The 57,671-nt window shown below is 50.7% G+C and carries 53 protein-coding genes (1 of these 53 cut by a window edge); 19 read left to right on the top strand and 34 right to left on the bottom strand.

The window, feature by feature from the left end; translation table 11 throughout:
• Nucleotides 1-92: 92 nt before the first annotated feature.
• Nucleotides 93-554 (bottom strand): hypothetical protein, encoded by a 462-nt coding sequence (locus ABWW03_RS07140; RefSeq protein ID WP_353407327.1) that lies wholly within the window; start codon nucleotides 552-554, stop codon nucleotides 93-95.
• A 145-nt stretch (nucleotides 555-699) separates the two neighbouring features.
• Here ABWW03_RS07140 and ABWW03_RS07135 point away from each other — a divergent pair, with 145 nt between their 5' ends.
• The 3 genes from ABWW03_RS07135 to ABWW03_RS07125 are packed head-to-tail and all read left to right on the top strand — an operon-like array spanning nucleotide 700 to nucleotide 2,207.
• The gene (locus ABWW03_RS07135) at nucleotides 700-1,095 is read left to right on the top strand and encodes a VOC family protein (protein WP_353407325.1); all 396 of its coding nucleotides are present in this window, start codon (nucleotides 700-702) and stop codon (nucleotides 1,093-1,095) included.
• Between the two features lie 14 nt (nucleotides 1,096-1,109).
• The gene (locus tag ABWW03_RS07130; protein ID WP_353407324.1) at nucleotides 1,110-1,661 is read left to right on the top strand and encodes a GNAT family N-acetyltransferase; all 552 of its coding nucleotides are present in this window, start codon (nucleotides 1,110-1,112) and stop codon (nucleotides 1,659-1,661) included.
• Nucleotides 1,662-1,715: 54 nt separating this feature from the next.
• Nucleotides 1,716-2,207: a GNAT family N-acetyltransferase gene (locus ABWW03_RS07125; RefSeq protein WP_353407323.1), complete on the top strand. Its 492-nt coding sequence runs from the start codon at nucleotides 1,716-1,718 to the stop codon at nucleotides 2,205-2,207.
• A 36-nt stretch (nucleotides 2,208-2,243) separates the two neighbouring features.
• Here ABWW03_RS07125 and ABWW03_RS07120 read toward each other — a convergent pair whose 3' ends face one another.
• From ABWW03_RS07120 to ABWW03_RS07070, 11 genes are all read right to left on the bottom strand, one after another.
• Nucleotides 2,244-2,831: a c-type cytochrome gene (locus tag ABWW03_RS07120; protein ID WP_353407322.1), complete on the bottom strand. Its 588-nt coding sequence runs from the start codon at nucleotides 2,829-2,831 to the stop codon at nucleotides 2,244-2,246.
• A 69-nt stretch (nucleotides 2,832-2,900) separates the two neighbouring features.
• Entirely contained in the window at nucleotides 2,901-3,392 is a 492-nt protein-coding gene (locus tag ABWW03_RS07115) for a cytochrome c, class I (protein ID WP_353407321.1), read from the bottom strand.
• A gap of 9 nt (nucleotides 3,393-3,401) precedes the next feature.
• Entirely contained in the window at nucleotides 3,402-3,941 is a 540-nt protein-coding gene (locus tag ABWW03_RS07110) for a methylamine dehydrogenase light chain (protein WP_353407319.1), read from the bottom strand.
• 37 nt (nucleotides 3,942-3,978) lie between these two features.
• Nucleotides 3,979-4,563: a redoxin domain-containing protein gene (locus ABWW03_RS07105; protein WP_353407317.1), complete on the bottom strand. Its 585-nt coding sequence runs from the start codon at nucleotides 4,561-4,563 to the stop codon at nucleotides 3,979-3,981.
• On the bottom strand, nucleotides 4,563-5,099 hold the full coding sequence (locus tag ABWW03_RS07100) for a MauE/DoxX family redox-associated membrane protein (RefSeq protein WP_353407316.1): 537 nt from the start codon (nucleotides 5,097-5,099) through the stop codon (nucleotides 4,563-4,565). The genes ABWW03_RS07105 and ABWW03_RS07100 overlap by 1 nt, the downstream gene beginning before the upstream one ends.
• Complete coding sequence (locus ABWW03_RS07095; protein ID WP_353407313.1) at nucleotides 5,099-6,322, bottom strand: amine dehydrogenase large subunit; 1,224 nt, start codon at nucleotides 6,320-6,322, stop codon at nucleotides 5,099-5,101. The genes ABWW03_RS07100 and ABWW03_RS07095 overlap by 1 nt, the downstream gene beginning before the upstream one ends.
• Before the next feature lie 368 nt (nucleotides 6,323-6,690).
• Nucleotides 6,691-8,115, bottom strand: a complete 1,425-nt coding sequence (locus tag ABWW03_RS07090) for an aldehyde dehydrogenase family protein (RefSeq protein ID WP_353407312.1) — start codon at nucleotides 8,113-8,115, stop codon at nucleotides 6,691-6,693.
• Nucleotides 8,116-8,203: 88 nt separating this feature from the next.
• Nucleotides 8,204-9,931 carry an arylsulfatase gene (locus ABWW03_RS07085; protein WP_353407311.1) on the bottom strand — a complete coding sequence of 576 codons (1,728 nt, stop codon included), beginning with the start codon at nucleotides 9,929-9,931 and terminating at the stop codon, nucleotides 8,204-8,206.
• A gap of 48 nt (nucleotides 9,932-9,979) precedes the next feature.
• Entirely contained in the window at nucleotides 9,980-12,253 is a 2,274-nt protein-coding gene (locus ABWW03_RS07080; RefSeq protein WP_353407310.1) for a TonB-dependent receptor, read from the bottom strand.
• 465 nt (nucleotides 12,254-12,718) lie between these two features.
• Nucleotides 12,719-12,916: a hypothetical protein gene (locus ABWW03_RS07075; protein WP_353407309.1), complete on the bottom strand. Its 198-nt coding sequence runs from the start codon at nucleotides 12,914-12,916 to the stop codon at nucleotides 12,719-12,721.
• Between the two features lie 601 nt (nucleotides 12,917-13,517).
• Nucleotides 13,518-14,480, bottom strand: a complete 963-nt coding sequence (locus tag ABWW03_RS07070; RefSeq protein ID WP_353407308.1) for an MBL fold metallo-hydrolase — start codon at nucleotides 14,478-14,480, stop codon at nucleotides 13,518-13,520.
• Nucleotides 14,481-14,824: 344 nt separating this feature from the next.
• On the opposite strand from ABWW03_RS07070, the gene ABWW03_RS07065 reads away from it, so the two are divergent.
• The 7 genes from ABWW03_RS07065 (at nucleotide 14,825) to ABWW03_RS07035 (ending at nucleotide 23,184) form a co-directional block, all read left to right on the top strand.
• Nucleotides 14,825-16,456 carry an FAD-dependent oxidoreductase gene (locus tag ABWW03_RS07065; RefSeq protein WP_353407307.1) on the top strand — a complete coding sequence of 544 codons (1,632 nt, stop codon included), beginning with the start codon at nucleotides 14,825-14,827 and terminating at the stop codon, nucleotides 16,454-16,456.
• The gene (locus ABWW03_RS07060) at nucleotides 16,453-16,650 is read left to right on the top strand and encodes a DUF2783 domain-containing protein (protein ID WP_353407306.1); all 198 of its coding nucleotides are present in this window, start codon (nucleotides 16,453-16,455) and stop codon (nucleotides 16,648-16,650) included. The genes ABWW03_RS07065 and ABWW03_RS07060 overlap by 4 nt, the downstream gene beginning before the upstream one ends.
• 22 nt (nucleotides 16,651-16,672) lie before the next feature.
• Nucleotides 16,673-18,001 (top strand): homogentisate 1,2-dioxygenase, encoded by a 1,329-nt coding sequence (gene hmgA / locus ABWW03_RS07055; RefSeq protein WP_353407305.1) that lies wholly within the window; start codon nucleotides 16,673-16,675, stop codon nucleotides 17,999-18,001.
• Nucleotides 18,002-18,111: 110 nt separating this feature from the next.
• Nucleotides 18,112-19,428: a fumarylacetoacetase gene (gene fahA / locus ABWW03_RS07050; protein WP_353407304.1), complete on the top strand. Its 1,317-nt coding sequence runs from the start codon at nucleotides 18,112-18,114 to the stop codon at nucleotides 19,426-19,428.
• Nucleotides 19,429-19,567: 139 nt separating this feature from the next.
• Entirely contained in the window at nucleotides 19,568-20,203 is a 636-nt protein-coding gene (maiA, locus tag ABWW03_RS07045) for a maleylacetoacetate isomerase (RefSeq protein ID WP_353407303.1), read from the top strand.
• A 45-nt stretch (nucleotides 20,204-20,248) separates the two neighbouring features.
• Entirely contained in the window at nucleotides 20,249-21,202 is a 954-nt protein-coding gene (locus ABWW03_RS07040; protein ID WP_353407302.1) for a polysaccharide deacetylase family protein, read from the top strand.
• 146 nt (nucleotides 21,203-21,348) lie between these two features.
• Nucleotides 21,349-23,184 carry a carboxylesterase/lipase family protein gene (locus ABWW03_RS07035; protein ID WP_353407301.1) on the top strand — a complete coding sequence of 612 codons (1,836 nt, stop codon included), beginning with the start codon at nucleotides 21,349-21,351 and terminating at the stop codon, nucleotides 23,182-23,184.
• Nucleotides 23,185-23,214: 30 nt separating this feature from the next.
• Here the strand turns inward: ABWW03_RS07035 and ABWW03_RS07030 are convergent, their stop codons facing one another.
• The 3 genes from ABWW03_RS07030 to cueR all read right to left on the bottom strand — a co-directional run bounded on the left by ABWW03_RS07030 (nucleotide 23,215) and on the right by cueR (nucleotide 26,058).
• Complete coding sequence (locus ABWW03_RS07030; protein ID WP_353407300.1) at nucleotides 23,215-24,243, bottom strand: 2-dehydropantoate 2-reductase; 1,029 nt, start codon at nucleotides 24,241-24,243, stop codon at nucleotides 23,215-23,217.
• Nucleotides 24,244-24,436: 193 nt separating this feature from the next.
• The gene (locus ABWW03_RS07025; RefSeq protein ID WP_353407299.1) at nucleotides 24,437-25,630 is read right to left on the bottom strand and encodes a permease; all 1,194 of its coding nucleotides are present in this window, start codon (nucleotides 25,628-25,630) and stop codon (nucleotides 24,437-24,439) included.
• Complete coding sequence (gene cueR / locus ABWW03_RS07020; RefSeq protein ID WP_353407297.1) at nucleotides 25,627-26,058, bottom strand: Cu(I)-responsive transcriptional regulator; 432 nt, start codon at nucleotides 26,056-26,058, stop codon at nucleotides 25,627-25,629. Before cueR ends, ABWW03_RS07025 begins: the two co-directional genes overlap by 4 nt.
• Before the next feature lie 312 nt (nucleotides 26,059-26,370).
• Here cueR and ABWW03_RS07015 point away from each other — a divergent pair, with 312 nt between their 5' ends.
• Genes ABWW03_RS07015 through ABWW03_RS07005 form a run of 3 tightly spaced genes read left to right on the top strand, consistent with a single transcriptional unit; the run spans nucleotide 26,371 to nucleotide 28,374 of the window.
• Complete coding sequence (locus tag ABWW03_RS07015) at nucleotides 26,371-27,432, top strand: NAD(P)H-dependent flavin oxidoreductase (RefSeq protein WP_353407296.1); 1,062 nt, start codon at nucleotides 26,371-26,373, stop codon at nucleotides 27,430-27,432.
• Between the two features lie 9 nt (nucleotides 27,433-27,441).
• The gene (locus ABWW03_RS07010; protein ID WP_353407295.1) at nucleotides 27,442-27,726 is read left to right on the top strand and encodes a hypothetical protein; all 285 of its coding nucleotides are present in this window, start codon (nucleotides 27,442-27,444) and stop codon (nucleotides 27,724-27,726) included.
• A 36-nt stretch (nucleotides 27,727-27,762) separates the two neighbouring features.
• Nucleotides 27,763-28,374, top strand: a complete 612-nt coding sequence (locus ABWW03_RS07005) for a hypothetical protein (protein ID WP_353407294.1) — start codon at nucleotides 27,763-27,765, stop codon at nucleotides 28,372-28,374.
• Between the two features lie 41 nt (nucleotides 28,375-28,415).
• On the opposite strand, the gene ABWW03_RS07000 is transcribed toward ABWW03_RS07005, so the two are convergent.
• From ABWW03_RS07000 to ABWW03_RS06980, 5 genes are all read right to left on the bottom strand, one after another.
• Nucleotides 28,416-28,928 (bottom strand): DUF4269 domain-containing protein, encoded by a 513-nt coding sequence (locus ABWW03_RS07000; RefSeq protein WP_353407293.1) that lies wholly within the window; start codon nucleotides 28,926-28,928, stop codon nucleotides 28,416-28,418.
• 53 nt (nucleotides 28,929-28,981) lie between these two features.
• Nucleotides 28,982-32,098 (bottom strand): efflux RND transporter permease subunit, encoded by a 3,117-nt coding sequence (locus ABWW03_RS06995; protein ID WP_353407292.1) that lies wholly within the window; start codon nucleotides 32,096-32,098, stop codon nucleotides 28,982-28,984.
• Nucleotides 32,099-32,105: 7 nt separating this feature from the next.
• On the bottom strand, nucleotides 32,106-33,341 hold the full coding sequence (locus tag ABWW03_RS06990) for an efflux RND transporter periplasmic adaptor subunit (protein WP_353407291.1): 1,236 nt from the start codon (nucleotides 33,339-33,341) through the stop codon (nucleotides 32,106-32,108).
• 15 nt (nucleotides 33,342-33,356) lie between these two features.
• The gene (locus tag ABWW03_RS06985) at nucleotides 33,357-34,709 is read right to left on the bottom strand and encodes a TolC family protein (protein ID WP_353407290.1); all 1,353 of its coding nucleotides are present in this window, start codon (nucleotides 34,707-34,709) and stop codon (nucleotides 33,357-33,359) included.
• An 82-nt stretch (nucleotides 34,710-34,791) separates the two neighbouring features.
• Nucleotides 34,792-35,205, bottom strand: a complete 414-nt coding sequence (locus ABWW03_RS06980; protein ID WP_353407289.1) for a hypothetical protein — start codon at nucleotides 35,203-35,205, stop codon at nucleotides 34,792-34,794.
• Between the two features lie 345 nt (nucleotides 35,206-35,550).
• Between ABWW03_RS06980 and ABWW03_RS06975 the strand changes: the two genes are divergently transcribed.
• Nucleotides 35,551-36,231: an OmpA family protein gene (locus ABWW03_RS06975; protein ID WP_353407287.1), complete on the top strand. Its 681-nt coding sequence runs from the start codon at nucleotides 35,551-35,553 to the stop codon at nucleotides 36,229-36,231.
• Nucleotides 36,232-36,347: 116 nt separating this feature from the next.
• Here ABWW03_RS06975 and ABWW03_RS06970 read toward each other — a convergent pair whose 3' ends face one another.
• Together ABWW03_RS06970 and ABWW03_RS06965 are read right to left on the bottom strand one after the other, a co-directional pair.
• Complete coding sequence (locus ABWW03_RS06970) at nucleotides 36,348-37,070, bottom strand: GIY-YIG nuclease family protein (RefSeq protein WP_353407286.1); 723 nt, start codon at nucleotides 37,068-37,070, stop codon at nucleotides 36,348-36,350.
• A 363-nt stretch (nucleotides 37,071-37,433) separates the two neighbouring features.
• On the bottom strand, nucleotides 37,434-39,647 hold the full coding sequence (locus ABWW03_RS06965; protein ID WP_353407284.1) for a S9 family peptidase: 2,214 nt from the start codon (nucleotides 39,645-39,647) through the stop codon (nucleotides 37,434-37,436).
• A gap of 295 nt (nucleotides 39,648-39,942) precedes the next feature.
• Here ABWW03_RS06965 and ABWW03_RS06960 point away from each other — a divergent pair, with 295 nt between their 5' ends.
• From ABWW03_RS06960 to ABWW03_RS06945, 4 genes are all read left to right on the top strand, one after another.
• A complete protein-coding gene (locus ABWW03_RS06960; RefSeq protein WP_353407282.1) occupies nucleotides 39,943-41,904 on the top strand; it encodes a M1 family metallopeptidase in 1,962 nt (653 codons plus the stop codon).
• A gap of 232 nt (nucleotides 41,905-42,136) precedes the next feature.
• On the top strand, nucleotides 42,137-42,700 hold the full coding sequence (locus ABWW03_RS06955) for a TetR/AcrR family transcriptional regulator (RefSeq protein ID WP_353407281.1): 564 nt from the start codon (nucleotides 42,137-42,139) through the stop codon (nucleotides 42,698-42,700).
• Nucleotides 42,701-42,775: 75 nt separating this feature from the next.
• Nucleotides 42,776-43,024, top strand: coding sequence for a YciI family protein (locus ABWW03_RS06950; protein ID WP_353407280.1), 249 nt, complete (start codon nucleotides 42,776-42,778; stop codon nucleotides 43,022-43,024).
• 4 nt (nucleotides 43,025-43,028) lie between these two features.
• Nucleotides 43,029-43,628 carry a DNA-3-methyladenine glycosylase I gene (locus ABWW03_RS06945; RefSeq protein WP_353407278.1) on the top strand — a complete coding sequence of 200 codons (600 nt, stop codon included), beginning with the start codon at nucleotides 43,029-43,031 and terminating at the stop codon, nucleotides 43,626-43,628.
• A gap of 39 nt (nucleotides 43,629-43,667) precedes the next feature.
• Here the strand turns inward: ABWW03_RS06945 and ABWW03_RS06940 are convergent, their stop codons facing one another.
• From ABWW03_RS06940 to nhaA, 4 genes are all read right to left on the bottom strand, one after another.
• A complete protein-coding gene (locus ABWW03_RS06940) occupies nucleotides 43,668-43,946 on the bottom strand; it encodes a hypothetical protein (RefSeq protein ID WP_353407277.1) in 279 nt (92 codons plus the stop codon).
• Nucleotides 43,947-44,000: 54 nt separating this feature from the next.
• Nucleotides 44,001-45,230: a threonine/serine ThrE exporter family protein gene (locus ABWW03_RS06935; protein ID WP_353407275.1), complete on the bottom strand. Its 1,230-nt coding sequence runs from the start codon at nucleotides 45,228-45,230 to the stop codon at nucleotides 44,001-44,003.
• A 208-nt stretch (nucleotides 45,231-45,438) separates the two neighbouring features.
• Nucleotides 45,439-46,032 (bottom strand): HD domain-containing protein, encoded by a 594-nt coding sequence (locus tag ABWW03_RS06930; RefSeq protein ID WP_353407274.1) that lies wholly within the window; start codon nucleotides 46,030-46,032, stop codon nucleotides 45,439-45,441.
• 57 nt (nucleotides 46,033-46,089) lie between these two features.
• Nucleotides 46,090-47,319: a Na+/H+ antiporter NhaA gene (gene nhaA / locus ABWW03_RS06925; RefSeq protein ID WP_353407273.1), complete on the bottom strand. Its 1,230-nt coding sequence runs from the start codon at nucleotides 47,317-47,319 to the stop codon at nucleotides 46,090-46,092.
• Nucleotides 47,320-47,579: 260 nt separating this feature from the next.
• Between nhaA and ABWW03_RS06920 the strand changes: the two genes are divergently transcribed.
• Entirely contained in the window at nucleotides 47,580-48,479 is a 900-nt protein-coding gene (locus tag ABWW03_RS06920) for an alpha/beta fold hydrolase (RefSeq protein ID WP_353407272.1), read from the top strand.
• Between the two features lie 25 nt (nucleotides 48,480-48,504).
• Here ABWW03_RS06920 and ABWW03_RS06915 read toward each other — a convergent pair whose 3' ends face one another.
• The 8 genes from ABWW03_RS06915 to ABWW03_RS06880 all read right to left on the bottom strand — a co-directional run.
• Complete coding sequence (locus tag ABWW03_RS06915; RefSeq protein WP_353407271.1) at nucleotides 48,505-49,119, bottom strand: LysE family translocator; 615 nt, start codon at nucleotides 49,117-49,119, stop codon at nucleotides 48,505-48,507.
• A gap of 42 nt (nucleotides 49,120-49,161) precedes the next feature.
• Nucleotides 49,162-49,989, bottom strand: a complete 828-nt coding sequence (locus tag ABWW03_RS06910) for an ABC transporter ATP-binding protein (RefSeq protein WP_353407270.1) — start codon at nucleotides 49,987-49,989, stop codon at nucleotides 49,162-49,164.
• Nucleotides 49,990-50,205: 216 nt separating this feature from the next.
• Complete coding sequence (locus ABWW03_RS06905; RefSeq protein WP_353407268.1) at nucleotides 50,206-51,273, bottom strand: type 1 glutamine amidotransferase domain-containing protein; 1,068 nt, start codon at nucleotides 51,271-51,273, stop codon at nucleotides 50,206-50,208.
• Between the two features lie 55 nt (nucleotides 51,274-51,328).
• The gene (locus tag ABWW03_RS06900; RefSeq protein ID WP_353407582.1) at nucleotides 51,329-52,561 is read right to left on the bottom strand and encodes a sensor histidine kinase; all 1,233 of its coding nucleotides are present in this window, start codon (nucleotides 52,559-52,561) and stop codon (nucleotides 51,329-51,331) included.
• Entirely contained in the window at nucleotides 52,554-53,237 is a 684-nt protein-coding gene (locus ABWW03_RS06895) for a response regulator transcription factor (RefSeq protein WP_353407267.1), read from the bottom strand. Before ABWW03_RS06895 ends, ABWW03_RS06900 begins: the two co-directional genes overlap by 8 nt.
• A 105-nt stretch (nucleotides 53,238-53,342) precedes the next feature.
• Entirely contained in the window at nucleotides 53,343-54,419 is a 1,077-nt protein-coding gene (locus tag ABWW03_RS06890; RefSeq protein ID WP_353407266.1) for an AraC family transcriptional regulator, read from the bottom strand.
• 101 nt (nucleotides 54,420-54,520) lie between these two features.
• Entirely contained in the window at nucleotides 54,521-56,281 is a 1,761-nt protein-coding gene (locus tag ABWW03_RS06885; protein WP_353407264.1) for an amidohydrolase, read from the bottom strand.
• Between the two features lie 77 nt (nucleotides 56,282-56,358).
• Nucleotides 56,359-57,671 carry the 3' portion of a TonB-dependent receptor gene (locus ABWW03_RS06880; RefSeq protein WP_353407262.1) on the bottom strand. It continues 1,018 nt past the right edge of the window, so only the last 1,313 of its 2,331 coding nucleotides appear in the window; the start codon falls outside the window, past its right edge; the stop codon is at nucleotides 56,359-56,361.

Raw genomic sequence — 57,671 nt, 5'->3', positions numbered from 1 at the left:
AGAAGTAGATTCTAATCAAGAATCCCCTTCTGGCGACTATCACGGAAACCGACTTGTGGTGTTCGCTTAATTTCACACGCTTATAAAACTGATTAAAAACCCAGTGTCACCTGCAGTTTACCGGATGGTCGATGTCGATATTTACGGTGTTTGTATCGCTGGCCATTGTGAACATACACCTTGGCACCATAAGCGCTTGTACCGACACTAAAATAAACACCTTGAGCCGAAGAATAGCGGTAGCGATACGTGGGGCAGTATTGATGGGCATGCTCTACATAATAGTGATGACCATGGTCGTTATGGTAATGCCCATGGCTATGACCATGACGATGACCGTGGTTGTTATTGTGATAATGCGGCTGGTGATGGTGTCCACCGCTACGCCGCCAATGCTTGGCGCCTTTATGCCCCTTAATCGCAAACTGCTTCACTTTAGGGCTGTGCTGGTACACCTTTTTAGATGACGACTGGTGATAGCCATGGGCTATCAATTGACTGGAAAGCCCCAACGCAACAAGGGCCATTGAGATTGTCGATAATCGCTTTAGCATAATCGCCTCCCGGGCCTGGGCCCTGAACTTATCAACGGGTTTCAGCAAAGCTGCGAGTTAAAACTAAATCAGAAATATTAACTTGACCTTAACGAGCAGACCATTAGAGTCTTGTGGATACTATTTATATCCCTGAGGTGTGCCAATGGTGTTACCTGCCGATACTCCAAGAATTGTAGCCTACTTTTTTGTGCAGAACGCCCAGGCGTTTATTGAGTTTACGCAACAAGCCTTTGCCGCTGAAGAGTTAGGACGTGAAGAGGCCCAGGGCATGATACGCAACGCACAGTTGCGCATTCTCGATTGCACCTTTATGGTAAGCGAGGCGACCGAAATTGGTCCTCTGCAGCAAAGCCATTATCTCTACGTCGACGATGTCGATCACACTCTAGAGCAGGCGCTTAAGGCTGGCGCCGAGTGCCTGTTCGATGCCGAGGACATGCCCTACGGCGACCGCCAAGGCGGCATTAAAGACCCCTTTGGCAATTACTGGTGGGTCTCCAAACGCCTCACCGAAGAACCCTATTACCCACTGGGATAAGCATCAGGAATACCATGTCACAACAGACCACTTTGCAAAGTTTACCCCTGTCCACAGAACGTACTCTCATTCGTCAAGCCAGTATTGATGACGCCGCTTTTTTTCTGGAGCTGATGACTTCCGAAGGTTGGCTGAAAAACATTGGCGATCGCGGTATCTATACGCTCGCTGACGCTGAAGCTCACGTTCAAAACAATATTCTCAAGTCTTACCAGGACAACGGTTTTGGTATGTATGTGATTTGTGGGCCGCAAGGCGACGCCATAGGCAGCGCGGGTTTTATTGATCGCCCGACTCTGGAACACGTCGATATCGGTTACGCCTTTCTCCCCCATGCTTTTGGGCAAGGTTATGCCATCGAAGCCTGCCGCTGCGTATACCAATATGGCGTGGAGCAACTTGAGATCAAACCTGTCGTCGCCATCACGGCTTCGGATAATGAACGCTCAGGAAATTTATTGCTTAAATTAGGCTTCAAACGATTAGCGGACATTTGTCTTCCCGACAGTGGGGAAAGCGTGCATTATTACGTTGACCAACAACACCCTGAATATCCACGACACTAAACCACTGAACTCGAAAGCCGCCGCATCCGACATTCACTGCACTCGAAAATCACTATGTCCAAACATCAAAACGCCGAGCAATACCCTTACGCCCAAATGGCAGCGATCAATAATGTCGAAGTGCCCCATGTGAACCACTTGGAAACAGAAGAATTCTACCAATTGCTGGAGTCAGCCGATTATTGCGAATGCCTGCAGGATGACGATGAGGAAATCTTTGGTTTTATCGTGGCTTTCAGACATCAAAACCAGAACTATCAGGGATTTAACTTTCAATGGTTCCAGCAAAACTCTGAAGATTTTCTGTACATCGACCGCATTATCGTCGCACCCTGGGCACGCAGCCAGGGAATTGGCAAACGACTTTACGATACCGCCGCAAGTTGGTGCCGAGAGAACAATATTCGCCACTTAGTGTGCGAAGTGAATCAAAGCCCACCCAACCCGAATTCACATCATTTTCATCAGGCTTTGGGTTTTACGGCGCTGGACAATGTACAGCATCCAGAAGGGAAAACAGTGACCATGTATCAATGGCCACTGTAAAATCGAAAAGGTATTCGAGGAAAAGCGTAACTGCCTTTACTGTGCCGCGTAGTACTCTGCGACGGCCTTGCTCTGCTCATCGTTCAATTCATCGGCAATCACTTTCATAATCGGGTGCTTACGCTTGCCGCTGCGGTAATCACGCAATTGCTTCAGCAAGTAAGTCGCCTTCTGTCCGGCCAGGTTAGGCCACAACTCATCTACGGTCTCACCTTTCATACCATGGCAGGAAACACAGCGAGCGCGAACGTGCGCACCAGGCATTTCGCTGCTGTTTTCTACCTGCTTCGCTTTCGCGCGGGGTTGGGCAGCATAGTACTTTGCCAACGCATCAATCTGCTCATCACTTAACGACTGTACAAAAGGTTTCATAGTGGGTTCAATGCGAATGCCATCGCGAATATGACGAATTTCTTGGGCGAGATAGCCGGCTTTCTGCCCCGCCAGATTGGGCCAGATATCATTGTTGGATTGCCCTTTCATACCATGGCAAGTCGCACACATTTGTAACTGGGGTTTAATATCAACCGCCAATGCATCAAAAGCAATGAACGAGAACAGCAGAGCTGTCAGGGTTCGGTGCAATGCACGGAAAGACGCTCGATTAAACAGGGAAAAAATCATAGCTTGATTCTCTATATAGCCAATCATCGATTATGACGTTCAAACGCCACTTATTTTGTTTAACGCTTATTACTTAAGCGGTTGGTCCGGTAGCTCTTTGATGATGCCTTGTTGCAACATATCGTTGAGCAGCTTCTTGCGAAACTCAAAGGCTTCAAAAAGTGGATCTTGGCGAAGTCGGGCCACTTCTTCCACGGTATAAGGTTTGAAATTTTCCGGCAAACTGTCACCAGAGATATTCAACACGATCCAGTTTAATGCTTCGGTCAACTGCTCATCATTAAGGGCGGCATTTGCAGAGCCCGGCACCTGCACCAAATAGTCGCGGCCAGCATCAAATTTTAAAAAATGACCGACAAAACCGTTCATGTGAGGCACCGCTTTTTCACCCTCACCTGCCGGTCCATGACAGCCCCGGCAAAACATTTTGTAGTTGAACTCGGCGCGTTGCTCCCGCTGCTCAGCCGTGAGAGGCGGCTTGCTTTCGGCTGCCCAGAGCGAACTCAGGGGCAGCACCGTCATCAGCAGGGGCGCGAGTGTTTTCATCATCGCTACTCGCATGTTTATACCCTACTGCTCGAAAGCCAAACCAACGACAATCGCCGTTGAACAATGATAAACCGAACTGTTTGCACCCAGGCACCAGTTCACATCATTAGACTTGTCGGCACGGTACAAAGGACGATCACCTTCATCGCGCTGACACAAACAACTGCCGCATTGAGTTGTACCGCAGCAATCGTTGTAGGAGATTACATAGTTACGACCATCCACTGGGTTACGGCAGGTGCCGATCCAGGTAATGGGAGACATTTCGGTTCCTGGCGGACAAGTGTTGTAAGTACCGCCACAGCACTCACACAGAAAGCCGTCAACGGCACAATAACGCCAGTAGTCACAGCTGGCAGGATCACCGGCTTCGCTATCCTGGGGAAGGCGATTGTCTTGAGGCAATTGTTGCCCGCCGTCAGCCGCCCGAGCAACGGGCAATAATGGAATGGAGCCCGCGCCAACCAAAGCTGCACCCAGACCACGAATAAAACCGCGACGGGAGCCTTTTTGGGCGGCGGAACGAGCTGTTTTTTCAAATAACTTATCGAATATGGACATGAATCAGGCCTCTACTCTGTTGTTCTTATGAGAGCGCTTACCGCCCTGCCATATACTCTTGAATGGAAGCCACATCACGCTCTTTGGCTTCAAATAAACTGTCCAGATGCTCGCGGGAATTTACAATGCCCATCGAAGCAACATTGCCCTGCTCATCAATCAGAACAGCATAGGGTAACTTGGCTACACCATAGGTTTTGCCCAGCAATTCAGAAACAATGTACGGAAAACTTCCCAGATCCTGAGCCTTGGCAAACGCTTGGTGGTCATGTTGTTTCCCGTCACTGGCCAGAACCAAATCCAACCAGTCGGATTCCGCCGCCGCCGCAGAACGCAATGCAGGCAGTAGGGTTTTACAGATCGGGCAGTCGGGAGATACCCAGAAAACCAACTGGGACTTATCGCGAACACCGCCGATATTCACCATTTGATTCGCCAATGCCTGCAAAGACAGCTCAGGGGCTTTTTGCCCTACTTCCAGCTTTTGATTCATGGCCAGCGCACCGGCAGGAGCCACACGCTCATAGAGCACACCAATCTGACGAATCAGGGCATAATTAATAATCGCCATGACGATCAGCCCAATCCACAAAGCGATATTGGATACGACGAGAAATTCCATTAACGAGACCTCATTGCTTCAATGCGCTGGGCATTGGCCAGTAAGCCTTCCCAGCAGCTGTAAGCCAAACTAAATACAATTGCCAAAGCCAGGGCCAACCACAGTTCAGCGGCCATGACATAGGGCTCACTGGCAGCAAACAGGGCCAGCAACGCCAAAACAAGATTGCGCCACAACAGAGCGGGACTGATTTTCAAGGCCACCGCTGGCCCAGAACAACCACAGTCCATATCACGCTTGCCCTGCAACCATTGTGCACTGAGTAAGGCACCATAGACCAACATCAGCAGCGCGCAAGCGATCGCGGCAAGGGTCTTGCTGAACGGTAACAACAAGCCCAGAGCTATCAGGATTTCACCAGCAGCGATCGCTCTCACCGTGGCGATACCCTGCAGCGACCTAGGCACATAAGCGTAATTCTGCATCAGGTTTTCATAGTAATGCTGATTGTCTGATAACAACTTATGCCTCGCTGCATGCAAGAGCAACCAAACCAAAAACAGCGCTACGGCTTGAGCCAGCAAAGAAACCAACATCAGTAGGCCTTGTTCACGAGTAACGGCGTGACATTACCAAAATCGGAGATGGTCTGAATCAGACTGCCGTCTTTTGGATCAATAATATCCAGATTCAAATCGCCATTGGTCACGACCAGCTTGGGCGCTTTGCCACGAGTCACCGCAATGGAAATACCCCAACCTGGCAATTTGATTTTGCGCAGGCGCTTTTTGCTTTTGGGATCGATAATCCAAACGTGGCTGCCGCCGTGAGTCTGAGTGCCATCCGCGCCATTTTCGTGGGCGATGATGTACATTAAACCCTGCTCGTCTTTATCGTTCAGCACCAAGCCGCCTGGGCGCCAGTTGGTTTTGCGTTCTTCCGGGGTCAGCAACTCCCAGGTTTCAACGAATTTGGCAACGTCACCGCGCAGATCAACCGTGTGCATCTTGCCGGCAAAGCCTGGAAAATAGGCCATGCCATCGACAATCGCAGGACGCTCAAAGATAGGGGTTTTATCCGTATCAAAAAACGGTTTAACGCGATGTTGGGAAGCTTTCTTACCGGACGCATCCAGCACTGTCGTCAACAAACCGCCATTGCTGCACAATGAAGTCACACTGCGCTCACCTGTTGGGTAGGTCAATACGCAACCCGGTGTACCAATGACATCGATGACTTCACGCTTGTCCAGATCCACAACAGAGAAAGACGCCGCCGGGCTGAAGTTCGCCACGTATAAAAAACGCTCGTCTTTCGACAAGCCCATCGCATAACGTTCAGGCAAGGCGGTCAGACGTGTGGCATCTTTCCAAACAATTTCCTTTAGAATTTTAAAGGTGTTTTTATCGTAAATCGCCAGAACATCTTCGCGAGGTCCACGTGAGCCACGTGCATGGAACGATTCCATAATGTAGAACTCATTACGGCCTTGGGCGGCTTTAAAGTTGCCCAGAAGGTTCTTATCCGCGATAGCTTTAATACGCTTGGTAGGATTCTTCTCATCGACATCGAGAAGAATAATTTTGCCACCAAACATACTGAAAAAGGCAGCTTCATCCACATACATCCAGGATTCAGGAAACGTGTCCGGCAAGGTACGCACCGCACCGGTTTCTTCAATCGGTAACGGCGGCAAATCAGGACGCGGGGCTTTCGCAGGGGCTTGCTTGGCAGAGGCAAAAGCCAGGGATGACAGCAAAACAGAAGATGCCAGAACGCTGCAAGCGCCCAGACGGAGCGCACTCCTTAGAGATTTCATAATCGATTCCACGGCATTTTTATCGTTTATTATTCGCTGATGTCACCTGGCACTACACACCAGGACGTCATCAACAACATCATACCCCATAACATACCGGCATGGGATAAACGGATCTAGTCTGTAAGTGAAGCAAAAACTTGTCTGATTGTGCAAAGTGCTCGCTTCGCATAGCAAATTGACTGCGTCCTCCAGAGATAAAAAATGCGAGCCCAATATCGATGAAGAGATAAGGGGCCCGCCAAGTCACATTAGATAATGAGACACAACAAGCTCTGCACTGACTCACCGCACTCAAAAAAGTGCAAATACCCAGTACATACCACTGGAGACGTTACCGTTTTTACCACTTACTCTACTAAATAGAATTAACTCTTATTGATAATCACGGACTGAATGCTGGTGTACTCTTCCAGACCATGGGTCGAAAACTCCACACCGAAACCGGATTGCTTAACACCACCAAACGGAACGTTCGGCTGAATCGCAGCGTGATTGTTAATCCAGGCCGTACCGGATTCCAGGCGCATGGCCAATTCGGTCGCTTTACTCAGGTCACTGGACCAAACCGAACCACCTAAACCGTTCTCATTATCATTGGCCAACTGAATGACCTCGTCGATATCGCTGTACTTAACAATCGGCAAGATCGGACCAAACGGTTCTTCGTCCACCAAACGCATACCGTCTTTAACATTGGTCACAATGGTCAAAGGGTAGAAATAACCGGGGCCTTCATGATTCTCGCCTCCAACCAAAAATTCCGCGCCCTGAGCTTTGGCGTCTTCCGCCAAACTGATGACTTTGTCCAGTTGATCGCGGTTGTTTACGGGGCCGTAATCCATACCCTCTTCCAAACCGTTACCCAATTTCGCAGATTTGGCGATGGCCACCAGTTCGTTCGCCAATTCATCGTGAATGCTTTCGTGCACGTACAATCGTTTCAGCGCGGCACAGGTTTGGCCACTGTTGGTAAACGCCGATGCAAAAATACGTGGCGCCATCGTTTTAACATCCACATCGGGCAGAATGATGCCCGCATCATTGCCACCCAATTCCAGAGTCAGGCGTTTGAGGTTTACCGAGGCGCTCTGCATGATTTTTCGACCGGTCGCAGAAGAACCCGTAAATACAATTTTGCTGATGTCCGGATGAGTGCTCATCGCGGAGCCAATTTCGCCCTCACCGGTGACCACATTCAAAACACCCGCAGGCAATACACTCTGAGCAAGCTCTACAAATTTAATGGTCGACAGCGGTGTATAACTCGAAGGCTTAATCACGACCGTGTTACCCGAACGAATGGCTGGGATTACATGCCAGATGGCAATCAGCAACGGCCAGTTCCAGGGCGTGATGGAACCCACAACACCCAGAGGCTTACGGTGCACTTCGGCACGAATGTCATCATCGTCCTGCAACACTTCAACAGGCAATTCCAAGGCCGCATTGGAGCGACACCAAACCGCCGCGCCGCCTACCTCAAAATAAGCACCCTGGCCGCCGAAGGCCTGCAAAGGGCGCCCCTGCTCCTGGGTAATTAACTGGGCCAAATCGTCGATGTTGGCTTCCAGCAAATCCGCCAATTGCAGACAAGCTTGTTTGCGGGTGTCATTGTCGGTCGCGGCCCATGCTGGAAACGCCGCTTTCGCCGCCGCCACAGCCTGATCCAATTGTTCTACTGAGGTATCCGGCGCCTTGGCCAGCACGGTTTCGGTGGCCGGATTAATAACGTCAAAGCTTCCCGCTCCCGCTACTTTTTCACCATTAATAATCAAAGAATAATCTGACACTGTCTATCTCCCGCTGCTGTCATAATTTGCTACCCGAGGCAGCTGTTGTACTGCACATTTCGCCCGACCTTGAGGCGGTGCGAATCCATTAATAACCCGACACCCAATTCGGCAGAATGACATTATTTCTGCGCGCATAGTCATCCCATAAGGTGATGAGTTGCTTGAGTTTGTCGGGGTTCTTTAAGGCTAAATCTTGTTGCTCGGCGCGATCGTTTCGAATGTTGTATAAGCGCCACTGACCATTGCCCATGGGGCTCGGCATATGTGTCGCCTTCCAATCACCTGAACGCACCACACGCTTGCCAAACAATTCGCTGATAAAATTCACCGGCGCCATCGGCTTGCCCTGCAAGGCCGGCAAAATGGAACGCCCACTGATCGGATGGACAGCCGCCTTATCAGCAGAAGGCTTTTTGTCTGCCGCCGCTCGCACACCGACAATGTCCAAGATGGTGGGCACCATATCCTTGACCCGAACCAGCTCATCTACCCGTCCGGCCTCGATGGCCTTTGGATAGCTCAGGAAAGCCGGGACATGTGAACCGCCTTCACTACTGAAGCCCTTATAACCATAAAAACCTGGTGCGCCGGCCCAAGCCCATTCCGGACCGTAAAAAACGTAACTATCCACTTTTCCCATCGCCTCCAAACTGAAATCGTGATTGTTCATCACCCAGTTGTAGACCTTGGGAAATTGATCTTTCGGCCAGGTCGCGTCGACATCATGACCTTCCGCGCCATTGTCAGACAGGAAGATCACTAATGTATTGTCCAACTCGCCCTGCCGTTCAAGGCGCGCCAACAGACGACCGAGATGCTTGTCCATTTCGGTGACCATCGCCGCGTAAATTTCCATGGCCCGGATCGACTTGGATTTCGCGTCACTGGATAAGCTTGCCCACTGTCGGCTACCCGCAGGCATGGCCGCCGGTTCACCCGTGACTAAACCGAGCGCTCGCTGCTTAGCAAAGCGCTCTTTATGCAACTGTTCATAACCCTGATCGTATTTGCCTCGGTATTCCGCAATGGCTTGCTCAGATGCCTGCAAAGGCCAATGAGGCGCCGTAAACGCGAGGTAGGCAAAGAAAGGGTGTTGAGGTTTTTCCTGCTTGCCAGACTGAATATAGCCAAGCAACTGATCGACATAAAACTGTGAAGAGTATTGAAAATTGTCCGGCAATGTCGTCAGCAAAACGCCATCTTCACGATAACCGGCTTTCTGTTCTTTATATTGTGCATAGGCCGGTTTCATATCAGCATAATGACTGGCGCCACCGGATAACAGCGCGAAGGAACGATCAAATCCGTGGGACTCCGGCCCCTGCCCTTCCCCTTTGCCCAAATGCCATTTGCCGGCCATATAGGTGTTGTAACCGGCTGATTTTAAAATCGTCGCCAAACTTTCAACGCGCTGATTCAAGTACCCTTCATAACCGGGCTTTCCGCGTTGATTGTCTGCCAGTTCTTCCGCCATATTGCCCAGTCCGGCCAAATGACTGTCCACCCCCGTTAACAGCATCGCACGCGTTGGAGAACAGGTAAATGCGGTATGAAAATCGGTAAACTGTACGCCCTGTGCAGCCAGACGATCAATATTCGGGGTATTAATTTCGCTGCCCAGATAACCCAGGTCCGCGAACCCCAGGTCGTCCGCTACTACGAGCAAAACATTGGGGCGCGGTGAATCTGCCTGGGCATGCGAGCAGATACCCAAGGTCAGAAATGCCATCAGAATTCGTACAAACAAACCTGCCATGGCATCACTTTTCTGCCAGCTCAGTTTGATGTCGCTTGATATTATTTTTTTATTCACCACGCCGACTCATGCCATGCCCCGGCGAGCCGGGGCGAATTGTCTTACTTAGAAGTTGTAGCTAAACGTTGCACCGAACCAACGTGGTGGTGCATAGAAAGACGTCGCACCCAGGGCACCCAAATCCAGGTTGTAGATACGATACTCTTCATCCGTAATGTTCTTGGCCCACAGAGCAACCTTCCAGCTCTCATCACCGGAGGTGTAAGAGATGTTGGCATTCCAAACGGAGTAAGACTCTTCGAAAGACACATCAGAGTTAGTCACTTCCAGATACTGATCGCCATACGCTGCACCGTCCAACTGAACAGCCATGTTACCGCCGGCCATATCCCAGTTGTAACGACCCAGGAAGTTTGCGCTGTAATCAGGTGCGTTCGGCATTTCATTACCGGAAATAGTGCCGCCGTTCGCGTCAAATACGGTATCAACTTCAGAATCATTCAACGCCAGACCAAAGATGAAGTCCCAGTTCTCGCCAGGCGTCAGGAACAATTCGATCTCGCCACCTTTAACGGTTGCATCGGAGTTGTCCACCTGTGGCGTCAAACCTGTCAAAGCAAAGGCCTGATAATCTTGATAGTCGTAGTAGAACGCTGTGGCATTCAAGCGAGCGTAATCGGTCAACTCAGTTTTAATACCGATTTCATAGGAGTGCAGCGTTTCTTCCTGGTGCTGGAAGTTTGTCGTAGAAGGTAAAACACCGGCATTCACTGACCAGTTACCACCTTTAATGCCACGGTTGTAGCTGACAAATACCAAGGTCTCATCGGACGCACGCCAGTCCAACTGAACTCGTGCGGCGTAATCACCGTAATCGATCGTGTTCTGAGGCAAACCACGCACAACAGAAATTGTCTGGCTCGGCGTGTTCACATCACCGTAGGTATTTACGAAGTCGATGTCTTTATCATCTTGCGACCAACGCAAACCGGTGATCAATGTCAGGTCTTCGCTCAGATCGGTTTCCAGCTGGCCGAATACAGACCAGTTACGGGAGTCCAGATTAACGCTGTAATCGGTAGCCGCACCATTGGGTACAACGATGCTGTCAGGTGCGCCCACGCCAGGAGGTGCCCAATCTGCACAACCCAGAACCGTACCATCCGGCAAAGTCGGAGGCGCAATTGCACCTGCGGCACAACCACCTACTGCACCGGGAATACCGGCAGTAATCGCGCGGTTGAACTGTTGCATATCCAGGTAGTAAGCACCAATCTGCCAACGCTGGGTCTCGCTCTCACCGGACAAGCGGAATTCTTGAGAGAACTGTTCATAATCCGCAATAGTCGTGAAGTTCACCGCCAAAATTGGGAAGCCATCACCGTCTTCGGTGTAGAACTTGTCCATCTCGGTGTAGTTTGTGATGGACACAAACTCCAGACCATCGCCGACTTCTTTTGTCAGCTTGGCGGTAACGCTGGTCGCTTCACGGTCAAAGTAACCTTCGTATTCAGAATCGTGCTCAAAAGGACGCACAACGGTATTGTCACGCACACCCAGGCCGGTTTGCGGATCAACAGCGGCACCGCCCTGTGAGAACACCACATAACCACCGGTTGGTACGTCGTCGTCTTTGCTGTACTTAATGCTCAAATCCAATGAGGTGGCTTCATCGACGTCAATCTGTAATTGACCGCGAAGCGCGTAGCCATCACGACCGCCCAATGCGCGTACGCCAGGCTGAGTGGCCTCAACATAACCATCACCTTCTTCCCAACGGGCAGAGAATCGACCGCGAACATTGTCACCCAGAGCGCCACCGACAGCACCTTCAATGGAACGCGTGCTGTACTCAGATACCGAAACATCCACATAACCGTTGGTTTCATCATCTGACGCGTCACGGCTGACATAGTGAATCAAACCACCCGTTGCATTTCGACCAAACAGCGTACCCTGTGGGCCACGCAATACTTCGACACGCTCGACATCGAACAACTGACCGGAGATCGCATTCATAGAACCGATGTAGACGTCATCGGAATACACGGCAACCGGCGCTTCCAGGTTATCGGTGAAGTTGTTCTGAGAAACACCACGCAGGTTAAAAGTGGTGATGGTTGGCGACCAGGTGTTCACCTGTAAACCAGGAACTTGCTGGGTAATCTCGGTGGTATTCGTCACACCAAGCGCTTTCATCTGATCACCGCTGAATGCCGATACAGACACACCCACATCTTGCAGGTTCTGTTCACGCTTCTGCGCGGTTACGGTAACTTCTTCCAAAACAGCTGCTGAACTGTTGCTGGCAGCAATGGCAAGCGTCAATAATGACAATGAAAATTGACGCCCTCGACTGGCGGTAATTGATTTCAACATAGCTTCCTCACAAATCCCAAAGTGTTGTTATGATTGTTCGCAAAATCCAGGAAGAACACAGGCATAGCTTAAATGACTGGACTCGGCTTAAAGACAATAGCTCACGTGTTGTTATAGCTGCTGAGCGCAAATTGTCACGGTTGATGTACGGGCCTGAATATTATGTTTTACGCCCTTTTCCAACCATGTCTGGCAGTTTAATCCCTGACAAGTCGATATTTCTTGCACCAGAGTGAAAAGAAAAATTGACGCTAAGGGAAAAATTGGCGTTTAAAATGATGGCTACGCCACAAACAATGGCTCTTAGTTATTCGCTAAACAGTTGATTTCTATCGAAAATAGAGCCCTGAAATTAAAACCGCCCTGCGTTACGACAGCCGATTAACGAAAGCACTAGCGGCAAATAAACACCCTGGCCATAAAAGACCAGGGCAATGGTTCCAACACTCAGAACCCACTGGGAGCTTACTTGGCAGACACACCCAATGCAGGCAACACTTTTATACGTTCAAGCGACAGACAAGCCACGGTTTTATTCATGGCGCCGCCGAGGTTTTCTGGCGCCTGAATAGGCCCACTCAAAACCAAAATAATTTTTTGACAGAAATACAGCGACAACGAAAATATTGATTTAAATAACTTCTGATGTGAAACGATTTCCATACAGAGTCGTATGGACTGACAGATCAATAGACGTTTGACGATATTGAAAATTCCCTGCGCAACCCAACATTATTTGCTGGCCAGCACGAGCCGTTTTGCTGAAGGACTTGCAGAAACTTTATACCAAACATAGAACCCCTCCCTGGTGAGCACGCGATCTTCAGACGTTGTAAAACCGGTTCGCTCAACTTAAATTCTTCCAATATCTCACTGAGCAACAATCACCTTGTTTCATGTCGTCACCCCAGCGCAATGTAATGTTTATGGTAGCAGTTATTCGCCGGAGCATTGTCTAAATCGATGCCACCGCGACGAGCGGCGACGAAAACGATAGTCACCGCTAAAAGAAACCATCCAAACAGAATGAAAACACACTGCACGCCCCCAGTGATTTCAATGGATAAACATTCAGATTGAAAAATAAATACCCCACTAAAAACAAACCACTAAAAATAAACCCGATAAAAATAATTGAGTCGGACAACAGTTATTTTTTAAATTTACCTAGAAAAATCAGATAACCGGGACTGGTCACATACTTCAGATACAAAAAAGCCCGGCTCAATGCGCCGGGCTTTTAAGATGCGGATTCTGTACTGGATCAGTCTTGCAGCTGATCCCATACTTCCTGATCGCGCTCATCTGTCCAGATACGAGGCCAGTCAATACCGTCAAACTCGTCCCACAGGCGCTGCACGTCAAACGGCAGACAGTGTTCAAAGATGGGCCACATACCAAACTTAGGCCCAAGATGTTCGTGGGTCGCCAGGAAAGCTTCTTTCAACGTGCCGCCACGCTTGTGAACTTCACCAACCTTTTCAATCATACCGTTGAGAAAACCACGGGTTTGCTCAATCGCCGCATCAACCGCTTCACGGCCATGAGCCACCGCACCGCGACCGCCAATCAGCACTTCGGCTTCATAGGACTTTACTTTGTCCAGCGTTTCATTGGCCCAATCGAAGTGGAAGGCATCGCCGGTGTACAGCGCCGCAGCGGCTTCAACCAGATCACCCGCAAACAGAACCTTTTGTTTTGGCAACCAAGCCACAATATCACCCGCCGTATGGCCGCGACCACAATATTCCAGGACCAGATCACCTCGATCGCCACCCAGTGGAATCACCATGCGGTCATTAAACACCAGATCCGGGTGAGTTAAGCCTGGAATACCATCGGGCTCACGGAACAAACGAGGCATGCGGCCAAACTCGCTCGCCCAGTCCTGCATGCCACGCTCTTCGATCAAAAACTTGGTTTTCTCATGGGCAATCACTGACTCTGCACCGTAGGCACTGGCACCTAAGACTCGCACCGCATGGTAGTGAGACAACACCAGATATTTCACGGGCTTATTGGTGTGCTCTCGCAACTGCTCCAGCCAATCATTTGCCGCTTTTGGCGTGGCGCGTGCTTCAAATGCAATCAGGAAGTCTTCTGCTTCAATGGCACCCACGTTGGGATCACCTTCGGCAGTTAAGGCAAATACGCCATCGGCCAGTACTTCGAGGGTTTCGGTTTTCTCGCCGAGGTCGGCGGATGAGGCAAAGGGTTTTTTAGCCATGGCTGCACCTTATCGATTGTCGTTGTCGCTGTTATCACTGGTTAAGCGAGCTTGGCGGGCTGAAGCCAAGTGCGCGAGATCGGGCAAAGCACGCCGCCGAAGGCAGCAAAAACCTTGCTCAGGATTCGAAAGATAACACAAATAGTTTCAATAGCAACCAATAAATTGAATATAAGCTATTTTTTAACCACAAAAACCTTGATAAAGTCCCCCTTCAAAGATATATTCTTCTCAACTGAGACTATTGACCGAAATCAAGTTGGCGTCAGACTACCTCACTGAATTCGAGCCGATGGCCTCATACGCATAATAAGGGCGCGCGCCCAACGACAGTGGCCGAGACAATGCAAAAAACCTATAGCAATCCTATTTACCCTTACCGAAAAAGCCCTGACCAGGATGCCGCCAGTGCGGTGCATCACCCGGTCATCATTATTGGCGCTGGCCCTTGCGGCCTGGCTGCGGCCTTGGATCTCGCCAAACAGGGGCAGGCCTCTGTCGTCCTGGACGACAACAACACCGTCAGCGTGGGCTCACGAGCCATCTGCTTCTCCAAGCGCACGCTGGAAATTATGGATCGCTACGGCTGCGCCACCCCCATGGTCGACAAAGGTGTGACGTGGCAAAAAGGCAAGGTCTTTTTTAAAGAAGAGCAGGTTTACGAGTTTGATCTGCTGCCTGAAAGCGGTCATAAACTGCCCGCTTTTATTAATCTGCAGCAGTACTATTTTGAAGAATACATGGTGAATTTGGCTGACCAGGAACCCTTGATCGATCTCCGCTGGAAGAACAAACTGCTTGAACTTGACAGCCAAGGCGATGGCAACCAGCTACAGGTCGAAACCGAAGACGGCGTCTACTCCCTGAGTTGTGACTACCTGCTGGTCGCCGACGGTGCCAACTCAAAAATTCGCAGCAGTCTGGGGCTGGAAAGCAAAGGCCAGGTTTTTCAGGACCGTTTCCTGATCGCCGACGTGGTGATGAAAGCCGACTTTCCCACTGAGCGCTGGTTTTGGTTTGACCCTGAATTCCACCGCAATCAGTCTGTGTTGCTTCACAAACAGGCCGACAACGTCTGGCGCATCGATTTCCAGCTTGGCTGGGACGCCGACCCCGAAGAAGAAAAGAAAGAAGAGAACATTCGCCCGCGCATTGAAGCTATGCTCGGCAAAGACGTGGAATTTGAATTGGAATGGGCCAGTGTCTACACCTTCCAATGTCGTAAGATGGATGATTACATTCACAACCGGGTCGTTTTCATGGGCGATGCCGCCCATCAGGTTTCACCGTTTGGGGCACGTGGCGCAAACGGTGGGGTGCAGAGTGTTGAAAACCTGGCTTGGAAACTCGCCCGCGTTCTCAAAGGGGAAGCCTCGCCTCGCCTGATAGAAAGTTACAATACCGAGCGCCAACACGGTGCCGCCGAAAACATTCTCAACTCCACGCGGGCCACTGATTTTATTACGCCTAAAAACGATATCTCTCGGGTTTTCCGGGATGAAACTCTGCGCTTGGCCAAACACTATCCCTTCGCCCGCAGTTTGGTAAACAGTGGCCGCCTGTCGATGCCTTGCGATTATCGCGATTCCGAACTCAACACTACTGATAAAGGCTTCGAAGGAGGTCTTCATGTTGGCTTCGTCTGTCAGGATGCCCCTATCAGCGTTGCAGGTCAGGGCAGCTGGTTACTGGAGCAGCTTGGCAACCGTTTTGTTTTGCTGGTCAACGGCGATACATTGGACGAGAAAGAATTGACCGAACTCCAGGCCATCAGCGATGATCTGGAAGTGATCGACTCTCGCAATCTGGAGGACCCGGAAGGCTTATTTGCCCAGCGCTATGCCCTGCTTGGCGGACATGCCTATTTAATTCGTCCAGATCAATATATCGCCGCCAAATTTAAACAGGCCAATGTGAACGATGTCAGCGCCGCCTTGAAACGCGCGCTCGGATTCAATTTGGAGAAAACCCCATGAGCAAGCTAATTACCGACAACCACTTTAGCGATGCCGATGCATTTTATGCAGCCTTGACCGATGCCCATCGGGAACTGGCCCCCGAAGACAGCGAGCGCCTGAACGCCCGCCTGATTCTACTGCTTGCCAATCATATTGGTGATAAGCAAGTCCTACTTGAAGCCCTGGATATTGCCGCACAACTTGAGCAGTAAAGAGAGAAAGGAAAACCTAACAATGAGCCAACCACAAGATTTAGATTATTTGCACGGCTTCGGGAACGAACACGAAACCGAAGCTCTGGCCGGCGCCCTGCCCCAAGGCCGCTTCAGCCCACAAAAGGTTGCCTATGGCCTGTATGCCGAGCAGTTCAGCAGCACGGCTTTTACCGCGCCGCGAGCGCACAATCGTCGCACCTGGATGTACCGCATTCGTCCATCGGTGGCCCAGGGTGAATACCAGGCCCTGGATGGCAAAGCCCAACAATGGGTCCGCACCGCACCAATCGACGAGGTGGTGACACCACCGAGCATGATGCGCTGGGATGCCGCTCCCATGCCCGCTGAGCCCACCGACTTTATTGACAGCTGGATCACCATGGCCGCCAATGGCAGCGCCGCTGGCCAAACCGGTGTTGGCGTTCATACCTTCTGCGCCAACCAGGATATGGATAAACGCTATTTCTGTAACGCCGACGGTGAATTGCTGATCGTGCCCCAACAAGGCTCCCTGCTGCTGTTCACTGAATGCGGAAAGCTCCACGTACCCAGCGGTTACATCGCTGTGATTCCCCGTGGTATGAAGTTCAAAGTCGAACTCCCCGATGGTCCGGTGCGCGGTTACCTGTGTGAAAATTATGGTGCCTTGCTCGAGCTACCCGAGCGTGGCCCTGTCGGTGCAAACGGTTACGCCAACGACCGTGACTTCCAATACCCTACCGCCGCCTTTGAAGATATCGACGGAGAGTTTGAGCTGATCACCAAATACGCCGGCCATTACTACCGCTGCGATATTGATCATTCACCGCTGGACGTGGTTGCCTGGGTGGGCACCACCGCGCCCTACCGTTATGAACTGGCGCGCTTTAATGCGATGAACACCGTCAGTTTTGATCATCCCGACCCATCCATCTTTACGGTACTGACCTCGCCATCCGGTGCTCCGGGTGTTGCCAATCTGGACTTTGTGATTTTCCCACCCCGCTGGATGGTTGCCGAAGACACCTTCCGCCCACCGTGGTATCACCGCAATGTCATGAGCGAATTTATGGGCCTTATCGAAGGTGTTTACGACGCCAAAGAAGATGGCTTTGTACCGGGAGGCTGCAGCTTGCACAACAGCATGTCCCCCCATGGCCCGGAAGCGGCTGTGTTTGAGAAAGCCAGCACTGCTGAGCTTGAACCCGTTCGCTACCAGGACACCATGGCTTTCATGTTTGAATCACGCTATGCCTTTAATGTGTCCCGCTTTGCTCTTGAAGGCCCACTGCGCCAACACAATTATCCCGACTGTTGGAAGGGCCTGAAAAAGTTTTACAATGGCGACATTGATGCTGGCATTGAGTAAGCCAGCAACGCCTATCACCTGAACATTCACGCCTGAGCCCAATAGGCTCGGGCGGAAAACAAACACTCTGGCCAATGATATATCGGCCTCACACATCGGATTACAATGCTATGTCGAAGCTCAACGAAACCCACGATCCCAGTTTAAGCAGCTGGGTCAGCAGCGCCAATAATGGACAAAGTGATTTTCCCATTCAAAACCTGCCCTTCGCCAGTTTTCGCCGTCGCGGCAGCGATGAGCCCTTTCGCGGTGGCGTTGCCATTGGTGACCAGATTCTGGATCTGAAAGCCGCTGCCGACAGCGGTGTTTTTTCCAGCCAGGCCCAGGCCGAACTGGAAGTCGCAGCCAAGGAAAAATTGAACGATTTTATGGCTATGGGCAAAGCCTCCTGGAGCCGTCTGCGCGCCGCGTTATCATCTGCACTGCGTTCGGGCTCAGCTATGGAAGCGACCTTGAAAAACTGCTTGGTGGCCCAGGCCGATGCGGAATATGGCATGCCTTGTGTGGTGGGTGACTACACCGACTTCTACGCGTCTATTCATCACGCAACCAACATCGGCGCCCTGTTCCGTCCGGACAATCCACTGCTGCCGAACTACAAGTGGATTCCTATCGGCTATCACGGCCGCTCTTCATCCATCGACGTGTCAGGCCAAACGTTCCCGCGCCCGGTCGGTCAAACCAAAGCACCGGACGCCGCTGAACCAAGCGTAGGCCCCTGTAAGCGTATGGATTTCGAATTGGAAATGGGCATCTTCATTGGCAGCGGGAATGCGCTGGGCGAGGCGATCTCCATCGACAATGCAGAAGATCATATTTTCGGTATGTGCCTGTTTAATGATTGGTCTGCGCGCGATATTCAAGCTTGGGAATATCAACCTCTGGGGCCATTCCTGGCGAAAAACTTCGCCTCGACCATTTCCCCATGGATTGTGACAACCGAAGCACTGGCCCCCTATCGTGCAAGTTACAGCCACCCGGCGGATGACCCACAACCGTTGCCGTATCTGGAAAGTGCGGAAAACACCGCGGCTGGCGGTGTTGATGTGGAGCTGGACGTATTGATTCAAACCGAGAAAATGCGTGCTGCGGGTGAAGACGCCGTAAGCCTGGCAACTTCCAACTTTAAGTACAGCTATTGGACCATGGCACAAATGGTGGCACACCACACCGTGAACGGCTGTAATATGCAGGCCGGTGACTTGCTGGGCACCGGAACCCTGTCCGGACCAAGCGCTGACGAAGCATGCGCCATGATTGAACTGACAACTGCGGGTAAAAACCCAGTGACGTTGCCCAACGGCGAGCAACGTGCGTTTTTGGAAGACGGTGACTGCATCGTGATTCGCGGTTACTGTCAACGCGATGGCCAAGCGCGTATCGGTTTCGGTGAAGCGGCTGGCACCATCTTGCCAGCTAACGTTTAAACCGCAACACTGCGTACACATAAAGTGGCCGGGCCTTTGGCCTGGCCACGTTATGAATTACACTCTTTCCCCACCGGCATAAACGATTCCGCAACAACAATTGTTTACTGCACAAACCAACATTACGCCTGGATCTCCTATGGAACTGTTCAGCTACTTTCGCTCCTCTGCCGCTTACCGTCTGCGAATTGCCTTTAACTTAAAAGGAATTGCGCACGACATTCGTCCTGTTAATTTATTAAAGGCCGAACACAAGTCTGAAGAATACCTGGCCATGAACCCTCAGGGTTTAGTGCCCGCGTTGAAAATTGACGATGGCCGGGTACTGACGCAATCGACCGCCATTTTGGAATACATTGAAGCAACTCAAGCCGGTCAGGCCTTGTTGCCCAGCGATGAATTCGAGGCCGCTATTGTGCGCAGCTGGGTCAACCAAATTGCCTGCGACATTCATCCCGTGAATAATTTGCGCATCCTGAAATATTTAAGCGGCGAACTGGGTGTTGACGATGATGCTAAAAACAGCTGGTACAAACACTGGATCGACGTTGGCTTTCGTGCGCTGGAAGAACAACTTGGTGACGGCCCGTTCTGTTATGGTGAACAAGTGACCCTGGCCGATGTGTATCTCGTGCCCCAGGTTTATAACGCCAAACGCTTCCAAGTCGACATGAGCCAGTTCCCTAAAATTTCAGCGATTGTAGATCACTGCAACCGTTTGGACGCCTTTGTTCAGGCCATGCCTGAACATCAGCCGGACGCCCCTCAGAGCTAAAGCAAACTCTGATTTAAGCAGGCAACCATGGCCGGGAGTCAATACATGCACATCAAAGCCTCTGCAATTCTGGGGTTCTTCAGTTTCATCTGTGCCTGCTTATTGTCCCCTTTGGGGATGACGAAGTCCCTGGCCATTACTCTGGACGATTCCCCCAGAACCGCGACGGGTTATCTCGATGGCCCAAGCCGGGCCAAACAATTGCTGAACGAAATCGAGCGACACAATATTCCTCAAATAGCTTTCTTTTCCGTCGGCAAAAAAGTTCGTGACGAGGGAAAAGAAAGGCTCATTCGTTACGCTAATGCCGGGCACATTATTGCCCATCACTCAAACACACATCTGGACTTCAACAAACATTCTTTGTCAGATTACATCGCTGATTTCGAACAGGCCGAAACCCAACTGCGCACTCTGCCTAACTACAAACCCTGGTTTCGCTTTCCCTATTTACGCGAGGGTAACACTCAGGAAAAACGCGATGGCATGCGTGCCTATCTGCAGAGAAAAGGGTATCGCAACGCCTACATAACCTTAAATAATTACGATTGGTATCTGGAAAGTTTGTTTCAGACTGCAGTGGCCAAGCAACAAACAATCAATTTTGATGCGCTACAAAAACTGTACGTTGAATTGATCATCGAGGGCATTGAATACTACGACCAAATGGCCATAGAGGTTTTGGGTCGATCGCCTCATCATGTGCTTTTGTTGCACGAAATGGATATTACCGCCATGTACCTTGGCGATCTGGTTGACGCCCTCAGAGAAAAAGGCTGGCGCACACTGCCCGTTGAACAGGCATTCAAAGACGAAATCGCCAAATACCGAACAGAAAAAATATTCAAATTTAATCCAGGTCGAATTGCTGAAATCGCCTATGACCAAGGAAAACGAAAAGGGCTGTGGCATCATAGTTTAGATGAAGCTTATATTAAGCACCGCTTTGACACAGAAGTTCTGGGTCATGACAAACAAAAAACAGGCAAAACTGAATAACAACGCCAGATTCATCACTTCTTTCGCAAAAGCGTCATCGCAACGGTCTTGGCACTTTTCTCCCCTCCGGCACTTCTGATAGGCTAGCCACTGACCTCAGCGCGCACGCTGCTTCAAGCCCCTATCTATTCGCCATAATAATGACAATGAATAATCGCCACTCAACACTTCTACGCCGCCATCGACCAACGCTACGGAAAACTCTGAAAATCATTCCCATGGCATTGGCCAGTCTGGTCCTGTTTGCTTGCTCTGACAGTCAGCCCAAGCTGGCAAACTTAGATCCTCTAACAATCAATACTGGCGACATTATCGGGCAGGAAAACGCGCTAGGCGGTCGACAATGGCGCGGCATTCCCTACGCCCAGGCACCCCTTGGGGATTTACGGTGGCGCGCCCCTCTGCCCGCCAAACCTTGGGATAAAGCACGTCTAACCCAGACTCACGCGTCGCCCTGTGCTCAAATGTCAGGGGGCACTGGCGACACCGTGCCCTCCGTGAACGGTATCGCGGGCAGCGAAGATTGTCTGTATTTGAACGTCTATGCTCCTGCAAAAAGCGATCAGAGCGACCCCCTCGCGGTGATGGTTTGGGTGCACGGTGGCAGCAACACCCACGGTTCAGCCAATATTTATGACGGTTCCCGCCTCGCGGTTGAGCACAACGTCGTGGTAGTAACCATTAACTATCGACTTGGCCCCTTCGGTTGGTTGCGCCACCCGGCGCTGGCCAGCGACGATGATGCCGTCAACAACAGCGGTAACTTCGGTACGCTCGACATTATCCAAAGCCTGAAATGGGTACAGAGTAACATCGACCGTTTCGGTGGTGATCCTGAACGCGTGACCTTATTTGGCGAATCGGCGGGTGGATTCAACACCTTGAGTTTAATGCTCTCTCCCATGGCTCAGGGATTGTTTCATCGTGCCATCGTACAAAGCGGCGGCCTATGGTTCGATGACGTTCGCACCGCCACTGCCTATCCTGAGGACGGAGGCGACCCACACAGTGCTTTGGAGATGGAGCGACAGTTGCGCAATGAAGAAGGATGGAGCTTAAGCCCTAAAGCCACTCGCAGCTTGATCAGCCAGCAAAGTTTGAAAGACCGCGCTGATTTTTTACGCAAAGCCAGCGTCGCTGACATTTTCACGGCATACCAATATCTGGGTGAAGACAAACCCGATATGCCCCGAGTGTTTCAGGATGGCGTAGTGATCAGTGCGGGTGATCCGATTAAGCGGCTCAAAAATCAGAGCGAGCATTACAATGTGCCGCTTATCATTGGCAGCAACCGCGACGAAATTAAACTGTATTATTATCAAGACCCCAAATACGTGGATCTGTACTTTGATCGCTACGCAATAATCAAAAATAAAAACTACTACGATGCTCGCGCCCAGTATCATTCCGAGCGCTGGAAATATCAGGGCGTTGATCGCATTGCCAATGCCCTGAGCCAAGCCAAGGGCGCCGCTGTCTGGGCCTATCGTTTTGATTGGGATGAACAAGCTCGTCCGCTGGGTATGAAGCTTGATCAGCTACTGGGTGCTTCACATGGAATGGAGATTCCCTTCGTCTTTGGCTTTACCGACAGTGGCGGCTTATTTGATCCGATGATCAACCGCGAAAACACACCGGGACGAGAATCATTATCCCAACGCATGCGCAGTCTTTGGACACGTTTTGCGAAAAGCGGTGATCCGAACAGCGGGCAAACTCATGCCTGGTTTTCCTATGAGAGTCCGAATGCCGCTCAGTTTGCGATTTTCGACACAAGCCCACTGGAGCACAGCCTGAGCATTGTTGACCCAAGCACTTTCCATCAACGTATTATCGAGGACAACCGCCTCGCTAATGTTCAGGAAAAATGTGAGGTCTGGGCATCGCTGATTCGTAAAGCACCAAAGTTATGGCCAGTAGAAAACTATTCCGAAAGTAAGCAGCTGGATTGCAGCGCCTTTCCCTACGAGAGCTTCCAATAGCACGTAGAAAAAAGCCAGAAGCTCATGGCGCTAAGCGTTACGAATCGACTCAACACTCAAGCCGGGGGAGCCTTCCCCAGCTTGCTCAGCGTCTTTAATCAGCTGATATATCCGTCGATTGAGATCGGCAGAACAATGATGAGCTTCGGCCAATTCCATAATCAAGCCCTGAAACTCATCAATTTCCGTTAAACGTTTCTGTTGCAGATCCTCCCACATTGAGGCTCGCGCTTCAGGGTCTACCTTCAACATGGAATTGGCAATGCGCTGAAACAGCCAAGTCGGCAGGCGTAAAATCCAGCAGAACACTTTCATACTGACAGGCGCAACAGATTGATGCTGGATACCAGCCGCCGACATAACCTGCATGCTTTCTTCCACAACATGGGCCATCAAACGACGCCACTTCGGGTCCATCAACTGTTGCTTGACCGGCAGGCCGCCGAGCGCATTAATGGCATTGTTGATGTTCAACAACAGCTTGCCCCAAGCGATTTCATTGAATTCTTTTTGTGGTGTAAAGGTAATCAGCTCACTGCTCAAAAAGCTCGCCAGTTCAGGCTGCCATTCCATCACAATTTCGGCCGTAAACGTGGTGCGCTGAAAACGATTGCCCTCACTGAGTACGACATTAAATGGGATCATCGTCGCAACAACAGTTTGCTGCAGTTTTTCGCGAAGAATGCGCGGGTTACGCACGCCATTTTGCAAACTCATCACAATGGCGTGAGGGGGGGCAAATCGAGCTATGTCTTCCGCAATTGCTTCTGTCACCAGGCTTTTGGCCGCCAGAATAATAATATCCGCGTCGGCCAAACATTCCGGTGTGGTACTTAAGGCGAGCTGTTCAGGGTCGAGCGCGATATCCAGGTCTTCACCATCGGCAAGCCTCAAACCACCCTCGCGTATAGCATCAATAATACGAGGCCTTCCAAGCAAACACACTCGCTGCCCCCGAGCGGCCAGCAAACCGCCCACAAAACAACCAATACTGCCCGCACCGGCAATGACGATATTGGCGTGTTCGGGAATGTGTAGGGAATTCGGGCGTTCAGTCATGATCATTCGGCCTGTCTATTATTGTATGAATAAGTCACTTTCGTCGCATGGCACCAGACCAATACGGCAGTGAGACAGGCCCATTGTACCGAAGCAAAAACCACATGAATGTCGCCCACAAGACTATCAGGCCCTTTATTTACCATCTATTCACCATCGCTTTTGCATCGGCACTCTCTTCTTGGCCAGCAAACTACGCCATTTGATTCAAAATCACAGCAACCGCAACAACTTGAGGTACGCCCAACAGCGGGAGAAACAACGCGGTTTTCCAACTCTTCATGGTATCTTTAATCACCATCACCTCAGTGTAATCCGTCGCTACGCCAGTCATCAGGAAAGCAAAACTGTTACCAGGGGCATTAGCTCGAGTCATCAAGTCTGCCGCAATGGGTGTTGAACCCTCAGAACACACTTCGATAATCGTCGCCGCTACCAAAGTTGCCGCCAACCCCAGCAGGCTCGGACCGAAATACTGCTGAAAATCATCCAGGCTCACAAAGCCTCGAATAAGAGCGGCCAGTAACACGCCAAACAGCAACCAACGCACCACCATTTTTGAGCCACTGATGGCTTCATCCCAAACACTTGCCCACCAGGCTTTATCGATTTTCAACTCGCCCCACTGGCGCTTGGCTTCAGGCCAAAAATCAAAACCTTCCTCCAACTCTGCGGCAAACGGGTTTTCTGGAAGATGGCCTTTTCGACTCAATGCATCGAACAGGTATCCGGTGGTAAATGCCAAAATCATGGATAAAACAATAAAGGCCAACGTCCACTGCCAACCGATCAAAGCAATCAGAATCAACGTCAGCGATAAGGAATTCCAAGGACTCGCGACCAGAAACGCCATCACCTGTCCCAGGCTGGCGCCTTTGCGATAAAGCTGCATGGCCACCATCAAAATCCCATGACTGCACAAGTCCATCAACACACCGGCAACCGTGGCACGTCCCAGCCCACCCACACTGCCGCCGCGCCCCAGAATCGACAACACAAAACTTTGGGGAATCTTCGCGAGAAAGCCAACGAAAAGAGCCGCCAACACAACACTGAACCACATAGTATTCACAAGCTCATGCACCGTATGGGCCATCACGTCCATTGCCGGCGACAAACGCCACAGGAAAATATCCGGCAAACCGGCATCTTTCAGCCAGCCATCAAAGCTCAAGCTGTAGAAAAAAAGAACGAGAACAAAACAAATACGTAAAAACCAATCGGGCTTGTCTTTGGCTTGATCACAGCAACTGCTGACGTGAGAATCCTTAACAGACGCGCAACTATCCCCTGCGGTTCCAGGCTTTGCCTCTTTCGTCGCACAGCCATTGCCGGGCGCAGGTGCGTCGGAGCTTGGATTAGGATCTTTAGAACAGCAATCACTCATGATTTGCCCTCCCGAGTCCGGGTGTCACGGGAATCAGGATCAGCCGTCGACAGTTCATCCAAAATGGCACACTGCGGCCCTTCGTTGCCGGCACAGCGACTGGCAAGGCTGTTCAAGGTATCACGCATAGCCTGTAGCTCAGCAATCTGGCTTTCCACCTGCTCAACCTTTTCCAACACCAGAGATTTCACATGGGATGAGTGACGCTGATCATTGTCGTACAAACCCAAAAGCTGTCGACATTCCTCAATTCCAAAGCCAGTTGCGCGGGCACGCTGCAAAAACCGCAGGGCCTCAACATCATGCTCGCTGTAGTCACGATAACCGTTTTCAGAACGCTTGGCGGGCGCCACCAGACCAATACTTTCATAGTATCGAATGGTCTTACTCCCAAGCCCGGAACGCTTGGCCGCTTCACTGATATTCATAAATAGACCTCACTTCAATTATGGAGCAGCAGCATCCGCCGCAACCCCCGACCTCCATGGCAAGGCATACTAAAGGTTCCAGCAACTATAAGGTCAACAGGCGAAAGACACAATGTGGCAAAGTGTCGCCACACACCGGCAGACACTTCGCTAACCCTTTGTTTCGTATGAGTTTCCCGGAGCGGAGTGATCATCACCGATTGAAATACTGAATATAGCTCACGAATCTCCTTTTCAGCGCGCCGTGAACTATCCGAACGTCACTCAAATAGTGATAATGGAAGCAAGCCACAGAAACGCTGGACACACACCATGAGCATTACCGAAACCCTTGGCATCGATATTCCCCTGCTCCAGTCGCCTATGGCGGGCGCGCAGGATTGGCGTTTGGCCGTGGCGGTGGCTAATGCTGGTGGGCTCGGTGCAATTCCCTGCGGGATGTTGAGCCCGGAACAAATCGACGCGCAAATTCAGGCCTTTCGTGAGCATTCGGATGCGAATTACAATTTGAATTTCTTTTGCCACCATATGCCTGACCTTAACGAGCACAGCCTGCACAAGTGGCAAAACCGTCTGGCCAAACATTATCAAGCTCTGGATGTCTCGCCTCCGAAAGAGCTGGGCACTTTGCGGCGCCCATTCGATCAGACAATTGCCGATCGGCTGGCCAGTTATAGTCCACCGGTCATCAGTTTCCATTTTGGTTTACCCAACGACTCACTGATGCAGCAAGTAAAATCCTGGGGAACCATTGTGCTGTCTTCCGCGACGACTCAGGAAGAAGCACGGTATCTCGAAGATCATGGTGCTGATATCATTATTGCTCAAGGTTTAGAAGCGGGCGGACACCGGGGAATGTTTCTCAGCGAAGATTTACAAACGCAAGTTAGCACGCTTGACCTGTTGAAACAGTGCAAAAGCGCCATCAACACGCCCATTGTTGCTGCGGGCGGGATTGCCACTGCGGCCGATATTCAGCAGATGCTGAACCTTGGTGCAGACGCCGTACAATTGGGCACAAATTACTTGCTCTGTGATGAAGCCAGCAGCAGCCAAGTTCATAAAGACGCCATACTGGACAATACACGTGCAACCACATTCACCAATGTATTTTCAGGCCGACCGGCACGCGGAATTTCCAACAAACTGATGGAGGATCTGGGGAATATATGCAGTGATGCTCCTGCATTCCCCTACGCCACACCCGCCGTCGCGCCGCTAAGGGCCAAAGCGGAAGCCAATCATTCTGATGATTACAGCCCATTGTGGTCAGGCAGCAATCGTAAGGGTTGCCGCGCCGTGTCCGCGACCACGCTCAGCCACGAACTCTGGCAAGAAGTTCTTGCCTTACGACTGCACAATAACAAAACCTGAGATTTTTTGATGATCAAACGCTCCTTACTTGTCGCGGCGTTGATGTCCTTATTGGCATTCGCTTCGCTGTCCGCGAATTATTTTTTCCATATTGGTATCTGGGTATATCAAGTGTTTGCCCTACCCGGCAAATGGTTCCTGAGCTTCCTCAGCGAGGAAATTAATTTTTGGCCGAAGTTGGCGCTGTTGATGAGTGGACAGTTTGTTCTGTCGGCCATCGCTGCCTATTTAGCGGCTTATGTACTACGATGGGCGAAACGCTTCAAAAAGCGTCCACATTCTCCTGAACATTAGCCGCCCCCTCAAGGATCGATAACATAGGATGAGATCATGGATACGATGCTATTCCCAATCAAACCGCACCACTTCGCACAACCCGCTTTATGCATTGGAAGAATGCTACTGTTGGGCCTGATATTCACCTCAGCGCTGATGGGTTGCTCTGAGCAACATCCCGATCTCGATAACCCCATGACGTTTCAGCAAGACTCACTCAGCTTTGAGTATCCTGGCAACTGGAAGATTCAGGAAAATCGTAGAGATGAACATGGCTGGCATATCAACTTGGAATCACCAGGAACGGCATTAGTAAGCTTAACGATTTTCGATGCAACCAATACCATCAGCGCGGAGGAATACGCCGAGAGTGTAATGGAGGGACTTCAATCCACCTTCGATGGATTTATTACCGTCGACAAAAAAACCGTGGCCGATAAAGTCACCAAAACCGGAGAAGCCCTCCATATCATCAGCTATTACTATACGATGGATATCGCCACCATCAAGGTGCCCCACATTCAAAGACATCGAAAACTGATGTCCGACAGCCAGTCTCTTTACATGATGACCCAGGTGCCCATTGAGGACAAAGCACTCACCAGTCCAGGCTTCAAGTTAATTATCCGTAGCCTCACCCTGGCAGACAAAGACACAGAAAAATAACATAGAGAGTCACAAGCAAAGAAGTAAAGCCCAATGAGTGCCTATAGGCGAGACAGTAATTCCGTTAGCGCTTCATTGGTTTTGTTCTCCAAAACCAGGATGGCATGATAGGGCTCACCGTCTATTCCCAGCAATTGGCAGATTGCAGCTTCAGGCTTGAAACCCTGGCGACGCAATGCACGAACGTTCCGTGCGAACTTCTCATCACTTAGCATTTTTACGCGACGCATAATCTGAAAGTGCCGGTAAGCGTTCTGTTTGATGACGGGTGTTTCTTCACCGTAGATTTCAAACTGAAAGCCCTGAAAATAAAAGCGACACAAACAATACTCCTGGCACACTTTTAGCTCAAAGTTCTCTAACGCCCCATACAACCCAGCAAGTTCGGTTGCAAAAGAGGATTGATCTGAATAACAACAGACAACATCAATGTCGCTTTTAGGTGAATGAAAACCAAGCAACAAGGTGCTCACAACCTCAGCCCCGTAAGCGCTGAGATCACCCTCAATACCGAGGTTCGCAATAGCGTCATGCACATTCGCTAAATCACTCATAGCAACTTGTCACTTGAATAGATTGGGTCAGAGCCACACTCTGACCTCACAACTTATTTTTTATAGACCAAACGATAAAGCGCAGGTAGCAACACCAGTGTTAATAACGTGGACGACACAATACCACCAATAACCACCGTTGCCAGCGGTCTTTGCACCTCTGCTCCGGCTCCGGTATTAAACGCCATAGGGACAAATCCCAGACTGGCGACCAGCGCCGTCATTAAGACCGGTCTCAACCTTGCACTGGCACCTTCCCGAATCGCGGACGGTAAGTCTCGGCCTTGACGGCGCAGATCCCGAATAAAACTCAACATAACCACACCGTTTAACACCGCCACACCCGATAGGGCGATAAAACCAATAACCGCGGAAATAGACAGTGGCATTTCCCGTAAACTCAAAGCGACTACCCCACCCGTTAACGCCAGTGGCACACCGCTAAATATAATCAAAGCGTCGCGCAGCGAATTGAAAGTACTGTACAAAATGCCCAGGATCAATAATAAAGTTAGCGGGACGACGAGAGTCAAACGTTCGCTGGCCGACTGAAGTTGCTTAAAGGTACCGCCATAGTCGATCCAGTAACCGGCTGGAATGTCCAACGCCTGATTCATCATAGTTTGGGTATCCGCGATAAACGACCCCAAATCCCGCCCTTCCACATTCGCGGTCACCACAACATTGCGTTTACCACTTTGGCGATTGATCTGATTCGGTCCTTGAATGGTTCGTATATTGGCAATTTCCCCAAGCGGGACATAACGTAATTCGGGGTTGGCATCTTCGGGTAATGCAATTGGCAAACGCGCGAGGGCTTCTGTGTTTTGACGCAATTCATCGTCGAAGCGTACCAACAAACGAAAACGCCGATCACCTTCGTAGATCACACCGGCATCAATGCCCGCAATCGCTGCACGCAGATTCTGTTGGACATCGTCCACGGTTAAACCCAGTAATGCCAAATGATCCCGTTCGGGCTCCACACTCAGCATGGGCAAACCAGTCAACTGTTGAAGCTGAACATCTTTCGCGCCTTCGACACTTCCCAATAGCTCTGCAACCTGCTTGCCCGCTGCTTCCAAAACCGCCATATCGTCCCCGTAAACACGCACCGCCACATCAGCTCGGACACCGGCAATCAGTTCATTGAAACGCATTTCGATTGGCTGGGTAAATTCGTATTTGTTACCTGGCACTGGCATGACCGCAGCCCGAAGTTCATTCAGTAGGTGAGCTTTGCTTTTATCCGGGTCGGGCCATTCTTCTCTTGGCTTCAGTACCACGTAAGTGTCAGCAACACTGGGTGGCATTGGATCCGTAGCCACTTCCGGCGTCCCAATCTTGGAAAACACATGGCTCACTTCAGCAAACTCACTCACTACCGATTCCAACTGCATTTGCATATCAATGGACTGTTGCAAACCCGTGCCAGGGATACGCAAGGCATGCATAGCGATATCGTGCTCATCCAACTGGGGTAAAAACTCTGACCCCAATCGACTCAATTGCCAGGCACTGCCTCCCACCAGAATTGCTGCCGCCAGTAAAACAGCCATGGGGGCTCGCATCGACAAGGCCAACAGCGGCTGATACGTCTGACGGGCTTTCGCCATCAGGACATTTTCTTTTTCACTGATCCTGCCCCCCATAAGAATCGCCACCGTTGCCGGCACAAAGGTAATCGAAAACACCATCGCACCTAACAATGCAGCCACAACCGTGAACGCCATCGGATGGAACATTTTGCCCTCCACCCCGGAGAGCGCAAAGATAGGCAGGTATACCAGCATAATAATAAACATGCCAAATACCGCAGGCTGAATCACTTCACGTGTGCCCGCCACCACTTCGGCCAATCGCTCCTCAAGGGTGAGCACACGTCCGAGACGATGTTGCGCAAGCCCCAGTCGACGCAATGTATTTTCCACAACGATCACCGCACCATCGACAATCAATCCGAAATCAATCGCTCCCAAGCTCATGAGATTGCCACTCACACGATGAGTTGCCATACCCGTAATCGCAAACAGCATACTCAGTGGAATAACCAGCGCTGCAATAAAGGCTGCGCGAATATTCCCCAACAGCGTAAACAACACCACAATCACGAGCACAGCACCTTCGAATAAGTTGGTGCGTACAGTGGCAATGGTTTTGTCAACCAAACTGGTGCGACTGTATAGCGCCACGGCTTCGACACCTACGGGCAAACTCTTGTTCACAGCATTCAATTTCTCCGCAACCGCTTCTGAAACCGTACGACTGTTTTCACCAAGCAACATAAAGGCCGTTCCCAAAACAACCTCTTCGCCATTTTGCGTCGCCGCACCACTGCGCAACTGCTTACCGTACCGTACATCCGCCACGTCTCGGATGCGCACCGGTGCATCGTCTCGTTTGGCTATGACCACGGCACCGATATCTTGCAGGTCTTCTAACTGCCCAGGCGATCGAATCAACCATTGCTCACCGTTGCGCTCGATATAACCGGCCCCACGATTTTGGTTATTGCGTTGCAAGGCTTCCAATACGTCCTGCAAGTCAACCTTGTATGCCAGCAGCTTTCCTGGTTCGGGAACCACTTCGTATTCGCGCTCATAACCACCGATGCTGTTGATTTCGGTAATACCGGGAACGCGAATTAATTGTGGTCGCACGATCCAATCCTGAATTGTTCGCAAATCTTCAGACGTGTAAGCCAAACCGTCTTCACGCACAGCCCCTTCCTTGGCGCGTACCACATAGCTGAAAATTTCACCCAGGCCGCTCGAAATAGGACCCAGTGCCGGTTCTATGCCGTCGGGGAGTTCATTGCGAATCGCTTGCAGACGTTCAGCAACCTGCTGCCGGGCCCAATAGATATCCGTACCTTCATGAAAAATCACACTGACCTGTGCAAGGCCATAGCGTGACAGAGAGCGGGTATAATCCAGCTGAGGAATACCCGCCATGGCGTTTTCGATAATGTAGGTCAGTCTTTGCTCCGCTTCCAATGGCGAGTAACCATCAGCTTGGGCATTGATCACCACCTGAACATTGGTAATGTCCGGCACCGCATCTACAGGCAAACGCTTGGCGTTATACACACCCAACGCCGCCAGCAATAGAGTACAGGCCAAGATCAGCCAGCGCCTTTGCACTGCAAAGGCAATTACATTTTTCATCATGGCCTCCTTAGTGGTCGTGTGCTGCGCCGTCTTTCAAAACGTCGGCTTTGATGATAAAACTGTTGGTGGTTGCGTATTCTGTGCCGGGTTTTAATCCACCCAGAATCTCGGTGAACTCAGCATCGCTCTGCCCCAGCGTTAACATGCGCACTTCAAACTGATCGTCGAAACGCCCAAACACTACCGTGAAATCGCGAAACCCTTGCAATGCCTCGTTGCGAACCGCCAATTCAACTTCACGTTGAGCGGTGCGAATATCCGCTTTTACGTGCATGCCCGGACGCCAGTGGCCATCAGCGTTATCGATCAGCGCACGGGCACGAGCAATGTGCCCACCGGTCATTTGCGGTGCGATATAGATAATTTCACCGGGTGCTTTTTCGTGCTGATGCATATCCGCCACACTAACGGGTTGCCCCAGTGCCAACTGTTCAATATCTTCAGGGAAGGCAGACATCTCCACCCAGACCTTGGACAGATCCACAATTCTGGCCAGAGCTTCCTCGTCGACGCGTTGGCCGATGCTCGCCATCCATTCAACCACCTCTCCGGCAATGGGTGCTTTCACACTGTATCGCTGCAAGGTTTTAATATTGCGCAACGTGGCGATTTTCTGCCCCGCCTTAACCTTGTCACCGATCGCGACATGAATATTTTCCAACACACTTGGGTACGGCGCGTATATGCCCGCCTGACGATCGATAGGTACTTCAATCACACCAAAGAGTTGACGCGAAATATTCAACGTTTGCGGACCCGCAATTGCGGTTTCAATCCCCGATGCTTTCGCCATAGCGGCGCTGATTTGGCTTCGACCTTCATGGCTCTCGTAGGACCAATCGTAAGACTTACCCTGCAGCTCTAGGCGCACAGACACATCATAGGAATGAGGTTCAACTACGGTTTGCTGACCACGAAGGTAATCACCCTCGGCTTTGAAGCTCAGTTGATCTACCTGGCCATCAATACGATGCAGTTCAATCGCCAGTTGGGATTCTGACGGTGGAACAAGTTGCTCATCACGATAGACAAACACACGCATCTCCGGGGGAACGCCGGTTTCATAGACCGTGACCTCAACAGCAATATTGCCTTCATGCAATAACTTGCCTCCACGCGGTCCGGTTTCTTCTGTGGCCTCCGCCTCTTCAGTATGGTCATGGCCGCCGGCATAGACCGCCTGAGAGAGCAGCAAAGCCACAAACAGCAGTAAAGACTGCGCCGTTATATTCAATATTTTCATTTTTGGAAATCCTGTTTAGCTGGCCAGATGACGGCCACTGAGACGCTCAAGTTCAATCGACTTCATCTGGAAGTCATTGCGCAATTCAATTAACTGGCGTTTGATATCCACCACTTGAATCTGAGCATCCAACCATTGCAAAAGACTGTACTGCCCGACTTCATACGCTCGCCTGGCGGCGGCCTGGTATCGTTGCGCCTGTGGGAGCAAATCTTTTTCAATGCGGGAAATTTGATCGCGGTTATTGATCAAAGACTGACGCAAGAGCAACAAGCGTTGCTGTAACTGCCAGCGTAAACGCGCCTGCTCAGCTTGTCGTATCTGCCAATTGCTGTGGCTTACATTGATCTCGGCCTGTGCTCGCTCGCCTTGCTGCAAGGGCATGGAAAACTCCAGCAACAGAGCCTGATCACGGCTCGCCTGAAATCGACGTAGCCCCAAGCCCAGAGTGACATCCAGTTGCTTTTGACTCTGGCTGAGGTGCCAGGCCGCTTCGGCTACTCGACTTTGTGCATTGGCCAGAAGATATTCAGGCGCAGAGTCTAAGGCGTCAACCAACGCTTGTTCGTTAGGAACCTGAAGATGATCAACATCACCGGTGGCGCGCCATAGCGTGGCCTGGTCGGCCACATTGGCATCGTTACCTAACCACATCGCTTGCAAACGTAAGCTTTGGGCAAGCAATTCACCTCGCACATTTTCCAATAAGGCTTCACTGCTTTGGACCTGCAAGCGCATCTTGTCTCGGTCGGCCTGATTAATCACACCCGCGTTGGCAAGGCGCCGAACGGTGGCCATCGCCTCCCGTTGTTGCTTCACGCTTTCTCGGGCCCATTGCTGAAGCGATTGCAAACGCTGCAATTGAGAGAAGTTACGGCGGGTATTGGCCAGAACTTCCAGTTTTAACACCTCGTACGCATGTTGCTCTGCAGCCAATTCTGCATCCACAAGACGGGCTCGCCTGGAGGCTTTGTCACCCCGCTCGAACAGTCTTTGAATCTGCACCGTAATTTCGGCACTGTCCGCACCGCTGAATTCGCCTGTGCCCAGAACATTTTCAATACTGCCATTGAGCTGCCAGGCCGGTGCCCGGGCGGCAATCAGACGTTTCAGATCGTACTGACGTAAATACATCGGGAACTGTTGCAAACGAGGATTCAACTCAAGAACCTTCGCCAGGGCTTCCGCCAAACTGATGGCCTTGGGTTGAATCGTCGTGGTGTCACTGACGGCAGCTCGCTCTGGACGAGCCGTCATCGACGTATCCGCCAGAGCGGGCGTGACGACAATCGCCAAGCTCAGCAAAGACGCGCTCAACTGAGGAGCGCACTGGACAAGGCCCAGCGCGGCTTTTTTCGTAAATAACATTACCTGACTCCATAGGGCGAGCAGGCACAAGGCCGTACCACCCAACGTGGTTTTAATCTAAAAAGATAATAAAAACAGGGAGTTAGGCGGTAGGCGGAGGTACTGGAGGAGAATAAGCCCAGCTGTGGTAATCAGGCATTGGCTGGCTCAGCATGTCCGGGGAATCCGGGTTATAGAGCTGCACACTGGCTAACATGGATTCCAGCTGCAAGTGCACATGACTGCCATCGTCATGCTCATCATTAGCAAGGTCCAGAGCGGTGGGGATCAGGCCATCCGTGCTTACGGGCGACTGATCGGAACAGCTTTCGGCCATTTGATCTTGATGGTTTTGATCGGCAACGTCGCTAAGGCCCACAAACAACTGCTCATCGGCATGCAGGTGAAAACCTTCACCCGCATGATGATCGAGGTCAGCCACATAATGGAAAGCCGCAATGCTGTTAATCAGCATATGGCTTAACACCATGAATGTGATGAGAAATCGAAGAGCCACAAAACATTCCAATTTGAATACGGCGGCAAGATTAGCAAAGACCAGCCTGCTGTTCCAGCCCCAGCCTCGACGCATTTACAGAGCTTTACCCATTTTCTGCGTCATCTGTCGTGGAACGCCTCGAACTCGAACTTCAAAACGTGAACATCCTCTCGTTAAATAAAAATGACAAAATTTTCACATTCACTCCATATTTGCTGCCAAGTTCAGAGGCATGATTTGTATCAGATTTGTAACAACGTTTGTCCGCTTCATCTGCCATTAATCTTTCGCGTTAACAATGCAATGGAACTGGTCGAGGCAAAACTGATCAAAACGGCCAACAGAGAAATTGAGGTATCCATTATGACCCTAAAACGCCAAAGCAAAGCCTTTATCGTCGCCGCCATCAGCGCGGGCTTACTTAGCGCCTGTGCCGGCACGGGCAGTCAGCAAGATCGCAACAACACCGCCATTGGTGCCGTTTCCGGCGCCGTGATTGGCGCCCTGGCCGGCGGCCAAATGGATAACGACGGCAACCGTGATCGCGGTCGCATTGTCGGCGCTCTGGTAGGAGCCGCTGCCGGTGCGGGCATCGGCAAATACATGGACAATCAGGAACAGGCTTTCCGTGATGAACTGGCCACCGAACGTCGCAACCGGGAAATTGAAGTCAAACGCATTAAAGATGACACCATCCAATTGGTTCTGAACAACGAAGTATCTTTTGACTACGACTCCGCTCGTATCAAGCCCAGCTTTCACAGCACATTGAACAAAATGAGCGAAGTTTTATCGAAATACCCTGAAACCCGTATCACTATCGTGGGCCATACCGACTCTACGGGCAGCGACAGCTACAACCAAAACCTGTCTGAACAACGTGCCAGCTCCGTCAAGAGTTACATCGCCCAGCAAGGTGTTAACGGCTACCGTGTCGACACAGAAGGCCGAGGTGAAAGCCAACCCCGTGCCACCAACAGCACCGCCGACGGCCGCAGCTTGAACCGTCGCGTTGAAGTTTTTGTGGTAAGTACAGGAACTTAACTTCCTGAAAAAGAACTAAGAAACAAGATTCAGTTTCGCTCTAACATTTAACCCTGCCAGAGCATAGCCCAACACAATGTGTTGGGCTTTTTTATTTTTTAGAAGAACATCAACTATCAAACACATTCCACACGAGAAGAAAGGAAGTTAGAAATTGAATGTATAATAACCTCAAGAGTACTCATCGGAATTCGAGCTTTTCGATTGCTGTCTTCTGAGCTGTTTGGTGATAATTCCTGGGAATCGGGAAAATCAGACAAGGCCTGATCAGTTGATTGGGTTTTGGAGGAAATTGTCAATGTGTATCGCCCCCCTGTTCTCCCACTCAAATGAAATGAATATTCACCCAACTTAAATCGCACGCCTTTACCATTTTTTGTTATATGGTGAGGAATCGACAAAGACTCAAGTTCAGGAACCACTTCCGCGTAAATCCGTTGAGAGTTTCTTTTCATAGCTGCTTCTGTAGCCGCAGCAACATCTGAATCATCAGACACAGCAATTTCTTCAGCCTCAGGATGATAGGTCGCAATGAAATCGGAGACCGCATCAAGCAAGGTTTCATTTCCATCCCAAAAATATTCACCATCCAGCCGAGTGTTATCCAGAATAGTGTGGAGCATAGATTCCACTTTACGAGCATCGACCTCCGTCCAAGCTTTAACGATAGAAACCTTCACCGGGCTTATGGTTCCCAGCAGCTCTCGCTCTCGCCGTTCCGGATGACCTGTTGTAATCCCAATTTTCTTTATTGGCGGAAAACCAGCTTCTGAATCAAACCGTTGAAGTTTTTCTGAAAACATGGGTTCCGCAATGTATAGCGTATTTTGAGAATTCATATAAAACTAACATTTCAATGAGTAGAGAAAGAGTAGGTTCTAGATCAGGAAATCTGCAGTTAAGCGGCGGGTTTCCGTTTTTACGCTTAATCATCATCCTTGACGTAGGTTTATAACTTATTGCTTTATTAGTGCATTTACAAGCCCAACGGCCAAATCAAAACAGATCTTAAGCCTAGGGCCCAAGCTTGGGGGCTTCTTCGACAGGAGTCGAAGCAGAGCTACACGGATGTACTTGTGCGTCCCCCGAGCTTGGGCCCTGGGCTTAAGATCGTATCGAAGGGCAATTTCAAACTACAGCTATCAAAAACAAAAAAGGGCCAGCAACCGCTGACCCTTTTTCAACACTAAATCACCCTCACTCTACTGAAACTTCTCAATAAAGTAATCGGTAATTTCTTTAAACACATGGGTGCGCTGACCATCACCGGTGATGCCGTGTTTCTCACCCGGATAGGTCATTAAACGGAACTTCACGCCATTTTTCTGTAACTTTGCCATCAGAGTAGTCGCGTGAGTGAACAACACATTGTCGTCGGCCATACCGTGAATCAAATACAGATCCGAAGTCATGCCATCCAGATGTGGGAAGATCGCGCTGTTTTTATAGCCCTCTTCATTTTCCTGGGGCAGCCCCATATAGCGTTCCGTGTAATGGGTATCGTAGAGCATCCAGTCGGTTACCGGCGCAACGGATACACCCGCCGCAATTTGATCAGAAGCCTTGGACAACATCATCAGAGTCATATAACCGCCATAGCTCCAACCAAAAACGCCAATGCGTTCAGAATCAACAAAGGGCTGTGTCTTCAGGAACTGAATGCCCACCAATTGATCCTGCACTTCCGGGTCACCCATTTTTTCATAGATAGGGTCTTCAAACTTCTTGCCACGACGCTCGGAACCCCGATTATCCAAAGTGAATACCACAAAGCCCTGCTGCGCCATGTATTGATCGGTTAGCCCCCAACGGCCATCCCAGCGACGCTGAACCTGTTGAGAACCCGGGCCACCGTAGACACGCAGGAACACCGGGTATTTCTTTTTCGGGTCAAAATCCTTCGGGCGCAGCATTTGATAATACAGATCGCCACCCAGGCTGGTGCTCAGCTTGCCATACTCGGGCTGTTGCAAACCTTTAAAGTATGGGAACAAAGCATGCCCTTCTTTTACCTGATTGGCGGCCAACAGGGTAATTAACTCACCATTGGATTTGTGTAAACTAACCTGACTTGGAATCAAATCGTCAGACCAGGAATCAATATACACGCTCGCGTCTTTCGCAAAACTGATATTGTGCCAACCGCGCTTACGGCTAATCCTGGTCAGGTTTTCACCGCTGAAATCCACCCGGTACAACTGTTTTTCCAAAGCTGAAGCTTTGGTACCAGTGAAATAAATTTGCTGCTGCTGTTGATCAACGGCTTCCACCTCATCGACTTGCCAGTCGCCGGACGTGATGGCGTTTTTCAGTTTGCCTTTGGCATCGTAACGATAAAGATGCTTAAAGCCACTGCGCTCACTCGCCCAGATGAAGTCGCCGTCTTTCAGAGTGCGTAAATCTTCATTGAGGTTCACCCACGTAGGCGAACTTTCGGTTAGCAATGTTGTTGGCTTGCCCCCTTTCGCAGAATATAGAAGCAAGTCCAAGCGTTGCTGCTTGCGATCCTGACGCTGAACCAAAACACCCGAGCCATCCGCCAACCACTTAACACGCGCCAGATAGATGTCTTTCTCTTCGCCCAAATCCAGCTCAATGGGCGCTCGTTTGTTTTCCGGGTCCAGAATCGCCAAGCTGATCAGCACGTTTTTGGTTCCGGCACCAGGGTAACGCTGTTCAATGACCTCAGTACGATCGGCATAGATTTCAGAACGTTTGGCAATGGGCACCGGGGTTTCATCAAACTTGGCCGCGACGATGGCGTCTTCATTCGGCGACCACCAATAGCCCGTCATGCGTTTCATTTCTTCCTGAGCCACAAACTCAGCCATGCCCCAAGCTTCATTTTTATTGGAACTGCGTGTCAGCGGACGCGCTTTCCCGCCTTGGGTATCGGCCACCCAGAGATTGCGATCGCGAACGAAAGCAACGTACTTGCTCTTTGGAGACAGCTTTGGATCGGTAGCAAACCCTTCGCCATTTGTGAGGGCGCGGGTATTCTGTTTGGCGATATCGTACAGGTACAAATCCCCGGACAAAGGAAACAAGAGTTGCTTGCCGTCATTTGAGAACTGATAGCTGACAATTCCAGAAAGACTGGAGATGCGGGCACGCTCCCGACGGGCTTTCTCTTCATCTGACAACTCTTCAGCCGCACCACCGCGCAATTTCAGAGAATCCACCAGCAGGCTGGTTTTGCCGTTGGCGATGTTGTATTGCCATAAATCCATGCGGCCGGCATCGTCTTCACGCCCTTGTAAGAAAGTGGCTCGCTGGCCATCCGGGGAGAGCTTTAAGCTCCTCGGCGCGGTACCTGAGAGATCTGGATCATCAAATAAACGGTCTATGGTCAACGGCTCGAATGCCATGGCTTGCACTGTGCTCATTAAGCCGACTCCCAATAGCAACTTTTTCATGGGGTTTCCTATTTCTTAAATTCCGGCCAGAGCATAACGGTTGCCCTATGTGCAAGCAAGCAGACCCAACACCGCATGCGGGCCCCTGAGGCTGCAGCGAGCCCAGTCGTTATATTTTCTGTGTCAGCGGCGTCTTATTATAAAGCGCTGGGCTTGCAGCGCATGGAGAGAGCCACCTCCCCTCGAACTGAGCACGTTCGGGAACCCGTGAAAGAGATATTGCAAGCCAGGCCAAAAAAGGCCAAGCTAAGCGCCGAATTGACCCAGCTTTGGGCAAACCGAATTGGAGACCATTATGCAACTGACATTGCGTCATACCTGCCTTGCTGCCCTCGTGGCCCTGGGCGTAGGCTGTACAGAAAAAGATCAAACACCAGCCAAAGTCACCGTAGAGGAAAACCAGGCCACCGCCAGCACTGAAGCTGATCTGGCCACTGCGGCAGCGATTGCAAGCGCCGATGAAAAAGCCATCGAATCCGGTGTGGACTATCACTCCTACGCCAACATGCAGGATTACACCGTGCAAAATATTGCACTGGATCTGGATGTAAATTTCGATCAGAAAACCATTTCAGGCACCGCTACCCTGGATATCGATGCTCTTAATGAAGACGGCAAGCCGCTGATTCTGGATACCCGAGCGCTCAGCATTAATGCCGTTGATGGTCTTGATGGCCCACAAACCGCCGCCCTGAAATTCAAACTGGGGCAGGAAGATGCCCACCTGGGCAGCCCACTGTCAATTGATCTGGCCGGCCAGAAGAAGATTCGTATCAGCTACAGCACTTCGCCGGGCGCTTCCGGTGTGCAGTGGTTAACCCCAGAGCAAACCGCTGGCAAGCAACACCCCTTCCTGTTCACCCAGGCCCAAGCCATTCACGCTCGCAGCTTTGTTCCCTTGCAGGATTCCCCAAAAGCGCGCATCACCTATAGCGCGACGGTTCGCACCCCGAAAGCACTGCGCGCCGTGATGAGCGCCAATAACGACCCCAAAGCTGATAAAGATGGTGAATACCATTTCGAAATGCCGCAGAAAGTCCCCTCGTATCTGATCGCGCTGGCTGTGGGTGATTTGGAATTCAAGGCAATGGGCGAGCGCACTGGCGTTTACGCTGAGCCAAGCATGCTGGACGCCGCGGCAAAAGAATTCGAAGACACTGAAGCCATGCTGATCGCGACCGAAAAGGTTTATGGCCCGTATCGCTGGGATCGCTACGACCTGTTGATTCTGCCCCCGAGTTTCCCGTTTGGTGGCATGGAAAACCCACGTCTGAGCTTTATCACCCCCACCGTTATCGCCGGCGACAAGAGCCTGACCGCCCTGATCGCCCATGAACTGGCCCACTCCTGGTCTGGCAACCTGGTCACCAACGCCTCTTGGCGCGACCTATGGCTGAATGAAGGTTTCACCACCTACCTCACTAATCGCATTATGCAGTTGATCTATGGCGATGACCGCTACCGCATGGAAATGGCACTGGGTTATGAAGACCTGAAATCCGACATCGCCGATCTTGACGATGCCCGCGAAATTATGGCGATTGACTTGCGCGGTATGGACCCGGATGCTGTGTTCTCCAATGTGCCCTATGAAAAGGGCTCATTGTTCCTGTATGAACTGGAAAACACCATTGGCCGTGACAACTTTGACAAGTTCCTGCGTAATTACTTTGATCATTTTGCGTTCCAGAGTATTACCACTGAAGATTTCCTCGCCTACGTGGAATCAACGCTCTTAGCGCAATACCCGGACAAACTTTCCAAAGAGCGTTTTGAACAGTGGATTTTCCAACCGGGTTTGCTGGAAGACGCCCCTAAACCACACTCCCCGGCCTTTGAGAACGTAGACAAAAACCGCAGCGCTTGGTTAGACGGCAGCTTGGCTCTGGATGCGATTGATGTCAGTAAGTGGACCAGCCACGAGTGGAAATACTTTTTGGATGGCATGCCTGAGGCCCTCAGCCCTGAGCAAATGGCCGCTTTGGATGCCCAGTTCAATTTGACCAGTGCGGGTAATAACGAAGTCGCTCACAGCTGGCTGATGCTGGTTGTAAAGAACGACTATCAACCAGGCTTTGAGCGTGTCCACAGCTTCCTGACCAGCATTGGTCGCAATAAGTTCTTACGCCCGCTGTACCGAGCGCTGAAAGAAAACGGCAAGCTGGAATTGGCGCGTGAAATTTTTGAAGAAGCCAAAGTGGGCTATCACCCACTGAGCGTTAAGGTGAACAGTGCTATTTTGTATCCTGAAAGCTAAACACCCGCTTCACTGAACATCTCAAAAAGCCCGGTTCTACCGGGCTTTTTTGTGCCCACCCGATCCAGAATCTTGCGTGAGTATTAATGAGCGTCCTATTGTCGAAGCCAGCGGACCTCTGGCCCGCCCACACACGATATTCCTGAGCATCTGATGTCTCCATACGAACAGATATTGACACACTAGGACAAGCGCCCTAATATCTTAGGACAACTGTCCTAGAGGGTTCGCCATGTCCAGCAAGTCGACGAAAGAGAGCATCATTGATGCGGCTGATCAGTTGTTTTATCAGCAAGGTTACGAGAAAACATCGTTTGCGGATATCGCTCAAGCAGTCGGTATCACCCGTGGCAATTTCTATCATCACTTTAAAACCAAGGATGATATTTTGGCGTCTGTGATCAATCTGCGCTTGGAAAACACGGCCGACATGCTCGAACAGTGGCAAGAAGACAGCCAGTCCCCTTCTGAGCGCATCGAATGCTTTATCAAAATTCTGATCATGAATCGCGCAAAGATACGCCTCTATGGTTGCCCGGTTGGCACCCTAACAACAGAACTGGGCAAACTGGAACACCCCCAACTGAATAATGCAAATCAGGTCTTTTTGTTGTTTTCAGATTGGCTGGAACAACAGTTTTTGGCATTGGGGCACACACAGAATGCCAGAGAGCTGGCACGTCACCTGTTGGCACGCAGCCAAGGCGTTGCAACGCTGGCCAGTGCTTTTCACGACGAGGCGTTTCTCTACCAGGAAGTCGACACTCTCACAGAGTGGTTGGCTCAATACCATTAAATTTACCCATGTGAGGCAACAATGTTTATCGTTTTTCTCAGATTTTCCAAGAACAAAGAAAAAGCAAAAGATTTCATGAACGAGCATAAAGCCTGGATTAAGGCCGGCATGGATGAAGCGGTTTTTATGATGGTTGGCAGCCTGCAGCCTAACCTGGGTGGCTGCATCCTCGCCCACAATGTAGACAGAAAATCACTGGAAACGCGTTTGAATAAGGACCCTTTCGTGATTGAAGATATCGTTTACACCGACATTCACGAAGTCACGCCAGCCAAAGCCAACAAAGAACTTCACTTTCTAATGGAAGGTAACTCAGGGAATTAAGAGAATGAGCAATCGAGCAGCAGATCACCAACAGCGATGCCAGTGGTGTTTGTCCAGTGATGAATACATGCGATATCACGATACCGAATGGGGGTATCCGGTCAGCGATGATCAACGCCTATTCGAGAAAATTTGCCTTGAAGGTTTTCAATCCGGTCTGAGCTGGCGAACCATTCTCAGCAAACGTGAAAACTTCCGAAAAGCGTTTAAGAACTTCGACTTCGACAAGGTCGCTCGGTTTACCGACCGCCACATCGACAAATTGCTCGAAGATGAAGGCATTGTGCGTCATCGGGGGAAAATCGAAGCGACCATCAACAACGCAAAGAGAGCCAAAGAAATGGTAAAGGAAGAAGGCTCACTCGCCGCCTTCTTTTGGCGTTTCGAACCGGATGACTCGACGCATTCCCCACAAACTGTTTCCACCAGCCCGGAATCAATAGCCATTTCAAAAGAGCTGAAAAAACGTGGCTGGAAATTTGTGGGTCCCACTACCGCCTATGCCTTCATGCAAGCGATGGGGCTGGTGAACGATCACGCGGAGGATTGCGCTTTTCGTGTGAAAGCCACTAAAGCGCGCAAAGCGTTTAAGAAACCCGTGTAAATCACACAAGGCTGGGGGCACGCCCCCAAGCTCTATGCGCTAGTCGATTTTCTCAATGGTCGTGGTGGCAATCGGCGATTGCACCAGACGCTTTTTACCGTCCACATTGGCGTAAAAGACATAATAGCCTTTTTCAGGCACCGAGGTGACCTTACCATTAGTGACGGTGTACACCTTGCTATGTCCAGCGATGTACACTTTGAAGTCACCCCCCAACATAGTATCCATGGTGCGATTTGCATTATTGATCTTGTCACAGCCGGTTAAACTCAGCGCAGTAATACTGATCACACTGATGGTTTTTAGGAATGTTGTCATGACGAAGTCCTGATGATTTATTGGCGTGCTCAATACTAGCCTCTCACCGTTAACTTAAAGTGAACGCTTTGGGTTCACCACAATGTTGGAAAAAATTAAGCCCGCGACCAATGACATTAAAATCAGAAATGCCTGGGTGCCGATTTGATCGGCGGGCACAATTTGCTGACCACTGACCGCAGTATTGATGCCAATATAAATTTTACTGCCCGGGACCAGAATCACCATGCCCTGCAGGGTGACAATAATCGCTGGAGATTTCAGCCAGCGAGCGTAGGAGTTGGCGTAGATTCCAACCGCCAATGCGCCGAAAAATGTGCCCAGAGCCAAGCCGAAGACCTGAGCGGCCATCACACTCACTCCGTAGGCAATCACCCCAGAGAGAATGCCCCAGAAACCATCGCGGAGCCGAGCTTTAAACATAATCACCAGACTCGCCGACAACGCGAGAACCGCGATCCAGGAAGTCCATTGCGGTATCGGCGTGGTGGGCTGATAGTCGACCTTGCCCCAACACACATACCCCAGAGCCATGCCCAGCACAGCGCCAAAATACAGTTTGAACATCAGCATGAGCGCATCCATGACGCGAGCGGTACCAGACGTCAGCTCCCGTGCGGACAGCTCCGCAAGGCCAACCGTGAGGGCCAGGCCAGGGATAAACGCAATGATACTCGCCAACACCACCAATGAAGTGTTCAAGTGAAAATCGTATTGCGAAACCCCTACGGCAATAAACGCCGCCATCATCGCCGACAAGGGCTCCAGTGCATCGGCCAGACGTTTTGAAAACTGGGAGGCAAAGATCAAGCCGTAAACCAGCAAACTAATGACAAAGGCAACAATCACATCGTCCCAGCTGGTTCCCATCAGCATCGCAAACGCGCCTCCGGAAACGCCAAAGGCGATCAGGTTCAACCAGTGCGGGTATGGTGGGGGGCGGCTGGTAATATCTTCCAACCTGGCCAGGGCATCGGCCAGGTCACGTTCACCGTTAACCAACTCTTCAACCAGCTCATCGGCACGGGCAAGAGAGCCCAGATCCAACTCGCCGGGTTTGACCCGGACCGTGTAATGATATTCCTGATTGCCTCGCTCACCTATGGGCCAGAGGACAACCGTCAATGCAGTAGGCGCCACCAAAAAAGAGCCTTCCAATCCCATAGCCTCGGCGACGTTGTTCAGATGGGATTCCAGACGGTAGGCCGGCGTGCCGAATTTATGCAGGGCTTTAGCCAAGCGAACTAAAAACTTACGTTTATGTTTAAACGAAGCGGATGTCATAAGCTAACTCGAATGTTATCTCTTGAATCGCACACCGCGTTTTCAAGAATCTTTGGGATTTCGATCGTGATCGCGAGTGCGGGAAACGCACTCGTCCTGGGCGATTACCAGTATAGGTAAGTACGGCGATTGTAGCGAGTTTCCGGCCGGGGTCAATCCTGCTGCCGTGCGCCTGACCACCGTAGCAGAAACCAGTGTCGGTCGAAGATCAGCCTTCCTGCAGCCACCCCTTCTCAAGCGCAAGATCGATCTGCTCCAAGGCGTATTCCCACAGCTTCGGAGCACTGTGTTCAAGATAACGATTGCGGGCCACCACTTTGCTGCGGCTGACCTGATGGCGACGCCAACTGCCTCCTTCATTGTTCATATTCTGAATCAAAGGCAATAGGCAATCCATGGCCTTGGCAAAGCAAGCATCGGCGGATTCAGCGTCTTCGTATTCCTGCCACAGTGCGCGGTAGTCAGCCGCTTGTGAACTGGGGAGCAAACCAAACAAACGATCCGCCGCGTCACTCTCCTTATCGGCCTTGGCGGCAATATCCGCCGCGCTGGCAAACGCAAAGGTATCTCCAGCATCAATCTCAACAATGTCGTGCAACAACAACATCAGACAGGCCCGATGTATGTCTACGGGCTCATCCGTTAACGGGGCAAACACATGGGCCATTAGGGCGATATGCCAACTGTGTTCGGCACTGTTTTCAAAACGGTCGTTATCATCTTTTATAGTCGTTTGGCGATAGACGGACTTCAGACGATCCATTTCTACGATAAACGCCAACTGTTGCTGTAAATCCTGCATAAATCAAAACCTGTTATTTTTTCAAGCTAAGTGTAGCTTATTTAGCCTACAGATTTCTTACGATTGATCTGAAGCCGAATTCTCTTCGCTGAACTCTTCAACTGCCGGGAGGTTTTTACGCAGAATGACAAAGCCCAGAACACCGGACAACAGCGAGCCCAGAATGATTCCCAGGCGCTCATCGAAGAGTAAGTTTACACCGGTTTCCTCGAACGCCAGCGACCCTACAAATAAACTCATAGTAAAACCAACACCACATAAACAGGCCGTACCATACAGCGACCACAGGTTCATCCCTTTAGGTAGTTTGGCCAATCCCGTTTTAATTGCCACAAAACACAAGCCAAAAATGCCCAACTGTTTACCCACAAACAAACCTAAAGCAATCCCTAACGGTACCGGGTGCAAGAGCTGTTCAAACCCGATTTCAGCCAATGGCAAACCGGCATTGGCGAAGGCAAACACGGGCAAAATGAAGAAGGCCACAGAGGTGTGCAAATCGTGCTCTAAGGTTTTTAGCGGTGAAGTACCATCACTGGCGTACATGGGAATAAAAAAGGCCAATAGCACCCCAGCCAACGTGGCGTGCACGCCGGATTTTAACAGCGCCACCCACATCACCAACCCAATAAAGAGGTAAATACTCTTTGATTCCACCCCGGCCCGGTTCACGATATATAACAGAGCCAGGCACACCGCCGCAATCAGCAACGCGCTCATGGATATTTTCGCCGTATAGAAGAATGCGATAATCAATATCGCGCCGATGTCATCAATGATGGCCAGAGAGCTTAAGAAGATCTTCAGACTCAGCGGCACCCTCGGGCCAAGTAATGCGAGAATGCCCAAAGCAAACGCGATGTCGGTCGCAGCGGGGATCGCCCAACCTTTCAGGGCGATGATATCTTGCCAATTGATGCTCGCATAAATGGCAGCAGGCACCAGCATGCCACCAAGCGCACCAATGGCTGGCAGCAGGATATCGGCCGGCCGCGACAACTGCCCTTCCAGCAGTTCGCGTTTGAGTTCAAGTCCCACCATAAAAAAGAACACGGCCATCAAGCCATCGTTAATCCATAGCAACAATGGTTTTGCCAGACCATAATCACCCAGCTGAATGCTGAAAGGCAGCTCCAGGAAGCCTTGATAATGGGTGTTCCAAGGTGAGTTGGCCATGATCATCGCCAACACCGAGGCCCCCATCAAAATCAGGCCTGCCAGTGCCTCCATTGAAATAAAGGATTCCTCATCCTTCAGGCTGTTCTCTTTTACAAGCTTGTTGTCCATCGTCTTCCATTGGTCTGTTCAAACGGCTCAATAGCATGCCTGAAAACGCGCCCTACGCTTATTAAAACCGGGCAAATTTTTGTAAATTTTGCGTTCGGTTTGTGTGGTGTTTAGCGCCAACTTCGATCCAACCCCTTCATAGGCTTTTACCAAGACAACAATGTTACCGGACGATGGACGGGAATGACCAAAATTCTGCCAACTCAGCCATATGGCACTTTGGCCAGACTTGTTAGCATAAATGAAAAGGAGGTGACATCATGCCCCAAGCTAGGCCAATCGACACGCAAGCCCATACCCCGAACAGATTTCGAATCGCTGATCGCGAGCACTCTTACCTCAGTAAAGGCGAAGGCCCCACGGTCATTCTGTTGCACGGTTTCCCCGACAACGCAGATACCTGGCTGGCGCAAATCGATCACCTCGCCAATGCGGGCTATCGTTGTATCGCACCTACCCTGCGAGGTTATGAAACCCGCTCTCTGGCAGACAGCTATTTTGTGATGGACAGCGTAGAGGATATTCGAGCAATTCAAGAGCAACTGAATCTGGACCAGTTTCACCTTATCGGTCACGACTGGGGAGCGATCATTGCTTATGCCTTTGCGTCACGCTACCCAGATGCCTTAAAAAGTTTGAACTGCCTGGCCATTCCTCATCTTTCTATTTTCAATATGGGCTTAAAGGAAGTTCCCCAACAACGAAAAAACAGTGCCTACATTGCTTTCTTTCAGATTCCCTATCTTTCCGAATGGTGGTGCCGTAGTAATCAGTTTGCGTTCATTGAAGGGTTGTGGCGGCGCTGGTCACCTGCCTGGACGTTTACTGACGATGATATTCGAAGTGTAAAGCAGCAGCTATCCCAGGAGGGTGTCATGAAAGCCACTCTCGGTTTCTATCGTCATCTCTATCGCAAAGGGCGCGAAGCCAGTCAGGCCGCCAGCGTGGCTAAGGTAAGCGTGCCCTGCCAAGTGTTGGCGGGTGAAAATGACGGCTGCATGGACATCCGCATGTTTGAAATACTCCAGAGAGAGCAGCCTTTTCAGAGTGCCTATCAGCTGCACATTATCGATGGTGCGGGTCACTTCATGCAGCGCGAGCAACCGAAAAAAGTCAACCGTCTATTGCAAGAATGGCTGGACAGGCACGAAAGCGTTTAGGACTTGATACCGTTGTTTAAGAGACTTAGAAGAACCACATCCAGAGTGCAACCGCGATCATCAAACTGCCGGAAATACGATTTAAGTATTGGGCGCCGTTATCCCGCTCGAGCAAGTAACGCAAACTCCGCCCGCCACTTGCATAGATGGTCATAGACACAAACTCACACAGTGCAATAATGCCTAACATCGTAAACAGCTGCCAGGCAATGTCTTGTTCAAAATTAAGGAATGGCGGCAAGATAGAAATATTAAACGCCCAGGCTTTGGGGTTAGAACAGGCTGTCACCAAGCCTTGCATAAACAAGCTACCCGGGCTTACCGACTGCTCTTCGCCTTGTTGAAAGGCCAACTTGCCACGGGACAACCAACACTGGATGCCCACATACAAGAGGTAGGCACCGCCCACAATTTTGATGGCCGTGAACGCCAATGGCCAACGCAGCAGCAGTTGAGCCACGCCCAACACGGCTAATGCCGCCACAGAGACAACACCTAACAGTTCGCCAGCCATCATCCACATGGTACGACGCACACCAATCGCCATGCCAAGGGTAAGCGCAAGGGTCATGCACATACCCGGGCTCACAGAGACCAGGAAAAACGTTGGTACAAAAACTGCGATTACCGCCCATTCCATAACATCAACTCGCTTACGCTCTTGCTTTGCTCGCCGCCAGCATCAGGCTCGACGCAGTTGGTAATAACCATTGTGCTCACTCAAAGTGAGTGGCACAGAATACAGTTTGCTCAACATCACATCATTAAGCACTTCGCTCTTCGGGCCATCGGCCATGATTTGTCCATCGCGCAGCAGAATCACTCGTTCAATTTCCGGGATAATCTCTTCCACATGGTGAGTACACAGTAATATGCCCCGGCCCTCCGCACAGAGAGCGGATAACTGATCCAGTAAGGCAAATGCGGCACGAACATCCAATCCTGCTGTGGGTTCATCCAATAACAGGGTTTTTGGTTGATGAATCATAGCTCGCGCCAGTAATACACGCCGCTGTTGCCCCGTCGACAGATGATGAAACTTTCGTGTCGCCAGATGGGCCAGACCAAGCTGCCCCAAGCTTTGCTGCGCCATTTGGTAGTGTTTATCTTCGAGGGGATAGTGTTGGTACAACAAGCCAATGGCGCCCACAAAACCAGAAACAACAACTTCAAGAGCACTACTGATGACATTGTAGGACGCTTGCAGATCATGGGAGACAAAGCCAATCTCCTGCCGCAACTCATCGACTTTTACCGTCTCGCTACCGTTAATTTTGACAAAGCTGCCCGCTTGAACAACGGGGTATATTTCCCGGTTCAGCAATTTCAACAACGTGGACTTGCCCGCACCGTTCGGACCGAGAATAGCGATCTTTTCACCCTGCTGAATACGGAGATTCAAACCGGAGAACACCGGCTGGTTCCCCTGAAAGGCCGTGACTTTGTTGATTTCCAGCAGTGTACTCATGCGTATATGACCGTCAGGGTGAATGGAAAATGCAGGCGGCATGGTAACGAATTTCTGTCACTGAATAAACATAACACAACGACGTGAACCCAAGAGTTGGGCATGTCTTGCGGAACAGTTCAGCAGTCATTGGTGCGAATAAAAAAGCCAAGCCTGTTTAACTTGGCTTTTTTACGATCTAGAGAAGCAGAAAGGCCACTGGTCCTGGAGCGAGGTATACCCAGCCCTTCGCCGACCCAGCGACACAGACTTTGCGATCTAAGATTGGGAGGACTTAATCTCATGTGCGATGCGCAGCAGATCAATCCCCTTAAATACCTCAAGCTTCATAAACGCCAGAATGCCATGCATAAGAATCAATACTTGCTCATAAGCTTCCGTTTGGGAGTTCAGCTCCTTGAGCGCCGCATCATAGCCTTGCTGCTCATAAACTTTCAGCAAATCCACAGAGTGCTCTTCTGCGGTTCTCACTCGTGGTACGGGTTGATATCCTAACGCCTCGACCGTGACCTCAGCGACAGACCAAACCGACCAGGGGTTTTGTCCGGAGACAATTTGGCCGTCACGCACGACCTGTTCCAGGTAATCGATACCCGCAATGAACTTCGCGCCTTGTTCGATCAGTTTGTTTTCTAACAAAAATGGAAAAATGGTTTCGGCATCGGGAATCAGCAACAACTCTTCAGAGTTAGTGAAACTGCTCACCTGTTTGTCAGCCAAGAGCCAGTCGCCATTATCCAACTGCACGTTCAACAACGCTGCGGGGCCATGGCATACGGCAGCAATCACTCGCCCACTTTGGTAAAGCGCTTTTACAAGATCCTTGATCGCTCCATGTTCCGGAAAATCAAACATGGTGCCCTTGCCCCCAACAAAATACACGGCTTCATAATCCAAGGCTTCGACGGAATCAATCCTGACGGTATTCTTGAGCTTCTTCTGAATCGTTGTGTCATTGAGAAAAGCATAGTCGAATGCACCCATATCGTCTGCATCAATCACGGCAGGTGGCTCACCGCCCAGGGGGCTGGCAATATCGACGTCAAAGCCATTAGCGGTAAATACCCAATAAGCTCGGGCCAACTCGGCGAATTCATAACCAGTGGATTTTCCAGAACGACCCATGGTGTCCACACTGGTCACCACCGCCAGAATTTTTCCCCGATGTGCAGGGCGCTCCTGATTCAGGTAAGGAATATCCGCCACCTGGCTGTGTTTCATCGATTGATAATAAGACTTGTCAGGCAACAAGCTGAAAAACCACTTCCCAGCCGCAAAAACCGTTGCGGCCAAAATAGCGAGAACAATAAGAACTTTCTTAATCATGTGTAGGCTCCAGTCGTGATTGTGATGGAGCCAGAATACGAGTCGAGAGGTGAAATCAGAGTGAAATATTGACCGTAAATTGCCCATCTTCCTGGGCAATTCGATAGTCCAGGGCCAAAGCATCTAGAATGCGGGAAACCAAATACAGGCCCTGACCGATTCCCGGGCTCTCCCCACCCTTCACTCCAGCCTGAAGAATATCGGCCTCTAGCGGTTGATTGGAGAGATTGTGAAACACAAGCTGTTGGCCATCACTGTCGATATTCAGCCTGACATTGCTAGCGTGATATAAGGCATTGTTCACGAGGTTGGAAAACAATAGGCTCAACAAGCTGGGATTACCGCGAATCTTTAGGGCTTCGGGAAGTTCAATGCGTACCTCCAGCTCGCGACCCGCCGCCAGACTGCAATCCATCACAGCCTGCTCCAGAATAGGCGCCACATAACAATCTTCCAAAGTGAGATTCTCGCGCCGGGCCAACGCCAACAAGACATCAATCGTATGCTGCATCTGCTGATCAATATGGCGAAGCTGATCCAGGTCCGTCTCATTCAATAGCCGATTTTCAGCCAGTGTAATCGTATTGCTTAACACCGTCAGTGGAGTGCGCAATTCGTGGCTGACATCACGACTGAAGTCTTTCTCTCTGCGCAGAGCATCATCTGCATCGCGGAAGGCTTGATCCAAAGTATCGGAAAGGTAACCCAATTCATGGTCCAAGACCGGCAGATCATCTTTGTTACGCACGGCCTCAGCTAATTGCAAAACCGGCTTGCTGGTAAAAGAAGCCATTTTGTACGCGAGATACAAGGCCAATAACAGGGTAATGAACAGCCCCAGTAAAAACAGATTCAGTAGCGCAGGGTATTTGCTTACAACCAGCAACCGAGACACCTCCGCCAGCAAAAACGCCTGCTGGCCATCACCCAGATGCAAAATTTGAAAGTGATAATGCTCACCACGTTCAGTGAAAATTTCTCTGTCGCTAATCGATCCGATGCCCGACTGACGCTTGCTCTTCCTGTCCGCTACGGCGGTTCGGGCGAACTCAGGGAGCGACTCAATGTCAGGATAGATTTCTGCGTAGGCCAATCTTGGCCTGAGTAACACACCACTGTCGTCGTAACGTGCTTCAATGTACTCGGCTTCGATATTAAGCAGACGTTCCAAAATCTCGTCTTCTACCACAAACGCCGCCATCAATGCCAATACGAAATACAGTAAGCCCAAACCAACGGTGTAACTAATAAACAGCAATAGAGTTTGTTGACGAATGCTCTTAATCATCTTCACTGGGTAACTCCAGTTTATAACCGAGGTTCATAACCGTTTTGAGCATCGCCTGAGGATACGGCTTATCCAAGGCTTGGCGAAGAGAATAAATATGAGACTTCAAGGCATCACTGTCGGGAGGCGAATCGCTCCAGATTTTGTGACTAATGAGAGAGCGGCTAACAGCTTGGGGGTAGCTCTCAACAAGCAAGGTCAAAATCTGGAAACCGATGCTGGTCAGCGCCAGTGCTTGCCCGGCCCTGCTGGCTTGCTTTTGAGACAGGTCCAGGTGCAAATCCCCCAGGTTTAAACTCTGGCTGCGATGCAGCTGAGTGCGACGGGCCAAAGCACGACAACGCAACATCAGCTCGCGAAGATCAAATGGCTTACTCAGGTAATCGTCCGCGCCCTGACCAAAGCCAGCGGCTTTATCCGCATAGCTGTCTCTGGCGGTTAACATCAGAATCGGAGGCGTAACATCGGCTTCTTTCTTAATGCGTTCGCACACTGCCAGCCCGTCCATGTCAGGCAAATTCAAATCAAGAAGAATGACATCAAAAATGTCATTGAGCGCCAGATCGATCCCCTGTTGGCCACGCTCAGCATAATCCAACTCGCAACCCTGAGCACCAAGGAACTCAATCACCTGACTGGCAATAGCCACATTGTCTTCAATCAACAGTATCTTCAAGGACTTCCCGCCGTAGGTGGTTTGGGTTCGTGGTCCAGTGTAAGCCCACAAGGTGAAATACAGGTGAAATGTCAGTGACAGTCAGCCCTACACATACAGCAGAACCTAACTCTCTTCCTCTCGAAACGACTGGGGACTCACGCCGGTCCAGGAGCGAAACGCTCGACTGAACGCACTGAGTTCAGAATACCCCAATTCAAAGGCAATTTCCGACAAAGTCAAATTGGTGTGATTGAGGTAAAAACGAGCCTGGCTTTCACGGGCTTGTTTTTTCACTTCCGCAAAGCTGTAGCCTTGTTCGGCTAAGCGTCGGCGCAGAGTGCGGCTCGAAATGTTTAAGGCTGTGGCGACTTCATCCAGCGACGGGGGGCCCTCTTTGCTCAGGCGAACGATTTCTCGACTGAGCGCCTCCAAAAATGTGGCGCCACCATTATGGCTGAAGGAATAAGCCCGCATCATCTGGCCCATAATTTCAAACATGCCACTGTTAGAGGTGTAAAATTTTTCCTTGAGGTAATCCGATTCAAACACGATACGATTGCAGCTTTTCCCCATTTTGACCGGGCAGGAAAACATCGCTTGCAACGGTGCAATGTCCTTATCAGAAGCGTGCTCAAACCAGACTTCCTTGCAAGGCATAGGCTTACGAGTAGCCATGCTCAAGGCTTGCGCGAGAAATACCAGCAGGTATTCGTTGATATGATCGGTTTTGACATGCTTGGGATTCAGCAAATTCACAGAGAAAACCGCTTCCCCGGTGCGAACTTTAAAATCGATATTAATGGCTGAATCAAAATGTTTATCATAGCGCTCCAGGGCCAAGATGCCCTGCTCTACCGAAGGCGCCGACAGCATTAACAGGATGATCATCCCAGCGGATTCATAGTGGTAACGTTTACCAATATTCAGCCCCAGGAAATCGTCGTCAGCAAGCTCGGCAACGCGGTTAAAGAGTTCGGTAATCTGACTCAATGGCAGCTGGGAGGAATCATCAATATCTTCAATAACATGCGCCACTTCGTCCAGAACTTCCAACGGCAATTGCTTATCCAGCAAATAATCACGCAGGTAAACAATGAAGTGTGACGATAAGGTAGGTTCCATATCGATGGATTCCGCACCATTGGCAGTACTCGCTTGCGCGAGCGCGTTGCTGGGTGGCGGTGAATTATGTACAGCCATAATTCTTGCTCTTATTGTTATTAATAAGAGCAAGATTCTATGGTGCGAACCCAGCCGCCACAAGTCAATTTTACATGGGGGTATTCACACTGATCGAACACCTAAGGCTGTGGATAGACCAACTTGCCGTGATACCAGGTTTTCAACACACGGGTTTCACTGATCTTATCCGGGTGTATCGCGGTCAAGTCCTGGGAGAGCAAAATCATATCGGCGAACTTCCCCACTTGCAGGGAACCGGTATCCGCCTCCATTCCCAGAGCCCTTGCGCCATCTATAGTAAAGATTTTCAGGGCCTGCTGTAGACTGATGGCCTGCTCAGCCCACAAACTGCCAGGGTATTGCCCATTCGGATCTTTACGCGTAATCATCGCTTCCAGTCCGGTCCAGGGATTAATACTCGGCACGGCGGCGGGCCAGTCTGAGCCCGCCAATAGCGGCGCCCCGCTGTTGATCAGATCGCGAATGGGCCAGTAGTGCTCACCTCGAGGTTTACCTACTGCGCCAACCACTGAATCGATAATTGGAGACGGACTCCACAGATAGGGACATAAATCCGCCACAGCATTCAGCTGTTTGAATCGGGGCAAATCCGCATCGTCGATATAACCCGCGTGGGCCAGCTCATGACGCAGGCCTGAATCACCATTGGCTTTACGCGCAGCGGCGATCGCATCCAAAGCCACTCTTACCGAGCGATCTCCCGCCGTGTGAATTTTTACCGTGAACCCGGCTTTGTCCAGAGCGATCAAATCTTCTTTTAAAGCATCAGGATCTACATGCAGGCTGCCAGAAGTATGCTTGCCGTGCACAGGTGTATACGGGTGCAGCATCGCCGCAGTTCGCGCCGCGGTTGGTACGCCATCGGTAAATATTTTTGCGAAGTCTACATTGAGTACCGAGCTCTGGCGCTGGCCTTGTTGGCGTTGTTTTAATGCGCTTCGATTTTTCAAAATCGGCGCAATATCCAAGGCCTTTTCGCGGTGGCCATAAGGAGTCATCAGGGCAACCGCCATATTCAATGAGAGCTCTCCTCGTTGTGCGAGAGTGATATAACCTTCGGCGGCCGGGTTGGTCATCGCTGTGCCTTTAATGCCCGTGATCCCAAAACTGTTGGCCATTTGGCTAACGTACTGTGCTGCCTGTATATATTGTTTATCGCTCCAGGGAAGGCTTTGCTGCAAAAAGCCAAACGCTTCGATCAGTACCCCGGTAGCCCTGCCCTGCTTATCGCGCAGAACATCCATGCCAGGCACCTTCTGGTTTTCGACATTCAGCAGTTCCAGCGCTTTACTGTTTAACCAGGCATTGTGATAAGCATCGTCGACCAACGCGATGGCCTTCTCGGTACTGACTTCATCCAGAAATGCTCTCGGCGAAGCCATTGGGTGGTTGATAAAAAAATCACTGCTCCATTGTCCACCACGAACCCAGAGCTCGTCCGGATGTTCAGCAATACATTGACGCAGTTGTTGCTGAATGTCTTTTGGTTCAGCGGTGAATGGAAAATTACATTCAAACAGATCTTTAACAGCGCCCACGGTGGGATGCACATGCGCGTCGTTTAAGCCGGGCATCAGCATGGCGCCTTTGGCGTCCACACGTTCCGTACCGGCTCCCAGAAAAGGCGCCATCGTTTTTGTATCGCCAAGGGCGAGAATACGCCCATCCTTAATCGCCAATGCCTTTGCGCTTGGCTGTTCGGCATTCATCGTGACGATACGAGCATTTTCAATGATCAGATCGGCATGATTTTTTTCAGACCGGGTGTTCACAGCCTGATTGTTCGCTTCGGCAGGGTTGGCGCCCAGCGTTGTGAGGGCCGAGATCAACAATAGCATCGGCACAGATTTGCTTAACATACGTACTCCTAAAAAAAAGCCCGCAAAGCGGGCCAGCCCCGGTAGTGAGGAGACCACCGATTAAAGGAAAAATGGTTTTAAAAACGATAACTCAAACGCATACCGGCACTGCGCGGCATGCCGGCACTGCGGACATAGGGGCCATTGCCACCTCGGTAAGCTGCGGGAAAGTAGTATTCATCAAACGCGTTGCGCACCCAGGCCATCAGTCGCCATTGATCATTTGGACTGACCAATGCCGCACGCAGGTTCACCAACTCATAATCATCCGTTGCCGCTTCTGGAGCGACACCACCGCTGGTTTCATCCTGATAGGAATAGTCCATTCCCAATTCGATTTGATAACCGTTTTGCAAAGCCCACTCATATTGCAAGGTGGCGTTGTAGGTCCACTCCGGAGATTGCGCCAATTCCAACCCAGATGCGTCTCTACGTACGACCGTAGGCCAGGCACTGGCTTGCTGATCAATGGCTTGCCACTCTTCAACCAGAGTATCCAGATAGGCAACGCCCAGCTGCACGGTCCAACCCTCACCAGGTAACCACTGCATATCCAGTTCCGCACCATTGATGCGCGACTGGGGCACATTGGTTAAACCGGCAATATTGCCTACGAAGGTTACCGCTACATCCTGTTCCTGCTTGTCACTGTAGTCGTACCAAAAAGCGGCGAGATTCAACTGCATGGTATTGTCCAGCAAGGTCGCTTTTAAACCAGTTTCAACTGCGTCCAGTTCTTCTTCGCCGTAAGGTTGAAGCTGGGAAGTTGCATTAGAGTTAGCACCGTTAAAGCCACCTGACTTGAAACCGTTTGAATAGGTGGCGTACCACAGCAAGTCTTCCGTGATAGCAAAATCAATTCCGAGTTTGCCCATCCATTTTTTTGTTTCGATACGATCTTCATATACGTGAAAAGCATCGTTCACACGATCAGTGCCGATAACGGAAAAAATGTAATTGGCTGAATTAGGGTCGTCGTCAATAGTGCCACAACTGCCGGGTGACAAGCGGGTGCCGAAACTGGTATTCAGGAAATTGGCTAAGCTGCCATCCCCGGCATCAAAGGTGCATCCTGCCCAATCACGAGTTTCACGGGTGTAGCGCAGGCCGGCCGTCAGGCGCCAATCCTCATTGAAGTTCCACTCAATATGGCCAAATACGGCCGCCGATTCGGTTTCCTGGGTGTAGCGTGTGTCCAGTTCCAAAATAGGCGCGGCATTAAAGGGCGCCACTCCAAATGGAATGGAACCATTACCAAACACGGAGTCGGCCATAAAGAAATGGTACTGCTCTTCCATTTCATCCTGGCTATAGTACACCCCGGCGATCCAAAGCAGATCATCACTCTGTGCACTCAGACGTATTTCCTGGGAAAACACATCGAGCGTCG

It is taken from the genome of Pseudoteredinibacter isoporae (assembly GCF_040372805.1).
Classification (GTDB): Bacteria; Pseudomonadota; Gammaproteobacteria; order Pseudomonadales; family Cellvibrionaceae; genus Pseudoteredinibacter; species Pseudoteredinibacter isoporae_A.
The sequence above is the reverse complement of the archived record's forward strand: the minus strand, read 5'-3'. Positions and strand labels throughout refer to the sequence as shown.

Excerpts from the sequence above, each read along its gene's own strand:
- cueR (WP_353407297.1), bottom strand. The coding sequence starts at position 26,058 with ATGAATATCAGTGAAGCGGCCAAGCGTTCCGGGCTTGGGAGTAAGACC.
- ABWW03_RS07010 (WP_353407295.1), top strand. The coding sequence starts at position 27,442 with ATGATCAAACGCTCCTTACTTGTCGCGGCGTTGATGTCCTTATTGGCA.
- ABWW03_RS07105 (WP_353407317.1), bottom strand. The coding sequence starts at position 4,563 with ATGGAATTTCTCGTCGTATCCAATATCGCTTTGTGGATTGGGCTGATC.
- hmgA (WP_353407305.1), top strand. The coding sequence starts at position 16,673 with ATGAGCCAACCACAAGATTTAGATTATTTGCACGGCTTCGGGAACGAA.
- ABWW03_RS07060 (WP_353407306.1), top strand. The coding sequence starts at position 16,453 with ATGAGCAAGCTAATTACCGACAACCACTTTAGCGATGCCGATGCATTT.
- maiA (WP_353407303.1), top strand. The coding sequence starts at position 19,568 with ATGGAACTGTTCAGCTACTTTCGCTCCTCTGCCGCTTACCGTCTGCGA.
- ABWW03_RS06890 (WP_353407266.1), bottom strand. The coding sequence starts at position 54,419 with ATGGCTGTACATAATTCACCGCCACCCAGCAACGCGCTCGCGCAAGCG.
- ABWW03_RS07120 (WP_353407322.1), bottom strand. The coding sequence starts at position 2,831 with ATGATTTTTTCCCTGTTTAATCGAGCGTCTTTCCGTGCATTGCACCGA.
- ABWW03_RS06955 (WP_353407281.1), top strand. The coding sequence starts at position 42,137 with ATGTCCAGCAAGTCGACGAAAGAGAGCATCATTGATGCGGCTGATCAG.
- ABWW03_RS06885 (WP_353407264.1), bottom strand. The coding sequence starts at position 56,281 with ATGTTAAGCAAATCTGTGCCGATGCTATTGTTGATCTCGGCCCTCACA.
- ABWW03_RS06910 (WP_353407270.1), bottom strand. The coding sequence starts at position 49,989 with ATGCCGCCTGCATTTTCCATTCACCCTGACGGTCATATACGCATGAGT.
- ABWW03_RS07100 (WP_353407316.1), bottom strand. The coding sequence starts at position 5,099 with ATGTTGGTTTCTTTGCTGGCTCAAGCCGTAGCGCTGTTTTTGGTTTGG.
- ABWW03_RS06970 (WP_353407286.1), bottom strand. The coding sequence starts at position 37,070 with ATGAATTCTCAAAATACGCTATACATTGCGGAACCCATGTTTTCAGAA.
- ABWW03_RS06995 (WP_353407292.1), bottom strand. The coding sequence starts at position 32,098 with ATGATGAAAAATGTAATTGCCTTTGCAGTGCAAAGGCGCTGGCTGATC.
- ABWW03_RS06940 (WP_353407277.1), bottom strand. The coding sequence starts at position 43,946 with ATGACAACATTCCTAAAAACCATCAGTGTGATCAGTATTACTGCGCTG.
- ABWW03_RS06985 (WP_353407290.1), bottom strand. The coding sequence starts at position 34,709 with ATGTTATTTACGAAAAAAGCCGCGCTGGGCCTTGTCCAGTGCGCTCCT.
- ABWW03_RS06945 (WP_353407278.1), top strand. The coding sequence starts at position 43,029 with ATGAGCAATCGAGCAGCAGATCACCAACAGCGATGCCAGTGGTGTTTG.
- ABWW03_RS06950 (WP_353407280.1), top strand. The coding sequence starts at position 42,776 with ATGAACGAGCATAAAGCCTGGATTAAGGCCGGCATGGATGAAGCGGTT.
- ABWW03_RS07095 (WP_353407313.1), bottom strand. The coding sequence starts at position 6,322 with ATGAAATCTCTAAGGAGTGCGCTCCGTCTGGGCGCTTGCAGCGTTCTG.
- ABWW03_RS07005 (WP_353407294.1), top strand. The coding sequence starts at position 27,763 with ATGGATACGATGCTATTCCCAATCAAACCGCACCACTTCGCACAACCC.
- ABWW03_RS06915 (WP_353407271.1), bottom strand. The coding sequence starts at position 49,119 with ATGGAATGGGCGGTAATCGCAGTTTTTGTACCAACGTTTTTCCTGGTC.
- ABWW03_RS06900 (WP_353407582.1), bottom strand. The coding sequence starts at position 52,561 with ATGATTAAGAGCATTCGTCAACAAACTCTATTGCTGTTTATTAGTTAC.
- ABWW03_RS07070 (WP_353407308.1), bottom strand. The coding sequence starts at position 14,480 with ATGGCTAAAAAACCCTTTGCCTCATCCGCCGACCTCGGCGAGAAAACC.
- ABWW03_RS07015 (WP_353407296.1), top strand. The coding sequence starts at position 26,371 with ATGAGCATTACCGAAACCCTTGGCATCGATATTCCCCTGCTCCAGTCG.
- ABWW03_RS07130 (WP_353407324.1), top strand. The coding sequence starts at position 1,110 with ATGTCACAACAGACCACTTTGCAAAGTTTACCCCTGTCCACAGAACGT.
- ABWW03_RS07025 (WP_353407299.1), bottom strand. The coding sequence starts at position 25,630 with ATGAGTGATTGCTGTTCTAAAGATCCTAATCCAAGCTCCGACGCACCT.
- ABWW03_RS07140 (WP_353407327.1), bottom strand. The coding sequence starts at position 554 with ATGCTAAAGCGATTATCGACAATCTCAATGGCCCTTGTTGCGTTGGGG.
- nhaA (WP_353407273.1), bottom strand. The coding sequence starts at position 47,319 with ATGGACAACAAGCTTGTAAAAGAGAACAGCCTGAAGGATGAGGAATCC.
- ABWW03_RS07065 (WP_353407307.1), top strand. The coding sequence starts at position 14,825 with ATGCAAAAAACCTATAGCAATCCTATTTACCCTTACCGAAAAAGCCCT.
- ABWW03_RS07030 (WP_353407300.1), bottom strand. The coding sequence starts at position 24,243 with ATGACTGAACGCCCGAATTCCCTACACATTCCCGAACACGCCAATATC.
- ABWW03_RS07000 (WP_353407293.1), bottom strand. The coding sequence starts at position 28,928 with ATGAGTGATTTAGCGAATGTGCATGACGCTATTGCGAACCTCGGTATT.
- ABWW03_RS06965 (WP_353407284.1), bottom strand. The coding sequence starts at position 39,647 with ATGAAAAAGTTGCTATTGGGAGTCGGCTTAATGAGCACAGTGCAAGCC.
- ABWW03_RS07035 (WP_353407301.1), top strand. The coding sequence starts at position 21,349 with ATGAATAATCGCCACTCAACACTTCTACGCCGCCATCGACCAACGCTA.
- ABWW03_RS06920 (WP_353407272.1), top strand. The coding sequence starts at position 47,580 with ATGCCCCAAGCTAGGCCAATCGACACGCAAGCCCATACCCCGAACAGA.
- ABWW03_RS06905 (WP_353407268.1), bottom strand. The coding sequence starts at position 51,273 with ATGATTAAGAAAGTTCTTATTGTTCTCGCTATTTTGGCCGCAACGGTT.
- ABWW03_RS07040 (WP_353407302.1), top strand. The coding sequence starts at position 20,249 with ATGCACATCAAAGCCTCTGCAATTCTGGGGTTCTTCAGTTTCATCTGT.
- ABWW03_RS07075 (WP_353407309.1), bottom strand. The coding sequence starts at position 12,916 with ATGGAAATCGTTTCACATCAGAAGTTATTTAAATCAATATTTTCGTTG.
- ABWW03_RS07135 (WP_353407325.1), top strand. The coding sequence starts at position 700 with ATGGTGTTACCTGCCGATACTCCAAGAATTGTAGCCTACTTTTTTGTG.
- ABWW03_RS07115 (WP_353407321.1), bottom strand. The coding sequence starts at position 3,392 with ATGCGAGTAGCGATGATGAAAACACTCGCGCCCCTGCTGATGACGGTG.
- ABWW03_RS07110 (WP_353407319.1), bottom strand. The coding sequence starts at position 3,941 with ATGTCCATATTCGATAAGTTATTTGAAAAAACAGCTCGTTCCGCCGCC.
- ABWW03_RS07125 (WP_353407323.1), top strand. The coding sequence starts at position 1,716 with ATGTCCAAACATCAAAACGCCGAGCAATACCCTTACGCCCAAATGGCA.
- ABWW03_RS06930 (WP_353407274.1), bottom strand. The coding sequence starts at position 46,032 with ATGCAGGATTTACAGCAACAGTTGGCGTTTATCGTAGAAATGGATCGT.
- fahA (WP_353407304.1), top strand. The coding sequence starts at position 18,112 with ATGTCGAAGCTCAACGAAACCCACGATCCCAGTTTAAGCAGCTGGGTC.
- ABWW03_RS06960 (WP_353407282.1), top strand. The coding sequence starts at position 39,943 with ATGCAACTGACATTGCGTCATACCTGCCTTGCTGCCCTCGTGGCCCTG.
- ABWW03_RS07080 (WP_353407310.1), bottom strand. The coding sequence starts at position 12,253 with ATGTTGAAATCAATTACCGCCAGTCGAGGGCGTCAATTTTCATTGTCA.
- ABWW03_RS06975 (WP_353407287.1), top strand. The coding sequence starts at position 35,551 with ATGACCCTAAAACGCCAAAGCAAAGCCTTTATCGTCGCCGCCATCAGC.
- ABWW03_RS06935 (WP_353407275.1), bottom strand. The coding sequence starts at position 45,230 with ATGACATCCGCTTCGTTTAAACATAAACGTAAGTTTTTAGTTCGCTTG.
- ABWW03_RS06990 (WP_353407291.1), bottom strand. The coding sequence starts at position 33,341 with ATGAAAATATTGAATATAACGGCGCAGTCTTTACTGCTGTTTGTGGCT.